The 40,542-nt window shown below is 62.9% G+C and carries 34 protein-coding genes and 1 pseudogene; 12 read left to right on the top strand and 23 right to left on the bottom strand.

The window, feature by feature from the left end; translation table 11 throughout:
• From Q4G32_RS13330 to Q4G32_RS13285, 11 genes and pseudogenes are all read right to left on the bottom strand, one after another.
• The coding region (locus Q4G32_RS13330; protein WP_303352151.1) for a glycosyltransferase at positions 1-911 on the bottom strand (911 nt) is incomplete at its 3' end.
• Positions 898-1,887: a glycosyltransferase family 2 protein gene (locus Q4G32_RS13325; protein ID WP_303352149.1), complete on the bottom strand. Its 990-nt coding sequence runs from the start codon at positions 1,885-1,887 to the stop codon at positions 898-900. The genes Q4G32_RS13330 and Q4G32_RS13325, both read right to left, overlap by 14 nt.
• Positions 1,884-2,477 carry a glycosyltransferase gene (locus tag Q4G32_RS13320; protein ID WP_303352147.1) on the bottom strand — a complete coding sequence of 198 codons (594 nt, stop codon included), beginning with the start codon at positions 2,475-2,477 and terminating at the stop codon, positions 1,884-1,886. The genes Q4G32_RS13325 and Q4G32_RS13320 overlap by 4 nt, the downstream gene beginning before the upstream one ends.
• Positions 2,478-2,585: 108 nt before the next feature.
• Positions 2,586-2,939, bottom strand: a pseudogene (locus tag Q4G32_RS14015) (glycosyltransferase family 4 protein); the annotation flags it as partial.
• A 29-nt stretch (positions 2,940-2,968) separates the two neighbouring features.
• Entirely contained in the window at positions 2,969-4,219 is a 1,251-nt protein-coding gene (locus Q4G32_RS13315) for a hypothetical protein (RefSeq protein WP_303352145.1), read from the bottom strand.
• On the bottom strand, positions 4,216-5,325 hold the full coding sequence (locus Q4G32_RS13310; protein WP_303352143.1) for a glycosyltransferase family 4 protein: 1,110 nt from the start codon (positions 5,323-5,325) through the stop codon (positions 4,216-4,218). Before Q4G32_RS13310 ends, Q4G32_RS13315 begins: the two co-directional genes overlap by 4 nt.
• A 98-nt stretch (positions 5,326-5,423) precedes the next feature.
• Complete coding sequence (locus Q4G32_RS13305; protein ID WP_303352141.1) at positions 5,424-7,676, bottom strand: N-acetylneuraminate synthase family protein; 2,253 nt, start codon at positions 7,674-7,676, stop codon at positions 5,424-5,426.
• Complete coding sequence (locus Q4G32_RS13300) at positions 7,676-8,446, bottom strand: acylneuraminate cytidylyltransferase family protein (RefSeq protein WP_303352139.1); 771 nt, start codon at positions 8,444-8,446, stop codon at positions 7,676-7,678. The genes Q4G32_RS13305 and Q4G32_RS13300 overlap by 1 nt, the downstream gene beginning before the upstream one ends.
• Complete coding sequence (locus Q4G32_RS13295) at positions 8,446-9,606, bottom strand: RNA-binding protein (protein WP_303352137.1); 1,161 nt, start codon at positions 9,604-9,606, stop codon at positions 8,446-8,448. The genes Q4G32_RS13300 and Q4G32_RS13295 overlap by 1 nt, the downstream gene beginning before the upstream one ends.
• The gene (locus Q4G32_RS13290) at positions 9,603-10,625 is read right to left on the bottom strand and encodes a CgeB family protein (protein WP_303352134.1); all 1,023 of its coding nucleotides are present in this window, start codon (positions 10,623-10,625) and stop codon (positions 9,603-9,605) included. The genes Q4G32_RS13295 and Q4G32_RS13290 overlap by 4 nt, the downstream gene beginning before the upstream one ends.
• On the bottom strand, positions 10,622-11,521 hold the full coding sequence (locus tag Q4G32_RS13285) for a glycosyltransferase family 2 protein (protein WP_303352132.1): 900 nt from the start codon (positions 11,519-11,521) through the stop codon (positions 10,622-10,624). The genes Q4G32_RS13290 and Q4G32_RS13285 overlap by 4 nt, the downstream gene beginning before the upstream one ends.
• Positions 11,522-11,878: 357 nt before the next feature.
• Between Q4G32_RS13285 and Q4G32_RS13280 the strand changes: the two genes are divergently transcribed.
• Positions 11,879-13,606, top strand: coding sequence for a polysaccharide biosynthesis tyrosine autokinase (locus tag Q4G32_RS13280; RefSeq protein ID WP_303352130.1), 1,728 nt, complete (start codon positions 11,879-11,881; stop codon positions 13,604-13,606).
• A 38-nt stretch (positions 13,607-13,644) separates the two neighbouring features.
• Here the strand turns inward: Q4G32_RS13280 and Q4G32_RS13275 are convergent, their stop codons facing one another.
• The 3 genes from Q4G32_RS13275 to Q4G32_RS13265 are packed head-to-tail and all read right to left on the bottom strand — an operon-like array spanning position 13,645 to position 15,845.
• The gene (locus tag Q4G32_RS13275) at positions 13,645-14,244 is read right to left on the bottom strand and encodes an arsenate reductase/protein-tyrosine-phosphatase family protein (RefSeq protein ID WP_303352128.1); all 600 of its coding nucleotides are present in this window, start codon (positions 14,242-14,244) and stop codon (positions 13,645-13,647) included.
• Between the two features lie 15 nt (positions 14,245-14,259).
• Positions 14,260-15,318 carry a MauE/DoxX family redox-associated membrane protein gene (locus tag Q4G32_RS13270; protein WP_303352126.1) on the bottom strand — a complete coding sequence of 353 codons (1,059 nt, stop codon included), beginning with the start codon at positions 15,316-15,318 and terminating at the stop codon, positions 14,260-14,262.
• Positions 15,319-15,338: 20 nt separating this feature from the next.
• Positions 15,339-15,845, bottom strand: coding sequence for a VanZ family protein (locus Q4G32_RS13265; RefSeq protein ID WP_303352124.1), 507 nt, complete (start codon positions 15,843-15,845; stop codon positions 15,339-15,341).
• Positions 15,846-16,115: 270 nt separating this feature from the next.
• On the opposite strand from Q4G32_RS13265, the gene Q4G32_RS13260 reads away from it, so the two are divergent.
• Positions 16,116-17,600 (top strand): sugar transferase, encoded by a 1,485-nt coding sequence (locus Q4G32_RS13260; protein WP_303352122.1) that lies wholly within the window; start codon positions 16,116-16,118, stop codon positions 17,598-17,600.
• A gap of 42 nt (positions 17,601-17,642) precedes the next feature.
• On the opposite strand, the gene Q4G32_RS13255 is transcribed toward Q4G32_RS13260, so the two are convergent.
• Positions 17,643-18,014, bottom strand: a complete 372-nt coding sequence (locus Q4G32_RS13255) for a hypothetical protein (RefSeq protein WP_303352120.1) — start codon at positions 18,012-18,014, stop codon at positions 17,643-17,645.
• A gap of 205 nt (positions 18,015-18,219) precedes the next feature.
• Here Q4G32_RS13255 and hrpA point away from each other — a divergent pair, with 205 nt between their 5' ends.
• Positions 18,220-22,428: an ATP-dependent RNA helicase HrpA gene (hrpA, locus tag Q4G32_RS13250; protein WP_303352119.1), complete on the top strand. Its 4,209-nt coding sequence runs from the start codon at positions 18,220-18,222 to the stop codon at positions 22,426-22,428.
• A gap of 83 nt (positions 22,429-22,511) precedes the next feature.
• Here hrpA and Q4G32_RS13245 read toward each other — a convergent pair whose 3' ends face one another.
• Together Q4G32_RS13245 and Q4G32_RS13240 are read right to left on the bottom strand one after the other, a co-directional pair.
• On the bottom strand, positions 22,512-22,940 hold the full coding sequence (locus Q4G32_RS13245; protein ID WP_303352118.1) for an HIT family protein: 429 nt from the start codon (positions 22,938-22,940) through the stop codon (positions 22,512-22,514).
• A 63-nt stretch (positions 22,941-23,003) separates the two neighbouring features.
• Positions 23,004-23,678, bottom strand: a complete 675-nt coding sequence (locus Q4G32_RS13240; protein WP_303352117.1) for an MBL fold metallo-hydrolase — start codon at positions 23,676-23,678, stop codon at positions 23,004-23,006.
• 189 nt (positions 23,679-23,867) lie between these two features.
• Between Q4G32_RS13240 and Q4G32_RS13235 the strand changes: the two genes are divergently transcribed.
• Positions 23,868-24,317 carry a Fur family transcriptional regulator gene (locus Q4G32_RS13235; protein WP_303352116.1) on the top strand — a complete coding sequence of 150 codons (450 nt, stop codon included), beginning with the start codon at positions 23,868-23,870 and terminating at the stop codon, positions 24,315-24,317.
• A complete protein-coding gene (locus Q4G32_RS13230; protein ID WP_303352115.1) occupies positions 24,314-25,282 on the top strand; it encodes a diacylglycerol/lipid kinase family protein in 969 nt (322 codons plus the stop codon). Before Q4G32_RS13235 ends, Q4G32_RS13230 begins: the two co-directional genes overlap by 4 nt.
• Here the strand turns inward: Q4G32_RS13230 and Q4G32_RS13225 are convergent.
• The 4 genes from Q4G32_RS13225 to Q4G32_RS13210 all read right to left on the bottom strand — a co-directional run bounded on the left by Q4G32_RS13225 (position 25,228) and on the right by Q4G32_RS13210 (position 29,757).
• Positions 25,228-26,157, bottom strand: coding sequence for a metal ABC transporter permease (locus Q4G32_RS13225; RefSeq protein WP_303352114.1), 930 nt, complete (start codon positions 26,155-26,157; stop codon positions 25,228-25,230). The two genes, Q4G32_RS13230 and Q4G32_RS13225, sit on opposite strands and share 55 nt — an antisense overlap.
• Entirely contained in the window at positions 26,154-26,972 is an 819-nt protein-coding gene (locus Q4G32_RS13220; protein ID WP_303352113.1) for a metal ABC transporter ATP-binding protein, read from the bottom strand. Before Q4G32_RS13220 ends, Q4G32_RS13225 begins: the two co-directional genes overlap by 4 nt.
• On the bottom strand, positions 26,969-28,081 hold the full coding sequence (locus Q4G32_RS13215) for a metal ABC transporter solute-binding protein, Zn/Mn family (RefSeq protein WP_303352111.1): 1,113 nt from the start codon (positions 28,079-28,081) through the stop codon (positions 26,969-26,971). The genes Q4G32_RS13220 and Q4G32_RS13215 overlap by 4 nt, the downstream gene beginning before the upstream one ends.
• 107 nt (positions 28,082-28,188) lie before the next feature.
• The gene (locus tag Q4G32_RS13210) at positions 28,189-29,757 is read right to left on the bottom strand and encodes a GuaB1 family IMP dehydrogenase-related protein (RefSeq protein WP_303352109.1); all 1,569 of its coding nucleotides are present in this window, start codon (positions 29,755-29,757) and stop codon (positions 28,189-28,191) included.
• Positions 29,758-30,057: 300 nt separating this feature from the next.
• Here Q4G32_RS13210 and Q4G32_RS13205 point away from each other — a divergent pair, with 300 nt between their 5' ends.
• From Q4G32_RS13205 to Q4G32_RS14050, 3 genes are all read left to right on the top strand, one after another.
• A complete protein-coding gene (locus Q4G32_RS13205; RefSeq protein WP_303352107.1) occupies positions 30,058-33,933 on the top strand; it encodes a multifunctional oxoglutarate decarboxylase/oxoglutarate dehydrogenase thiamine pyrophosphate-binding subunit/dihydrolipoyllysine-residue succinyltransferase subunit in 3,876 nt (1,291 codons plus the stop codon).
• 143 nt (positions 33,934-34,076) lie between these two features.
• A complete protein-coding gene (locus Q4G32_RS13200; protein ID WP_303352105.1) occupies positions 34,077-34,676 on the top strand; it encodes a DUF459 domain-containing protein in 600 nt (199 codons plus the stop codon).
• A 150-nt stretch (positions 34,677-34,826) separates the two neighbouring features.
• Positions 34,827-34,901 (top strand): 50S ribosomal protein bL37, encoded by a 75-nt coding sequence (locus Q4G32_RS14050; protein WP_012359748.1) that lies wholly within the window; start codon positions 34,827-34,829, stop codon positions 34,899-34,901.
• A 119-nt stretch (positions 34,902-35,020) separates the two neighbouring features.
• Here Q4G32_RS14050 and rsrA read toward each other — a convergent pair whose 3' ends face one another.
• Both rsrA and Q4G32_RS13190 read right to left on the bottom strand, forming a co-directional pair.
• Positions 35,021-35,320, bottom strand: coding sequence for a mycothiol system anti-sigma-R factor (gene rsrA, locus Q4G32_RS13195; protein ID WP_303352104.1), 300 nt, complete (start codon positions 35,318-35,320; stop codon positions 35,021-35,023).
• Positions 35,321-35,329: 9 nt separating this feature from the next.
• On the bottom strand, positions 35,330-36,115 hold the full coding sequence (locus Q4G32_RS13190; RefSeq protein ID WP_303352155.1) for a sigma-70 family RNA polymerase sigma factor: 786 nt from the start codon (positions 36,113-36,115) through the stop codon (positions 35,330-35,332).
• Between the two features lie 406 nt (positions 36,116-36,521).
• Here Q4G32_RS13190 and Q4G32_RS13185 point away from each other — a divergent pair, with 406 nt between their 5' ends.
• From Q4G32_RS13185 to hisN, 4 genes are all read left to right on the top strand, one after another.
• Positions 36,522-37,079: a DoxX family membrane protein gene (locus Q4G32_RS13185; protein ID WP_303352103.1), complete on the top strand. Its 558-nt coding sequence runs from the start codon at positions 36,522-36,524 to the stop codon at positions 37,077-37,079.
• A gap of 42 nt (positions 37,080-37,121) precedes the next feature.
• Positions 37,122-38,531, top strand: a complete 1,410-nt coding sequence (gene aroA, locus Q4G32_RS13180) for a 3-phosphoshikimate 1-carboxyvinyltransferase (RefSeq protein WP_441327514.1) — start codon at positions 37,122-37,124, stop codon at positions 38,529-38,531.
• Complete coding sequence (gene rsgA, locus Q4G32_RS13175) at positions 38,528-39,640, top strand: ribosome small subunit-dependent GTPase A (RefSeq protein WP_303352101.1); 1,113 nt, start codon at positions 38,528-38,530, stop codon at positions 39,638-39,640. Before aroA ends, rsgA begins: the two co-directional genes overlap by 4 nt.
• 78 nt (positions 39,641-39,718) lie before the next feature.
• Positions 39,719-40,510: a histidinol-phosphatase gene (gene hisN, locus Q4G32_RS13170; RefSeq protein WP_303352100.1), complete on the top strand. Its 792-nt coding sequence runs from the start codon at positions 39,719-39,721 to the stop codon at positions 40,508-40,510.
• Positions 40,511-40,542: the final 32 nt, after the last annotated feature.

The following is a 40,542-nucleotide window of genomic DNA, read 5'->3' as shown; positions in this document are numbered from 1 at the left end:
GGTTTACCCCATGCGGAGGCTTCCAAAGGAGTGATACCAAAATCCTCATAACTGACGGCAACCAGGGAAGTTGCGTGTGCATAGGCCCAGCGCAGCTGTGGTTCTGACAGATCCTGGGCAAATTTCACGTTCGGTCCAGCCACAGCCTTCAGGTGAGTTTCATGCGGCCCACGCCCCACCACCAACAGCCGTTGACCAGTCATTTCCGCTGCTTTGATCACGGCATCAACATTCTTGTAAGGCAGCAATCTGGAGACCACCAGGTAATACCCCTGCCCGTCTGCCCACTCTTCAATACCTGGGATCGGTTGGATGGCGCCCAGAGTGTCAACATCGTGCGGCGGATGCACCAGGCCGACGTCGTCGCGTCCGTAGATGCGACGAATGCGCTCCGTGACCACCGTGGAATTACCCAGGTAAATCTCCCTGCGCGCCATGGCGCGGTAGTCCCATGCTCGCAGGAAGGGACGCATGGCTGTGGCCAACACCCCTTGGGGCTCCCGCCACCAGTGGCTGCCCAGGTATTCCTCCAGCAGGTAGATCCATCGAGCGGGAGTGTGACAGTAGACCACGGTCTTGCCGGTGAACCTGAAACCATGCGCCCACCCGGAACTGGAAACGATCGCCGTGTCCGTCGGGACCTTCACCATCCATGCGGCCAACGGCAACAGGGGCAATGCCAACCGGTGATTCTTGCGGAACAATCCGATTTTGTTCAGCGGTGACGTGATGATCGTGGCATCGTTGAACTCCGGAAACGTCCCCTGGGGGTCGTACAGCGTGGTGTAGATAGGTGCCTCCGGGTACATGCGGTGCAGGGCAAGCACCACCCGCTCGGCACCGCCTCTCTGTGTCAGGTAGTCGTGCGCGATGACGATATCCGCTTGTGGGGGGTTCTCAGAAGGTCTCACGTGCTCTCTCCGGATGCAAGGACCCGGCCAGCCCGGCCGACTCCACAAGGAACGCCACACTTTTGGTACCAATCCACGGAGGCAGGATCGGCAGGGCACGGTCAACGCATCGGCTGACTGCGTCCAAGGTGCGGACGTTGAGGACGGCAGCACCCACGCGCACTGCCCTGCCCCACAGGCCACGGGGCAGGCGCAGGGGGTGTGCCTGCTCGCCGTGGATGCGGGTGAAAGTGTCCCGTGCAGCACCCGAGTGCAATGCACGGGCCGTGCGTACCTGGGTGGTGGTGGCTGCTACATAATGCGGGGTCTCAAGTTCCGGCAATACCACTACGGGGAAACCTGCAGCGTGCAGTCGGTAGCCAAAATCGACGTCTTCCCAGCCGTAGCGCCGGTAAGCGGATTCATAACCACCCAGCTGGTCGAACACCTGGCGGGGTACGGAAACATTGCCGGCCCAGTACCGCCATCGCGTGGCAGCAGTGGAGTCATAGGCTTCGCTACGGAATTTGACGTCTGCTGTGCGTCCGTAAGCACGTGCGTAGTGGGTGTCCGGGTACCGGTTGAGATAGAGCCCGACGACGCCCCGTGGCTCACCGTGGGCGTGGGCCTGTGCATGGGCTCGCACATAGTCGGGACCTGGTTCCAGGTCATCGTCACAGCGAACAAGAATGGTTCCGGTGGTTGCTTGGGCGGCGTGATTGAGCGCAGCTACCCTCCCCCGATTCTCCGGGAACACGGTCCAGCTCAGATCAAGCTCCGGCCACTTCTGGGCCTGTTGGCCAAGCACTGATTCGGAATTGTCAATGTCCCCGTCCAGGACAACATGGACCTGGAATGCAGGCGCATTTTGCTGATGGGCCAGAGCCTGCAGGAGTCGGGGGAGATGATCGGCACCCCCGCGCGATGGAACCGTGATGGCCACCCTCGGCAGGTTTTGAGACTGTGCCTCTAGCTCTCCGGATTGTGTAGAGGTCATAGCCGCATCTCGTATCCATTGGAGTCGTGTGTTGCCAACGGCACGCCCAAGATCTCGGCTACCCGCTGCCGCCCAGCCTGCGGGGACCACAGGGCGAGCCACCTCTTCAACTGTTCGCCGGAAATCCTCGTGCGCTCCTGGTCAGAGAGCTCCATGGTCTTCTGCATGGTGTGGGCAAGCACTCCGGCATCGCCAGCAGCAGTCAACAGTGGGTGAACGGAACCCACAACCTCCGGCAGCGCACCCGCATCAGAGGCAATCACCAGCACTCCGGCAGCCATGGCCTCGGCTGCTACCAGGCCGAAACTCTCCGGAGCCACAGATGGAACCACCACTGCATCCACGGACTCCAGGAAAGGGCCTGCCTCCACCCAACCCACTACGGAGAGACCTGGCTCTGACTTCAGTGACGCAAGAAGCTCTGCGCCTTCATCAACGTTCGTGAACCTGGGTTCCCCAGCCACCATGAGGCGAACGTTCTGCCGGTCCTCCACACCGCCACGGAGCGCAGCAAAGGCCTCCACCAGAACTCCAACTCCTTTATCGGCGCTGATGCGGCCCAGGTACCCGAAAGTGAAAGGTGGAGTCATGCGTGCGCTAGTTTCTGAATTCGGCCCTTTCGCCGCTGCTCTCAGGGCAGGTGAGGTCGTCCAGTTCCGAAAAGATTGAGCACCTGGAACTCGGGCCGCAGCACACTCTGAGGGGAGTAACACCCGTGAGGCACGCCACCGAGCCACCGAGGCCATACGGCGCTGAACTCCGGTGGGGATTTGGTGCAGATGCACAAACCGATGCGTGCGCCCGGCCAGTGCCAGGCTGGGGCGCAAGCCGTGGCACCACATGAGCTCGTGGCGGTGCCGGAGCGCCCACAGGCGCAGCCGCACCAGGTAAGCCCAACCATCCCCGCCAGGAATCACTGTGACAGCAAATCCAGCAACACGCGCCGCCTGCGCCAGTTCATATGGTTCACTTGGGCACACCACGTGGGGGTCGTGGCCCAAATCGCGCAACGCTTCAGCTGTGTTGAGCAACATGACTTCGCCCCCGCCCATCACGGCATGATTGGCCAAGAGGTAGACCTTCACACTCTCACCCACTGACCCTCACCAGGTTGGGTGGGCCGGTCCGGACGGATGCGTGCGTGACGTGAAACCAAGATCAAGGTTCCCGCAGCCACTGCCCCCGACGGCGTGAGCAGCGACTCTCCCAAACTGGCGGAACACACGACCGCTGCGGCCACTGCAGCTGCGGCCCAGCTCATGGTCGGATCCCGGTATACGCTACGCCGGGTGTAGCGCCAGAACAGGACCAAGCCCAACAGCATCAGCGCGGCCATGCCCAACTGTCCGAACTCCAGTTGGAATGCCGAATAGCTGTTGTGGGAGAACATCTGAACGGTGTCATCCAGCATCACATGGGCCTCACCCGGACCATGTCCGAAAAGACCGCCCGTGATGCGTTTGTGTTCCTCCAAGGACGCCAGTTGTGACCGAAGGATGTCACTGCCTTCACGGTCCAGGAAGAATCCACGTTCATACCATGCACTGCCGGCGCTGGCCCCGGTTTGTGTGGTTTCGGACAGCCACCAAACGCTGATCCACACCAGAGCAGTGACCACCAACGGGTGCAGACGATGTCCGATGAGAATCACCACAGCGGCAATGCCCAGCGCCAGCATGGAAGTTCTTGAAGCCGTCAGGATCACACCGGCCACCACTGTGAGTGCCAGAACCCAGCGAATCCACCGTCTGCGCAGGAACAGCATGGCGATCAGGCCCAGGGTCACCAGCGCCAACCCTGCGGTGTTCGGATCCCCCAGAAGACCGGTCAGACGGCCCGTGTACGACGACGATTCCAGCGTCACCACGCCGTAGATCACACTGACAAACAGGCCCAGGCCCATACCGCGTGCCAGCGATCCCATGGACAGAGCCCCCCGGGCCACGCCGTACATCAGCAGAATCCAGGCGCTGATGGTGCCCAACCGTGTCCATATGAAGTTTCCCGACAACGCCGTGGAAATCAGCACCACGCTCATGATGGCGCCCAGTGCCACCACCAGGAGCCATGTACCGCGGGCCGGAGCACCGAGCGTCAGGAGCACAATCAAAGCCAACCCTGCCAGGGCGAACTGGGCCGGCGGTTGCTGCAGCGGCCACCACGACATGTCACCGCCATCCATGACCAGGAAGAAACCCAGCAACGCGGTGATCCACCGCGTCCTCTCGGATCGGGCCGCTTCCAGCCACGCGTGCTTTCCCACCGGCATGAAACGCCCCGTCAGCGTGGCTGCACCACGAGGTGCCGCGGCTTGAGACACAGTCGTGCTCATGCGCCCGCCTCCTGAAATGTGTTGGATGACGGCAGCAGTGCCAGAGCGACTGAGCTGATCTGTTCGGTCATGTACGCCACGCCGCCGTCGTCGAACGGTCGCCTGTCCTGCTTTGTGTGGCCACCCCGCGCCGAATGGCCGTCCTGCGCCCGCTCCCAGGCGCCCAGCACCGCAGCTGCCACCGCCTGCGGGCTGAGGTCCGATATGAGCGAGTCCGGGGGCAAGATCTCTGCGTTCCCACCCACGTTGGTGGCCACCGCTTCCATGCCGGAGACTTGCGCGTCCAGCAGCGTGTAGCTGAGGTTTTCCCAGGTGGACAGCTGCACCACAACATCGTTCTCCGCCAAGGCTTCTCGGGAGTCCACAAAGCCCACAAAGTGCACCACGTCCTGAATCGCCAGGTGCGTTGTGAGGCGTTGAAGCACAGCCAAGTCTGGGCCGGTTCCCGCAATCGTGACCGTAGCTGCCGGGCATTGCTGCACGATGAACGGAACTGCGTGCAGCAGGGCATCAATCCGCTTCTCCGGGGCCAGTCGTGCAAGGGAGAGAATGCGCGGTCCGGCTGGATTGCGGGTGGCCAGGCGATGCTGCGCCACGGACGTGAGGCCGTCCACGTTCACCGCGTTGCGGATCACGTGAATGGGCTGAGACGGACGCCACTTGTGTTCCATGGTTTCTCTGGTTGATTCAGAAACCGCAATGAGAGCATCAAAGCGGCGTAGGCGCAGCGAATGCAACCGGGCCCTGGCCCAGGATCGTGAGGCACTGCCGTGATACACCAGATCGTCCTGGGCGATCCCGTGTTCGGTGGAGATCAATTTCACCCGGCGGTCGGCGGCAAAGGCCACAGCAGCCACCAGGTCCGCATAAGCCAAATGGGTGTGGACCACAGCGGGACGCAAGGTGTGGACAACAGATCGCAACTGCCGGATGGATTGGTGCAGCCCCGCCTCAGGTCCGAATGGCGCCACGATCACGCCGACCCCAACGTCACGGAGGGCATGTGCCAACGGACCTTCCGGACACAGCACCAACAACCGCAGACCTGGTAAACCAGCAGTGGCCACGTCCAGTACATGACGGCCCACGCCTGCCAGCTCGCCCACGGGGACCACCCAGAGGGCCAGCGGATCCGGGGGCCCCGGCGCCGTCGCAGGACCCGAGTGTGCAGTGCGGCCAGGTGGTTGCGGATCGGCGGTCATGTTCACAGCCACTGTTCCAGTCGCTCCAGTGCGGTCCAGAACCCGGCACCGCTGTTGATGTGGCCCTGCCAAATTTCTGGGATGAACGGCACACCTGGGGCCAGTTCATTGAGCTGTTCGGCCAACACGGGCCAGTCAACGTCCCCATCCCCCACCTGAACACCCTCACCGTCAACGCCCACGGCATCCACCAGATGCAAGTGCGTTGTCAGCGGCGCCAGTTGGCGGACCAACTCGGAGAACGGAATGCCCAGAAATGTGGCTGCCAATTTGGAGTGAGACACGTCCAAGCACAACCCCAAGCCGGTGGACCGGACAAAATCAGCTGTGTCCGTGGGATCCATGAACAGGTTGTGGAACTGCTGACCACCCATGAGCCACGGGAACGGTGGCAACGTCTGCGCTGCCAGGCGCACTCCAGAGGTGTCCAAGTGTTGCAGAGACTGGGCAATCCGCTCGTACTTTGGGCCGCGTTCAGGTGCGCTGACGTGACGGTCCGTGGTGAAACCGCCCATGGTGACCACCATGAGTGGATCCTCCTGGGCATGGGGGAACCATTTGACCAGATCCCGCGTCACATCAATGGTGCGCTGGACTTCTGCAATGGATCGCCGCCAGTGGTCCTCATCCGTTGAGGCCAGATCCACCAGGAAGTCACCGGCGAACAAGTCAGGGAGGTGCGTGGTGAAGGCTTTGATGTTGCGCCCAGTCAGCTGTTCACCCATGACCTGGTCAGGTTGGATCTCCAAGTCCTTGTAGGAGAAGTGGAACTCCAGAAAATCGGGTTGGGTGTCAGAGGTCAGCGGGGCAATGTCGTGATAACGCACCGGCAAGCCCCACGGGCGGTCAAAGTCGAATGCTCTTGCCTGCGGCAGCTTCTCCTGCAAGTCACCTTCAAAGAAGAAATCCCCGGCAGCCATGTCACGGTGCAGGGTGCGGCCCACCAACTGCGCCCTGGCATTGGGTTGCAGTCCACGCCCGGGGCTCTTGACCGCCACGTCCTGATCGGTGATGACATCCCCCACGGACAATTCGTGGGCCGCCACCAAGGACTTGGCCAAGGTGATGCGGTTCATGGCCTCGCCGGTTGAAACCTGACGTTCACCCGCGTGTCCCAGGGCCAGTTCAACATCCCGGATCTGAGCGACCATCTGCGCGAACTCTTGCGGCAACAAGGAGACCTTGTGGTCATTGCCTTCCATCTGCCGATCCACGGTGAAGTGTTTTTCAACCACCGCCGCGCCGCGAGCCACAGCAGCCACCGGCACATGAATGCCACGCTCGTGCCCGGAGTAGCCTGCCGGGCACCCACCGATGGACGCCAGCCGGTCCAGGTAAGCCAGGTTGATGTCCTTGAAAGGTGCTGGGTACGTGGACTGGCAGTGCAGCAGCGCAAATGCCACGCCGAGTGATCGCACCAGGCTGACTGACTCACGGATCTCTTCCTCGCGGCTCATGCCGGTGGAAAGGATCATGGGCAAACCTCTGGAGCCTGCGTCCCGCAGCAATTCATGGTTGGTGAGATCTGCGGACGCAATTTTGAGTCCGTCAATCCCGTAGTCAGCCAGGACTTGAACGCTGGGGCCGTCCCAGGGGGTGCACATCACTGCTACACCGCGGTCCCTGGCATGGTCAAAGACCGGGATCAGCTGATCCGCGCTCAGGGAGACCTTGGCCAACAGGTCCAGCGTGTACTGAACCCCCAAGTCCTCGCCTGCTGTGCCCCTCTGCCGATACAGGGCATCCATGTCACGCAGCTGGAACTTGACCGCATCGGCCCCGGCATCTGCCGCCAGGTCCACCAGCTCGCGGGCAAGTTCCACGGAACCGTTGTGGTTGTTGCCGATTTCAGCGATCACAAAGGCAGGCTGACCTGCGCCGATCACATGCTGGCCAATCCGCAGTTCGGCTGCCCGGTTGATGGCAAGTGCCACCAACCGGCCGCGTTCATCCAGCAGTGGCAGGTGTGACGCGCCTGCCGGGAGCGCTGCTGCGATCTCCTCTGCCCGCGATCCCAGCGGCAGACTGACCACTTGGCGGTTTGCCACCACCGCTGCGGAGACGTCCAGATCCGCATTGGGATTGGCCACGATCCACCGGCGAAAATCTCCATCAGAAATGGATCCGTGCAGGTGCCCGTGGGTGTCCACACAGAACACCACGCGTTCCGTGTTCTCGGTCATCTTCCGCAGGGCCACCAGGATGGAGTCCTGGGTGAAGACCAGGTACGGAGTCAGATTGCGTTCAATAATCATCACAAGCGACCTCCGGGGTGGGGGTGAACGTGGTCCAGGGTGACTGCGTGGTCCGCCACGATCTGTTCGGCCAGACGGAAGTCCAACTCGGTGTCAATGTCCACACCTTCCAGATCATGCAGATGGAACAAGCCCACCCGGCCCCCGATTCGGTTGTGGTGCTGGTCGTAGATCGCGGGGCGGGTCAAATACAGAGAGCCGTTCTCCCGGTACCGCAGGTCCGCAGGCGTCATGTCCTGTCTGCGCAGTCGATGCTCGACGTCGTAGGCAGCCGTGGGTTGACGGTGCGCAATTTCCGCACCGTCTGCGGACTGACCCTCAGCCGAAGAATCCGGCAGCTGCCAGAAAAACGGGGTCACCGGCAGAACTCCCACCAGGGAATCCACCTGCGTGCGCCGGAACTGTTCCACGGCACGGTCCACGGTGCCGGGCAGTCGCAACGGACTGGTGGCCTGCAAAAACAACACACCCTCAGGTTCACCCACCGCGTTGCGGTAGTGCTGCAAGGCATGTTCGATCACAGGTTCACTGGGGGTTTCATCCTGCGCCAGGTGGGCCGGGCGAAGGTATGGCACCTGGGCTCCATGCTCACGTGCCACGCTGGCGATCTCCGGCGAATCGGTGGACACCACCACGTCCAAATCTGAGTTTGCCGCCAGGGCGGATCGGATGCTCCAGGCGAGCAAAGGCAAGCCCCCGAGATCGCGGATATTTTTCCCGGGCACACCCTTGGACCCTCCACGAACCGGGATCACACACAGAATGCTCATCAGCCAACCTTCCGGTTCTGATCGGTCTGGGCCGATCCGTTGCTGGACCCAAAAATCGCGCGGGCCACCGCCCGTGCAGGCTCCGTCTCGGGCTGCACCAGCGCTGGAGTTGGTTCCACAGGGGTTCCGGGGCTCCACCGGCTCATGCCGTAGCGCAGCCAGAATTCCTGAAGCCATGCAGGCGGATCGGGATGCACCACCCAGGCTTCACGTCCCGTACAGGCTGCTTCCAACACTCCCGTTGAAAAGACGGAGGCCACCGGCCCGATCGCAGCCGCCAAGGACTGGCCGGAGGTGTCAATCCGCACTCCCCTGCGCCGCCACAGCTCATGCGTGGCGCGGGAGAGTTTGTCCGTTTCAGCCGGGTGGGGGCGGTACATTGCCCCTGTCTCTCGGCAGTACTGCAGGGCCGCTGCGGCAAAATCCTTGCGCGGTAGCTCCGCCCCGTGCAACTGGCCCAAGAACACCCCGGGGCCCTCCGGCCTTCGGTCCGCATTCTGGCCGGCATCCCGTACCGCTGACTGTGCAGCTGCACTCCACAGAAGTTGTGAGCCAACCACCTCTGTGGTGACGTCGGTGCGGCCGTGGGTCCACCACGCAGCGTCCTGATCGGTGAAGGCCAACAGGTGTGATCCACGTGGCAGTGGAGGTGCTTGATGTGCCAGCAATCCATGTTGCACAACGTTGAACCGCACGCCGGCAGCGTCCGCCCACCGATGTGCCACCTGGCCCGATGGCAGATAGTTGCCAACGGCCAACACCTCCGTCATGGAGCGCAACACCGCCGGCAGAGGTGCATCAGCCGGAAGGCAATCCACCACGCGCGCCCATGTGGGCAGCACCGAATCGGAATGGTGGCTGGAGACCAATCCCAGAACGAGCTCCTGGGACACGTGGGGCGGCACCACATACGCCACACCAGTTTCCTCAGGAGCAAACCGCATGGGTTCCAGCAATGCCGCACGTTGGGTGGGCCCCAAGGATTCCAAGGCCACCAAGGTGTGGACGGGGCCGCCGTCGTGATGCAGGTGCACCACGGGTGCAGCGGAGGTGCCGATTGCATGACGCGCCCGGCGCAGCAGTGGTTGCTGGCGGGCCTGCCATGCACGCCATGCCTGGAGATCTTCCGGCGCGCCGAAAGCCGGTCCGGTGGTTGTCACGACCACCACCCCTGCGCCGTGCGAGCCCGGTGGGCAAAAGTGTGTTCGGCCAGGGACCGCCGTTGGCCCGCGGAGCGGATCTGTGCGCCCCACCGGGGGTCTGCAATGAGTCGCTGACACAGTTCAGCCAGTTCCTCCCGGGAGGAGAAAGTCAGAACCTCTGCGCCTGGTTCGTAGAATTCGGCGACGTCTTCCCGGTCCACCAGCTGCAGGCCACCGTTGCCCGGTACCTCAAATGTGCGCATGGTCAAACCAGCCTGCAATCCGTGCACATTGATGGCCGCCGCCGCCTGTGCTTGAACGGCATAAGCCTGGCGCAAAGAGATGTCCCGGTGCCACGGAACCTGCGGCCGGGTCCAGTCCCAAGTCCGCAACCTGTCCACCGGATGATGGCTCCACTGCCGCCCGTATGCCCTCACCGGGACCCCGTTGGCGTACAGATACTCCATCAGGTCCACACGATTGGGATACCTGGAACCCACGAACACCACTTCTTGGCCAACGGACTTCACCGGTGTGACCAAGGCGGGATCATAACCATTGGGAAGATAGTGAGCGTCCACACCGTGATCAGCCAGCAATTGCGTCTCCTGCTTGGCGTAACTGATCACGGGACCGATTCCACGTAAGAAGTCCATGGTGTGGTGGTGCCGTGAAAGATCGTCGTAGAGCCACAGCATCACCGGCACGTTCAATGCCAAGAGCTCAGTCCAGAACTCCTCCCCCAGGGTGTCGGCCTTGATCAACAACACCCGATCGGGACGTGCCGCGCGCAGAGCCTTGATCGCACGCTCGGTGTCCCATGCGGTGCGCGCCTGCTGACGGGAGAAACCCATTTGGGCAGGCAGTTCCAGCAGCGCCTTGTTGCGCAGCTTCATTCCTGGCGTGGAAAAAGAGTCGTAGCAATAGGTCTGGACGTTGTACCCCAGTTGACTGAAACCAGCGGCTATGGAGTTGTGGTAGCCGTGGAAAGCAGGCGAAATCAGCAGCAGGTTTTCGCCGGGGCGCACAGTGGTCATCGCAGCAGCACCCACTCTTTACGCAGGATGGCTTGCGGGTCAACATCGTCATTGCGAATGCTGCGCACCTGGTTGACCAGAAAGTTCACGACCGTTGCTGTGCGCAATGCAAGTCTCAAGACGCCAGGTGAACCCCACTTCTGGGCATAACGGAACCGTGCGTCAACCAGCCACTGGCGGCGCACGGAGTTTTCTGAAGACCCTCCACCGATGTGGGTGACCTGCACCTGAGGTACGACGACGGAGGCCACCCCCAGTCGGCGCAGACGCCGCTGCAGATCAACCTCCTCACAATTCATGTAGAAGGACTGATCAAAACCACCCACGGCACGGACCTGCTCCATGGGTAACACCATGGCTGCTCCCATCACCCAGTCCACGGCCCACACGTCCCGGGCAACGGCGCTCCGGAGGTCATGGCCAACGGCTCGGTGCAGGGCGGGCAGGTGCCGCCAGCGCGCCAACGGGGAAAGCCACTCGATGACCTGATGACCCACGGTGGGAAATACCCGACCCACCCATTGTTCGGTACCGTCCGGATGCGCCACAGCAGGGCTGGCAACCACAGGGTGCCAGCCCTGCAGATGAGTCAACAGCTGGCGGATCTGCTCCCCCGTGATGACCAGGTCCGAGTTGAGCACCAGCGCCAGTGGCGTGGTTACCCTGCTGAGCCCGGTGTTCACCGCCGACCCAAAACCTCCGTTGCGTTCCCTGCGCACCACCGTCACAAGAGGTAAAGAATCCTGGGGTTGATGAAAAGTGACTTCATACGGCACCGGTGAGCAGTCATCACTGATCACAATGTGTTGCAGACAGGACGGGGCTGACGTCCGAAGTTCATCCACCAGCGCCACAACAGGGGCCGGATCGCCGTAAAAGGGAATGACGACTGTCACCTCCGGCAATTCTGCCGCAGCCTCCATCGTGTCCCCCCGGGAAGATTTGGGCGCTGTCCAGGTGATGTGGAGAAGCAGCACTCCACAGGTGGCGGTCAACACAGCGCAAGTCGAACCAATGCAGGTTAATATACTTGAAAATCAATGCAGTCCCTCCAGTATGGGGATCAGGCATTGAATTCGGGGATCTTCAGTGTGGTCCATACTCGGCCACAACGTTGAGTCATCGCACCCATCAAACGTTGCGTTACCGTAATTGGCGGTTTCAGTGTGCTCACCAGCGCAGATACCCGTTAAGTAAGATTGCGCACCGCGAATTTCTCCGCTCCATCGTCCCCCGAACGGAAAGTCCCGCCCTTGACTGCACAGGACCGAGCTCCGGAACAGCTCCTTGACCCTCCCACCAATTTGGCGCACAGGCTCCGTTCCGTGGGTAGAGCCGCCAGACGCTACTGGAAGCTGGCCCTGGCGTTGATTGTGGCGTCCCTGGCAGTGGCCGCCTTGGTGACCTTCTTGACACCCAAGACTTTTCAGGCCACCAACACAGTGATGGTGGTCACCGGTGGTGGCACCAGCCTGGGCAATTACATGACCTCGGACAGCCTCTCCATTTCCAAGGCTGAGTCCTACATGCAAATCGGTGGCTCCCCTGAGGTGGCCTCCATTGCCGCAGAGTCCCTGGGTGACACCCCCGTTGACGGCGTCAGTTATTCGCTGGCACCGGGGACTGCGCAGATCCGTGTGGCGGGTGAATCTGACACCCCGGAAGGTGCCGCGCAGGTTGCCGATGCCTACGCGGAGGCTCTTTCCCAGGAAGTGGACCGGATTGAATCCATTGCCAGCGAAGGTGGAGATTATGTTCCGCCTGCTGAGGACGGCACCACTGACTCGGAAACTCAAGCTGCCCCCGGCAACAACCTGGTTCAGCTGGTTCCCGTGTCCTCTGCGGCTCCGCCCGCCTCTCCCGTGTCTCCCAATTTGCGCACCAACCTGCTCATTGGGCTCGGAGTCGGTCTGATCCTGGCTGCTATCTACATTCTGGGACGGAGCCTGTTCGACCGTAAGATCCGTTCTTCTGACGCGGTGCAGAACTTCACCGGCCTTCCCATCCTGGGCACCATTCCCTTGGACAAGCGTTTGTCCAACAAGCGCAGTCTGCTGCCCACCACACCTGCCCGAAAAGATCGGGAGGGCTGGGCGACTTCGGAAGCCTTCCGGCAGTTGCGCACCAACCTCACCTTCGCCAATGTGGATGACCCTGCTCGCGTCTTGGTGATCACCTCATCCGTGGCCGGAGAGGGTAAGTCCTCCTTGGCCGCCAACTTGGCGGTTGCCATTGGTGCCACGGGTCGGCCCACCATTCTGGTGGATGCGGATCTGCGCCGCCCGGTCCAGACCGAGCTGTTCGGTCTTCCCTCCGGTGCAGGTCTCACGGATGTTCTGGCTGGTTCAGCCGAGTTGGATGATGTCCTGCAGGAAGGTGCCCCCGGATCCAATGTTCAGGTGCTGGGTGCCGGACGGACCCCACCCAATCCTTCCGAGCTGTTGGGCTCTCAGACCATGCGTAAGCTCCTGGAACGGATGGGTCAGGACTACATGGTGATTGTGGACTCCCCGCCGGCCCTGCCGGTCACCGACCCATCCGTGTTGGCCAAGGCGGCCGATGGCGTGGTGATCGTGGCCCAGGCCAACCGCACCAACTTGGATGACCTCAACAAGGCCGTGGGTCGCCTGCGCACGGTCGAAGCCACTGTGCTGGGTGCAGTCCTGAACCACGTGCCCCGGAGGGGATCGAGCGCCAACGAGTACGGCTACTACTCGGATGGTTATTACTACTCGTCCACGGATTCACGCAGTCGCAAAAAGTCCAAGCGTGGCAAGCGACGCACCCAGGATGCCGAGGCCACCGTGGAATCCGCCGATCGCCCCTCTTCCGGGCAGACTCCCTCCGCAGCGCTGACGCCTGCCGTACCGCCGCGGACATCCACTGACGCCACGCCGGATGGTCCGGAACCGCGCGGGGAAGAACCCGGTGACGTCCAAGACTCCGCACAGCGCAGCTCTCCCTGGGGCCGCGAGGACTGATTCGCCGACGATCTGTGGCAGGCACTGTTTCGGGCCCTTCAGGCCTGGAGGGGTGCCTGCCACTTTCGTTCGTGGTCGATCAGCTGATCCAACGCCGGCCGGAGTTGGTCCACCATGGAGGCAAAGGCCTCCGGACCCAACCGATACGGGTCCCCAACATTCATCTCCGAGTTCATCCCGCTGCCCCGTAATGAGCTCAACAAACGTGGAACCGTCTTCCAGCGCTGAGTCACGGTCTCCGGCTGCGCACCCCGCGGGATGGTTCTCTCCGTGTCTGCGGGCAGCTGTGCCAGGAGGTGGGCGAACTCCCGGACCGTGAATGCCCGTTTCAACAGGCGCGGCGTCATGGAAAGCACCTGGTCCCTGTGCTCTGTGGTCATTCCCAGTACCAGGTGAGCCTCTGCCAGCACATTTTCGGTCAGTTGTCTGGCGGTGAAGTCTTGGGCGGTGCCGCCAACGCGGATCAGCTCCCCCTCGCTCAAGGGATCCATGGGTTCTCCGGTGAGGGCAAACGTTCCAGCACTGGTGACCTGAAACGTTGTGGGCGCCAGGTCATCCAGGTGCAACTGGAGATAGCGCTCTGCCCACGGCGAGCGGCAAATATTGCCCGTGCACACCGTCAGAATGTTCACAGTCATGGTGGCTCCTCCCGGTCAGGCGTGATCCTCTGCAACAGGTTCGGGTGTTCCTTGAAGAACCTCCTGGATTTCCGCAATCATCTGCTCAATCCCATCCACGCCAAGTTCTGGACCACCTGCCAACCAGCCATCCGCACCCAGCAGAACCGCCCACGGCGTCCCCCCGACCTCGAACAGAGCATCCAGTCCCAGCTGGTGATCGTAGAGGTAATGCTGCGGGTCAAGCTCGCCCAGTGTCTGCCCAGGCGTGGTCCCGGCCGATAACACCGGCAGCATGTGAACTGTTGTGCCCAGTCGGTTCTGGTAGTCCTGCCACTGGGACATCATCACTTCACAGGATCCGCACCCCGGATTGAGCCGGACCAACAACACCGGTCCGCGGGCCACCAGCTGACGCAGGGTCACCACCGGGACGTGCTCGCCGCTGCCCTGACGTAGGACGTAGCGGGGAATGGGTTCCCTGATGTATTCGTCCTCGCCGATTTCGGCCGCTTCGGCCGACTGGGAGTTTGTTGCCTGCCTGGACGCGGAGACAGGCACCGGAGTTTGCGCCGGCCCGGTGGCCAGACCCGAGGAAGTTGTGGTCTGGTCTTTCCAGATCAGCGCCATGATGCCAATGGCCGGAGCGCACCCGATCAACAGTGCCGGATTCGAGCCCACTGCGGCCGACCAAGAGGCAAACTGCGTCAACGTCCCGGCCAGAACCACGACTGCTACAGCCAGTAGGCCGATGTTGCGCAGCACCGTCCATCCGGTGACTGCAGCTCGCCCTGCGGCCCCAAAGCAATTGCACTCCACGGTCTGCTCCGATGCTGCTGCCCGGGCAATGAGCACCATGTAGGCACTGAACACTGCCACCGTCATCACGGCAGCAAACACCAACAGTGGGCCACTGAGGACCAGGATTGCCACGCCCAGCAGAGTTTCCAACCACGGAAAGCTGCGCCGAAGCCAGGTGGCCTGCAGAACGGATGGAACCTGCAAGTCTGCGAATGCACGATCCACTGCCTGCGGCTGCCGCACCTTGAGCAATCCACTGATCACCAGCACTACAGCCACGGTAGCCGTGGCCATTATCCAGATCCCTGTCCACATCATGCTCGCGCTTTCCCTTCACTCATGCGCCGCCGGGTGCGGGTACCCACAAAGCGGCAAATCGCAAGGACCAAGATCCCCAGAACTGCTCCGGTGCTGTTTGCCATCACGTCAATCCAATCCATGTTGCGGTCAGGCAGCACAAATCCTTGAACGGTTTCAATCATCAAGGAGGCTGCCACCGCGATCACCAACCACCACCGCCAACGAACCACTGGGAACGTCCAGGCGAGCAGAACCACAAGACCCCCGAAGACCAGAACGTTGAACAGGAACTCCAACTGATCCGGACCCACCACATCAGGCAACCCCCATGTACGCAAGGTCAGCCAGATGTCCAGATTGAGCCTGTGCAGACGGGCTCCCGCCGGCCACAGGAACAACAGGGCTCCCGCCGCCAAGCAGACCGCCAACACGCCCCCCGCCCAGGGGTTGACCCATCCACGGCTCCGACCGAGGGTCCGCCGCTGTCCTCGCGGCGTACGCGCCTCAGCCTCACCACTCACAGCCACTCACCTCTCGGTCCTTCCAGTTGGTTCGGTGCAGAGCACAGTCAAGGGATACCAGGCACTCAGTCCCCACAACAGCCCACAATTTCACCATCAGAGATCCATTCCAGCACGTGACGAATGCACCTGACAGACGTCACATCACCCTTGGGCCCACATGTATGCAAATTCACATCCCATTGCATATTTCAGAATGTAGATTAATCATGCACTTTGACCTCCACAGTCAAAGGCTCCCCCCACCCTGAACGGATCCCGCACGCCATCATGAGCCTTGCCGAACGGACGCGATCATCGCACCTGATTCCCGCAGCGACTGGTCAGCGCTTGCTGGGTGTCACCTGGGAGCAGGGAATCCCGCGGCTTCTGGGCCTGGTGGATGCTGTGGCCATCATCATCGCTTTGACAGCGGCGCAAATCGTACGGTTCGGTGACAGCCATGCGGCCGTGGAAGGTGCAGGCGCTCTCAATTACACGCTCTTGTCAGCGGGACTGTTGGGGCTGTGGTGGCTGACCTTGCATTTCAACGGCTCCCGGGACATTCGCTCCTTTGGTGTGGGCGTCGAGGAGTACCGCAAGCTGGCCTGGGGAACTCTGTGGGTCTTTGGACTGCTTGCCATTGGCTCTTACGTGGGTGCGGTGGAGACGGCCCGCGGATACGTTGGTCTTGCCCTTCCGCTGGGATTGGTGTTCCTCCTGTGTGGCCGCAGGGTGGTTCGCCAGATCATTTCCCGACGCCGGGCCAAAGGTTCATTTCTCCGCCGCATTCTGATTGTGGGAGACCAGGAGTCCGCCGTACACCTGAGCGGGGTCCTCAAATCCGCACCTCATGCGGGCTACCTCCCGGTGGCGGCCACCATTCCTGCCGCCGCACGTGGACCTCAGACGGCCAGCCTGCCGATGATCGAACACGCCCATGACCTGGACTCCATCCTGGACGCTGTGGAGCTACACCAGGTGGATGCCGTGGCAATCTCTCATGACGCCCGCCTGTCCCCTCATGCAACGCGGTTGTTGGGCTGGGAACTTCAGGAACGCCGCGTGTCCATGATCATGGCGCCTTCACTGACCGACGTCGCAGGGCCGCGCATCCACACTCAGCCGGTGGCCGGTTTGCCCCTGATCCACGTGAGCACACCCAAGTTTGAAGGTTCGCAGGCCGTGGCCAAGCGCGCTTTCGACCTGATGATGAGTGCTACCGGGTTACTGGTGCTCCTCCCACTCCTGGTCCTCACAACGGTGGCCATCAAATTGGACAGCCACGGACCGGTGTTCTTCCACCAGCAGCGCATCGGAAAGGACGGAAAGCAGTTTTCCATGCTGAAGTTCCGTTCCATGGTGGTGGATGCCGAGGATCGCAAGGCCGCACTGGCTGCCGATGAGCGCGGGAACCCGGTCTTGTTCAAGATGCGTAAAGATCCCCGGGTGACCCGCGTGGGCGCGATCATCCGGCGGGCCAGCATTGACGAGCTACCTCAGCTGGTCAATGTGATCAAGGGTGAGATGAGCTTGATGGGCCCCAGGCCACCCCTGGAATCGGAGGTGGCAACCTACGAACAGCACGTACACCGCCGGTTCATGGTGCAACCTGGAATCACCGGACTGTGGCAGGTTTCCGGCCGCTCGGATCTCTCCTGGGACGAGTCCGTGCGCCTTGATCTCTACTACGTGGAGAACTGGTCCATGACTCAGGATCTGCTGATCTTGGCCAAGACCTTGCGGGCTGTGGTCTCCAGCAACGGCGCCTACTGAGCGCCCCCTCAACCGGCACCGTCAAACAACGCGCCACAGCTCTCAGCGATAGTCCTGGGGGTTGTAATCGGTGAAGGTTTCATCCCCCCAGGCTTCATCCAGCGCCCGGTCCTCGTGGGAGACCGCTTCCTTGTTGCGCTGGCGGATCCAAAAGCCACCGAACAGCAGAACACCACTGGCCACCAGGGCGATGGGGCCAAAGATGGCCGTGACCCAACCGCGCGTGCTCATGGGAATGGCGTATTCACCGGCAGATGCTCGGGCCACGTGAATCAGACCCTCTGGAAAGGCCCACGAGGCCACGAACAACAGCACTATTCCCACCGCGAACATGGCCCCAGCAGCACGGTGACGGCGCGCGCGCCTGCGCTCGCGCTCATCGTCCACCGATTGCGGTTCCGGACCGTGGCTCACGGAACAGGAGTCTGGTTGGTGCGATGACGTGGCGGGCATGAGGGGCAACAATCCAATCTGGGCCATGGGGTTGGAGGCACGATTCTACGGGTCGCACCACAGCCGGAAGCAGCACGCCTGGAGGGCTGGCCTGCCAGCACGCCCAGCGCTGAACCTGCGTCCGCACGGATTACACAGCACGGCGGTTTCGTAGACTGGGCCGGTCATGACCAGCGCGCACAACACCGCCAGCCCCACCCCCACCATTGTCTACCCCTCCCAGCTCCCCGTCTCCGCCCGGCGGGAGGACATTCAGGCTGCCATTCGGGATCACCAGGTGGTGGTGATCGCCGGTGAAACGGGCTCCGGCAAGACCACTCAGATTCCCAAAATGTGCTTGGAGATGGGTCTGGCCGAGCACGGAATGATCGGGCACACCCAACCGCGCCGCATTGCGGCCCGCTCCGTGGCGGAGCGCATTGCAGAGGAACTGGGAGAAAAGATCGGGCAGACGGTCGGCTACCAGGTCCGATTCACCTCAGAGGTTGGTGCGGATTCCAAGATCAAACTGATGACCGACGGCATTCTGCTGGCCGAAATCCAGCACGACCGTCTGCTCAAGAAGTACTCCACGATCATCGTGGACGAGGCTCACGAGCGCTCCCTGAACATTGATTTTCTGCTGGGGTACCTCAAGAACATCCTGCCGCAGCGCCCGGATCTCAAAGTCATCATCACCTCGGCCACCATTGACCCGGAACGCTTTGCGGCCCACTTCAACCAGGGGTTGCCGGCCGGAGCCGATCCGCAGGACACCCCCGAGCCCGCGCCGATCATCGAGGTCTCCGGGCGCACCTACCCCGTGGAGATCCGTTACCGGCCACTGACCGCGGAATCCGTGACCTTTGCCGACGACCAGGATTACGACGACGACTCCCCCGCTCACCACCGGCCGTCCCGTGAAAACTCCCAGGAGGAAGATCGGGACCCCATCGACGGTGTCCTGGACGCCGTGGACGAGCTCAGCAAGGAATCCCCCGGCGACATCCTGGTGTTCTTTGCCGGGGAACGGGAGATCAGAGATGCGCAGGAGGCTCTGGAGGCCCTGATCGCCAAACGCCCCAAGCTGGCGGGCACCCAGATTCTTCCCCTGTTCGGACGCCTCAGCATGGCCGAACAGCATAGGGTGTTTTCCCCGTCCCGCGCCGGTCAACGCCGGATGGTGCTGGCCACCAATGTGGCAGAAACCTCTCTGACCGTGCCGGGCATCAAGTACGTGATTGACACCGGAACCGCCCGCATCTCCCGGTACTCCACGCGCACCAAAGTCCAGCGGTTGCCCATAGAGCGCATTTCCCAGGCTTCCGCCAATCAGCGTTCGGGGCGATGCGGGCGAGTCTCGGATGGCATCTGCATTCGGCTGTACTCCCAGGATGATTTCCAGGCCCGCCCGGAGTTCACCGATCCGGAGATCCTGCGTACCAACCTGGCCTCCGTGATTTTGCAGATGACCGCTTCCGGGGTGGTGCACAGCCCGGAAGAGGTCATGCAGTTCCCGTTCGTTCAGCCCCCGGAGTCGCGCGCGGTCAAGGACGGTGTTGCCCTGCTGCGCGAACTGGGGGCGCTCACCTCCGGGTCCACCTCGCAATCCACCACCCATGCTCAGCCTCACCGAGGTTCCCGGAAGCGAGGGCGGGGAGGGGCGTCGTCGTCGCCGTTGACCTCCATCGGTCGATCACTGGCTGCGCTGCCCGTGGACCCCAGGCTGGGACGGATGATCGTTGAAGGTCAGCGGCGTGGCTGCGCGCGGGAAGTCATGGTCTTGGCCGCAGCTCTGACCGTGCAGGACCCCCGCGAGCGCCCCTTGGAGAAACGTCAGGTTGCAGATGAGTTCCACGCCCGCTTCAAGGAGCAGACCTCCGACTTCCTGGGATACCTGCTGCTGTGGCAGTACCTGCAGGAACAGCAAAAGGAGCTCTCCGGTTCGGCGTTCCGCCGTATGTGCAAGCGGGAGTACCTGAACTACCTGCGGATCCGTGAGTGGCAGGACCTTTACACCCAATTGCGTCAAATGGGGCAGTCGGTGGACATCAAGGTGGGTTCCTCCCGCCAGATCGACCCTGCGTCTTCCTCGGAGGCGGTGCACAAGTCGCTGCTGACCGGGTTGTTGAGCAACATTGGCGTGCGCCAGGAAAAGACCCGTGACTACCAGGGCGCCCGGGGAACCCGGTTCGCCATTTTCCCGGGCTCGGATCTGTTCAAGAAGCGCCCGGATTACGTGGTGGCTGCCGAATTGGTGGAGACCTCCCGGCTGTGGGCGCGCACCAACGCCGCCATTGACCCGGCCTGGGTGGAAGAAGTGGCCGGTGATCTGCTCAAACGCAGTTACGCCGAACCGCACTGGTCCCGGTCCCGGGGTGCAGTCATGGCCAAGGAGCGTGTGACGCTCTACGGCGTTCCGCTGGTGGTGGACCGCCCGGTGGGCTATTGGCGGGTGGACCCGGTGGTGGCCCGTGAGCTGTTCATCCGCCACGCCCTGGTGGAAGGGGATTGGCAGACCCGGCACCGCTTTGTGGCACGCAACAGGGCCAAAGTGGCCGAGATTGAAGAGCTGGAAAATCGGCTGCGGCGCAAGGACTTGCGCGCCGATGACCAAGCTCTGTTCGAGTTTTTTGACGCCCGCATTCCGGCAGAGGTGGTCTCCCAACGCCACTTCGACTCGTGGTGGAAGAAGGCCCGGCAGCGCAATGAACGCCTGCTGGATTTTGACCCTGACCACCTCCTGGATTCAGACACCCAGGACTGGGACGACGCCGCTTTCCCCCGCCAATGGAGGCAACCCACCGACGGCGGTGAGCTCAGTCTGGATCTGGAGTACACCTTTGCCCCCGGTACCGCACCGGGCGGCACGGCACACAGTCGTCAGGCCGCACAGCGCTCCGCTCATCCGGCCGATGGTGTGACGGTTCGGGTACCGGTGCTGTTCCTCAACCAGTTGAACCCCGAGCCCTTCACCTGGCAGATCCCCGGTCTACGCACCGAGTTGGTCACGGCTCTGATCAAATCCCTGCCCAAAGCCCAGCGCAAGAACGTGGTGCCGGCCCCTGACGTTGCGCGCCAGGCGGTGGCGATTCTTGACGATCAGGCCGACCCTTCCCGGGACAGCGTGGAGACGGCGCTGGAGCGCGCACTGCGGCAGGTGCGTTCCGTGATCATCGAACCCGGGTCATGGGACTGGAGCAAGGTGCCCGAACATTTGCGCATGCACTTCCAGGTCCGCGACGCTCAGAACAAAATTCTGGGAGAAGGTGATGACCTGGCACTGCTGCAAATTCAACTGCGCGACGACGTCCGCCGCGCCCTGGCCCAGTCCTTGGGCACCACGGGCCAAGCCTTGGCGAAGGTTGCGGGTGGCCCAAACTCCCCCGCTGCCGTGGCGCACAAGAGCCGCACCGGCGAGCGCCCTGCAGGCGGTGCCACACCCGATGGACGCAGGGCCGGCCCCAAGCCCACCGGAAACACCACGAGTCACACCGACCCGGTGCTGGAACGCAGCGGTCTGACGGACTGGCCGGCACCGGATCTGCCACGTCAGGTGGACACCACGGTGTCCGGTCAACGCATCATCGGCTGGCCCGCACTCGATGCCGCGGCCGATCCCGCGGGGGCAACACCCACTGCGGATGTCCGGGTGTTCACAAATGCTCAGGACCAACAAGCCGCACAGCGACGGGGCACCATGGCCCTGTTGCGCGGCCGGTTGCCATCCACGCACCGTTACATCTCTGACCACCTGGCCAACCGGGAAAAGATCGTCTTCACCCAGAATCCGCACGGTTCCGTGGACGTCTTGATCCAGGACTGCACCCTGGCCGCCGTGGACAAGCTGGTGCCGCAGCAGCCACCGTGGACTCGCCCGGAATACGATCAAGTTTTTGATCAGGTGCGTGCAGATCTCATTGACACCGTATTTGTGGTCACTTCACTGGTGGCCCAAGTACTGGCTGATGCCAACACCGTCCGCAAACTCATCAAGAAACCTGGGTCCATGGCTGCGGTGAACGCCTTTGCCGATCTACGCGACCAACTGGAGCGACTGGTCAGCCCGGACTTTGTGACCCGTACCGGATGGGTCAACTTGCAGCACCTCCCACGGTATGTGAAAGCCATGCAGGTACGCGTGGACAAGCTGGTGGGTACCGCAGCCATCCAGCGCGATTCCACCCACATGCTGGAAGTCCAGGCCCTTGAAGATGAGCTGGACGCGGCGGTGGCCGCGGTCCCGCACGGCCTGCCCGTACCAGAGACACTGCGCCAGATCGAATGGGACATCCAAGAACTGCGGGTCTCTTTCTTTGCACAGGAGCTTGGAACCTCCCGCACGGTCTCCTCCAAACGCATCCGCAAAGCGCTACGCGAAGCCACCCAGAAGTGACTCCCGGCTGATCCTAGAGACTTGGGCATGGCGAATGCGTTTTCTTCCGAGGCAAAACGCACTTGCCATGCCCAAGTTGCGGCTCACGCCTGCGGCACGTGCCGCTCATTGCCATCGGCGATCAAGGCCTGACGAATGCGCTGGGCGGAATCCTCCATGACGGCGTCGTCCGGGTTCTGGTCCACATTGGCAAAGTCGAACTCCTCGATGGAGTTGGTGGGCCACACGTGGATATGGCAGTGCGGGACTTCAAAGCCCTGGATCATTTGTCCCACCCTTTTGGGCTGGAACACCGCAGCCTGTGCCTTCCCAATGGTCTGGGAGACCTTCATCAGATGGGCCGCCAACTCCGAATCCAGATCCAGCCAGTGGTCCACCTCAACTCTGGGCACCACCAAGGCGTGACCTTGGGACAGGGGTGCAATGGAGAGGAACACCACGCAGTGTTCGTCCTTCCACAGAAACCGGCCCGGGATCTGGCCGTCAATGATCTTGGTGAAAATGGTGCTCATGGGTGCTCCTTTACGAACTTCTCAAGCCTGATCCTGAACTTCTCAAGCCTCAATCTGAACTTCTCAGACCTCAACAGTGGTGCCCGGCTCCAGGTGGATGTACTCCGTGCCATATTTTCCGGCAAAGTTCTTGACCTGCTTTTCCACAATGCCCAGTCCGTTCTGGGAGAGCAAGGCATCGTGGATCTGGTAGGCCGTGGGCGCCCCCACGGCAATCAGGAAGTCGATCACCTCTGACATCTTGGACCACGGTGCGTGCAGCGGGACCAGCACCGTGGTCGGTGAAATCCCGTGGGGCACCACAAAGGAGTCACCGGGGTGAAACAGTTTGCCCTCCAGGAGATAGCCCACATTGTCCACGGTGCGGACCAGCGGGTGGATCAGTGCGTGCTGACCCCCGAACGTCTGGACCCGCACACCGTTCAGATCGAGCTGGGAGTCGGGTTCGACGTCGTGAATGCGCTCCTTGCCCTCAGAGTCATAGGCGGCCTCCCCCAGGGTTTCGCGCAGGTCTTGGGCCACGCTGGCCGGGGCCCACACGTGGGTGTCCGGCTGGGAACGCAGTTGCTCCGGAACTCTCTGCGGGTCCAGGTGATCGGGGTGAGTGTGGGTGATCAGCACGTGCTCCGCCCCGTCCATGGCTGTCTCCACCTCGGAGAAGTTTCCGGGGTCCATCACGATCACCGTGTCCTGGGAGACCACCCGAACACATGAGTGGGTGAACTTGGTCAGCTGCACGCGGTTCTCCTGCCGGTTGTGAGTCTTCAGCCCAACGCGGACCCGGTGTGCCCCGCCGTCGGCTTGCATTACTGTCCACCCTACCGAGCCCGGGCCCGCCAGGTGGCCGATTGCCGATACCCTGGGGAGGTCTCAGCCCGGCGCCTGCCGGGTGTGCTCAAGTCCGCCACAGTTTCAGGAGTGACGTCCGTGAGTTCCGCAGGATCCCCCGCAGATCAGGCCCCCACGTCGGGGCCCCGAGCTGAGGTCCGCAACACCAAACAGCGGCGCGCCGTCCGTGCCGCACTGCGCTCGCAGGCGGATTTTGTGACCACCCAGGAGTTGTACGCCCGCCTGCAGGAAAGCGGTCAAAAGGTTTCCCTGGCCACCACGTACCGGGTGTTGCAGTCCATGGCTGAGGTCGGAGAGGTGGACACCCTGCGCAATGACGACGGCGAGGCCATCTACCGTCAGTGCGAGGCCGAACATCACCACCACCATCTTGTCTGCCGGCGCTGCGGCGCCACCGTTGAATTGGAAGCTCCCACCGTGGAGGCCTGGGCGGAGCAGACCGCCAGCGCGTATGGCTACTCAGAACTGGAGCACACCATTGAAATCGTGGGGCTGTGCCCACGGTGCCGGCAGGAGACGCAGGGATGACCACCGGCGGCACCGTGGTCCTGGTGGGCCACTTCAGTGCCCGGCGCGGCCGGGTCAAACGGGCCGCTGAGGCCGCAGCCGCCGTCTTCCAGGCCAACGGCCACCCCACCGTGCTGCTCTCCACGGACTCCCCGGATCATGGCTCCAGCGATCCCAACGGATGGGGTGCCTCCCTGCGCCGCCACCTGGCCGCCCATCACGCTCCGGCTCCGGCTGCGGTGGTGGCCGTGGGCGGGGACGGAACGGCACACGTGGTCCTCAACGTGCTGCTGCAGCACCGCGAGCGCCACCACCAGTCCATTCCTTTCGGGTTGATCGCCAGCGGTTCCGGCAATGACCTGGCCCGCCACTGGGACAGCCCACAAGATGATCCCGAACGCAGTGCCGGGCGGGTCCTACGGCGTCTGGACAACGGCCCCATCTTGATGGACGTGGGCCAGGTGGATTTTGAGGACGGCTCCACCGCCTGGTTTGCCACCGCCCTGTGCGCCGGGATTGACGCCGCCGTGAATCAACGCGCCAACCGGTACCGCTGGCCGCGTGGCTCCGCCAAGTACATTGTGGCGCTGGCCGTTGAACTGCTCCGGCACCGCGCTCAGGACTACAGTCTGGAGATCACCGAACCCGGTTCCCCCGGCCCCACCCACCGTGGGCTACAGGCCCTGATGGTCAACGTGGCCAACTCGTCGTCGATCGGTGGTGGGCTGGGCATAGTGCCCTGGGCAGACGCCACGGACGCCGCCCTGGAGCTGTTTGTGGTGGCCCCCCTGACGCGGTTGCGGTTCCTCCGCCTGTTCCCCTCCATCTACACCGGGGCTCACGTGCGTTTGAAGGCCGTGGCCATCCAGCCGGTCACCCGGGTCAGGATTCGCGGCCGGCACGTGGTTTTTGCCGATGGAGAGCCGCTGGGTCAGCTTCCCGCCACGGTCACCGTGCGTCCCGCTGCACTGCCCGTGGTGTTGTGATCTGCGGACTCACCCTGAGCCGTGTGCCCTCCATGTGAGCGACGACGACGACGCAAGATCCAGGACACCACCCAGATGAGGAAAGAAATGGTGGTCACGTACGGACTGATCGGCAGCGCTCCGCCCAGTGCCAGCAAAATCCCGCCCACCATGGCCGTCTCTGCGAATATCACCGACAGCAGCACAATCTTCACGGGTGAGGCGCTGAAGTTCATGGCTGCCGCCGCCGGGGAAATCAGCAACGCCAGCACCAACAGCGCGCCGATGATCTGCACGGACAGCGCAACGGCCACGCCCAGCAGGAGCATGAACACCAGGGACAAGGTCCGGACCGGAAGTCCGCGGGCCTGGGCCACAAACGGGGCCGTACTGGCAAAACTCAGGGGACGCCATATGACCAGCAGCCCGGCAATGACCACGGCGGACAGCACCGCCATGGACACCAGCTGGACGTCATTGACGGAGACAATCTGCCCGGTCAACAGGGCAAACCGGTTGGAACTGCGCCCCTGGTAGAGCGCCAACGCCAGAATGCCCACGCCCAGGCCGAAGGGCATGAGCACACCCACCACGGAATTGGACTCCCGGGACTGGGCACCCACCATCCCGATGATCACGGAAGCAATGATGGAGCCCATCAGTGAGCCCGTCACAATGTCCGCCCCGATCAACAGGGCAATGGCTCCGCCTGCAAAGGAGAGTTCGGCAATGCCGTGGACGGAGAAAGCCATGTCCCGCATCATCACGAACGTTCCGATCAAGCCTCCCACCAGACCGATCAGGGCCCCCGCCCAGATCGAGTTCTGCAGCAGGACCAGTAGATCTCCGTAACGCTCGAACACGAAAACTTCTCCCAGGATGGTCTGCCAGCTCATCTGGTCACCTCCTCCGGAGTGGCGGGTGGGTGGCAATGGTCCACGATCTCGGCACCCACCACCATCACGCGCCCTGCCACGGTCATGACCTCCACGCGTGCCCCGTACAGCTCCGAGAGGACGTCGGAGCGCAAGACCTCAGCGGGTGTCCCCACGCGGAACGATCCGTTGGCCAGGTAGAGCACCCGGTCGACGTCGTCGATGATCGGGTTCACGTCATGGGTCACGAACAACACCGCGGCCCCGGTGCGATCCCGTTGCTCGGCCACCAGCTGCGCCAGTTGCGACTGGCGGTGCAGGTCCAGGGAGAGCAGGGCTTCATCAAAGAGCAACAGGCTGGGGTCCGTGGCCAAAGCCTGGGCCACCCGCAATCGCTGCTGTTCACCACCTGAGAGCTGTCCGATGGGTGCGTCCGCGTAGTCCAGGGCTCCAACACGTTCCAACAGCTGATCCACACGCCGGTGATGCGCCCGGCGGCCCAGAATGCGCGGGCCCCACCGGTGCCCGTCAACCCCCAAACCCACCAGGTCCCGACCGCGCAACGGCGTGCGGTCGTCAAAAGCTCGCTGCTGCGGTACGTAACCGATGGCGGGTGAACCTCGGCGCACCGGCGCACCCGCCACCTGAACTGTCCCGGCGCTCAGGGATTGCAGGCCCAACAACACTTTCAGCAGGGAGGTTTTGCCCGTTCCGTTTCCGCCGAGCACCGCCACGTACTCCCCGGGTTCGATCTGGAGGTTCAGCCCGGACCACAGTGTGCGGTGCCCAAAGGCCAGTTTGGCGTCGTGGAAGGACGCTGCCGGTTGAGCGCTCAATGGTCGTGGCTTTCGGTCGTGTGTCCCAACCCCTCAATGCTCTGCACATCTTGGATGTTCTGCTCCATCCACTGCACATAACTCTGCCCGTCCGGCAGCGTTTCTGAGACTGCCAGAACCGGAACATCGGCCCGTTCGGCCACCGTGCGCAGATCTTGGCTTTGGCCCGTGGAGGTCTGTTCGTTGTACACCAGAAGAGCGGTATCGGATTCCAAGAGACTGCGCACTTGGTCGTACACCAGCGGTGCTGCGTCCGTGCCGTCTTCCACAGCCACCGTGAAGGCCGTGGGGGTCACGTTGTGCAAGCCGGCGGCTTCCAGCAAGTAGTCCGCCACGGGCTCGGTGGCCACGTAGTCACCTTCCAACTTCAGCTCAGCCACTTGCTGACGCAGTTGGTCCGTTTCCCGGGTGAACTCCCCGGCATTGTCGGTGAACAGCTGGGCGCGGTTGGCATCCATCGAACCCAGTTCATGGGCCACAGCCTCTCCCACTTTGCCCATGGTGGCGGGGTCGTACCACACGTGCTCATTGAATGACCCGTGATCGTGGCCGTCATGGCTGTCTTGACCGCTGTCATCATCTGCTGCGGTGGCGGCACCGGAAGCATCGTGGGAATGGTCATGGTCAGAGTCCGCGCTGTCCGCGCCATCCAATCCGGAGACATCCACTGCGTTCACCACCGGTACATCTGTCTCAGCAGCCAATTCCTCCATGAAGGCGTCATAGCCGCCGCCGTTGAGGACGATCAGGTCAGCATCCTGAACTGTGAGCCGGTCCTGCGGTGTGGCTTCATAGGAATGGGGGTCTTGCGCGGGTGAATCAATCACGGCCTTCACCGTGATGCCCTCACCACCGGCACTGTCGGCATCGTTGACAATCTGCTCCACAACATCCGCGTACACGGAGGTGGAGGTCACCACGGTGAGTACGCCGTCGTCCTCGTGGCCGGAACCCCCCGAACATCCAGCAAGGGCAAGTGCCCCCACTCCCATCAGGGCCACCGGCAAGGTGACTCTCCCTGCCAGACCCACACGACGACGCCCGCCACCTGGCCGGCGTACACCCGCAGTCCTGCGGGCGGGGAGGATTCGAGCAACGCGTGAACTCACAGCGATCCGATCTAAGCGGCGGGGCCGCGGAAGCTCAAGAACTGGATTTGTTCTTGATAATGATTTTCATGTGCGTTGGGAGCCTAGCAGAGCATCGAGCCAAAATCTCAGGCCCAACTCTCCCCGCGAGCGCGACCTTCCTCATATCCGGAGCTGTTCTGCACGCCCACCACGGCGCGATCCGCGAATTGGCGGGTGTTGGTGGCCCCCGCGTAGGTCATGGAGCTGCGCACCCCGGCCGTGATGTGGTCGATCAGGTCCTCCACACCGGGGCGTCGGGGGTCCAGGTACATCTTGGAGCTGGAGATGCCCTCCTCAAAGATTGCCTTGCGGGCCCGCTCAAAGGCTTCCTGCCCCTGGGTTCGATTGAGCACAGCTCGGGTGGAGGCCATGCCAAAGCTCTCCTTGTAATACCTGCCGTTGGCGTCTTGATTCAGCTCCCCCGGGCCTTCCCACGTGCCCGCAAACCAAGACCCGATCATGACCTGGCTGGCTCCCGCGGCCAGCGCCAAGGCCACGTCACGGGGGTACTTCACTCCGCCGTCGGCCCACACGTGGGCACCCAGCTCAGCCGCAGCGGCAGCGCATTCGAGCACTGCGGAGAATTGCGGACGCCCCACAGCCGTCATCATGCGGGTGGTGCACATTGCCCCCGGCCCCACACCCACTTTGATCACATCTGCCCCGGCATCCACCAGGTCCCGTACGCCGTCGGCAGTCACCACATTGCCGGCCACGATGGGATGGTGGGGTGCCACCTCCCTGACGGTGGACAGGGCCTCAAACATTTTGCGCTGATGCCCGTGTGCGGTGTCCACCACCAGCACATCCACACCGGCGTCGATCAGCTGCTGAGTCTTGCCCGCCACATCACCATTGATGCCGACCGCAGCCCCCACTTTGAGAGCACCATGGGCATCCAGATTGGGGACGTAAATGGTGGATCGGACAGCACCTTGACGGCTGATCACACCCACCACGCGCTCACCGTCAACCACCGGGGCCACATGCACGCGGGCGCGTTCCATGCGCATGCTGGCCTGAGCCATGGCGTGGCGCAACTCAGCCAACTGTGCCTGTCCAGCCGATTGAGCCTGTCCAGCCGGTGAGTACGCCTGGTCGTCCCGGCTGACTGCTGCCTGCGCAGCTGAGTCTGAAGCTGGACCTGAAGCGGGGGCAAAGTGCAGTTCCTCCGTGGTGAACACGGGAACCTCCGGGCGCATCACCACGTGCAGCTGTGTGAAGCGGTCCACTTCACGGCAGTCGCTGTCCAGGACCAGCCCTTGGAAAACACCGTCCGCATCCGTGACCACCACAGATGCGTGAGCATGTCTGCGCATTTTGGCCAGGGCATCATGCACCGTGTCCGTGGGCCGCATGGAACGCACCGATTCGTAATGCGGTGAACGGCTCTTGACCCAAGCGGTCTCCCGCGCCACCACGTCAGCTGGAATGTCCTGCGGGAGCACGCCCAGCCCCCCGCGGCGAGCCATGGTTTCCACCATGCGCTTACCCGTCACCGCAGTCATGTTGGCGGCCACCAGCGGCGTGGTGGACCCGGTGGGGTCACCGGTCTGCAGATCCACGTCAAACCGACTGGTGATCCTGGAGGAGGAGGGAACCAGGAAGACGTCGTTGTAGGTCAGATCAGTCACGGGGGTGTTGAGAAAACGCACGCCGCCCATTTTAGAGGGCTTGCCCATCTGCTCGTGGCGTTCGCAACGGGCCGTTGGCGTGGCAGGCCGAGCTGCGGTGCGACGTCGTACTGATTCCAGGCAAGCTGCGGAGCAAGTCCGGCCGGAACCTAGACGAACCGCCGCCGTGCACCTGTTGGCCGTCTGTTGCCCTGAACACTAGACTGACCCGGAGTGCGACCATGCGCTGACCGCTGGGGGCAAATTTTTCCGCGGCAGACCCTGGGGCGCAGTGACCAATGACGGTCACCGGATCACGACGAGAGAATGAGGCGTAGGCACGTGCCGAGCACACCACGAGACCTGATCCCCGAAGAATTTGCGGGCAACGAATGGCTCGTCGAGGACCTTTACAAAAGGTACCGAGCTGACAAGAACACGGTGGACAAGGACTGGTGGTCCATTTTCGAGGCCATGGATGAGGCTGATTCCACGGGCTCAGCAGCAGACTCCGCCCCCTCCACCGGAACCAAGACCGCCAAACCCCAGGCGGCAGATTCCGACGGCGGAGCCGCCAAGGAGCAGCGATCCGTAGCGGATGCAGGTGCCCCCTCCCAAACCACGCGCCGCACAGATGAGGCCACCACGGCCAAGCCGGGGCCGCCCAAGGAAGCTCAGCAGGCAGCACGTGCGGAATCCCCAGCAGCAAACCAGCGCAACACTGCAGCCAAGACCGACGCTCAGCAGAAGAAGGGTGCCGTGGACAGCGCAACCTCAGGATCCATCACGTCAGCATCCACCGCGCGCGATGCCAAGGATGAGGGCCAAGCCCAGGACCAGGTTGTCAAGCTGCGCGGCCCCGCCAAGGCCGTGGCTGCCAACATGGATGCCTCCCTGACCGTGCCCACGGCCACCACCGTCCGTGCGGTACCGGCCAAGTTGCTGATCGACAACCGCATTGTGATCAACTCCCACTTGGCCCGTAACCGCGGTGGCAAGGTTTCGTTCACGCATTTGATCGGCTATGCCGTGGTCAAGGCGCTCAAGAACTTCCCCTCCATGAACGTGACCTATGACGTTCAGGACGGCAAGCCCGTGGCCATTCACCCGGCCCACGTCAACTTTGGTCTGGCCATTGACCTGCCCAACAAGGATGGCTCCCGCAACCTGGTGGTGCCCAACATCAAGGGTGCCGAGGAACTGAATTTCCGCGAGTTCTGGGACGGTTATGAGGACATGGTCAAGCGCGCCCGCAAGGGCGAACTGACCATGGAGGATTACGCCGGAACCACCGTGTCCCTGACCAACCCCGGTGGCATCGGCACGGTCCACTCGGTCCCGCGCTTGTCCAAGGGCCAGGCTGCAATCATCGGTGTGGGTGCCCTGGACTACCCGGCGGAATATCGCGGCTCCTCCCCCCGCACGCTGTCCCACAACGCCATCTCCAAGATCATCACCTTGACCTCCACCTACGATCACCGCGTGATCCAGGGCGCTGGCTCCGGTGAGTTCCTGAAGCTGGTGGAGTCCTATCTCCTGGGCGATGACTTCTGGGATGAGATTTTCCAGGGTTTGAAGGTGCCCTACGAACCCGTGCGCTGGGCCCTGGACAACCAGGTCAACCCGGAGACCGAGGTCAACAAGGTGGCCCGGATCCAGCAGTTGATCCACGCCTACCGGGTGCGCGGCCACATGATGGCGGACATGAACCCCGTGGGTTACACCATGCGCACCCACCCGGACCTTGACATCCGCACCTACGGGCTCTCCCTGTGGGATTTGGACCGGGAATGGCCCACCGGTGGATTCGGTGGCGCTCCGCGGCTGACTCTACGCACCATCCTGGGGTTGCTGCGTGACGCCTACTGCCGCACCGTGGGTGTGGAGTACATGCACCTGGACACCCCCGCTGAACGCGAATGGTTCCAGAACGAACTGGAAAAGGGCTACACCAAGCCCTCCCGGGATGAGCAGTTCCGCATTCTGAGCCGCCTGAATGCTGCGGAAGCATTTGAGACCTTCCTGCAAACCAAGTACGTGGGCCAAAAGCGGTTCTCCCTGGAAGGCGGGGAATCGCTGATTCCGCTGCTGGATGCGGTGATCTCAGATGCTGCGGATGACAACCTGGCCGGTGTGGTGATCGGCATGGCCCACCGCGGGCGTCTGAACGTGCTGACCAACATTGCCGGTAAGTCCTACGCCCAGGTTTTCCGGGAGTTTGAAGGTAGCCAAGACCCACGCGGTGCCGAAGGCTCCGGTGACGTCAAGTACCACCTGGGCACGGAAGGTACCTTCACCTCAGATTCCGGCAACCAGACCCAGGTTTACCTGGGCGCCAACCCCTCCCACTTGGAAGCAGTGGATCCCGTGATCGAGGGCGTGGCCCGCGCCAAGACCGACGTCCTGGGTGCCGGCCCCGAAGGTGACGGCACCTACCCGGTGCTGCCCATTCAGGTACACGGCGACGCCGCCATGGCCGGTCAGGGCATTGTGTTTGAAGTCATGCAAATGTCTCAGCTGCCGGCCTACAAAACTGGCGGCACCGTGCACGTGGTGGTCAACAACCAGATTGGCTTCACCACAGCGCCGGAGGCCGGCCGTTCCTCCACGTACGCAACGGACGTTGCCCGCACCATTCAAGCCCCGATCTTCCACGTCAACGCCGATGACCCGGAAGCTGTGACCCACGTGGGGCAGCTGGCTTTTGCTTACCGTCAGCGGTTCAACAAGGACGTGGTGATCGACCTGGTGTGCTACCGCCGGCGCGGTCACAATGAGGGCGATGACCCCTCCATGACCCAGCCGTTGATGTACCACACCATTGAGCAGAAGCGCTCCACCCGTAAGGTCTACACCGCCAACCTGGTTGGCCGTGGTGACATCAGCCAGGAAGAGGCGGATCGCGCGCTCAAGGACTACCAGGAACGGCTGGAACGGGTGTTCACGGAAACCCATGAGGCCCAAACCTCAGACGTTCCGCTGGTCACCGGAGATGCGGCTGCCATCTCCAACATTGAACGTCCCTCCGCCCAGCAGACCGACTCCGGGATTTCGGTGCCCCGCTCCACGGGCATCTCCGCGGACAAGGCTCGGCGCATCGGTGAGGCCCACACGGACGTACCCGAAGGCTTCACCGTGCACCGCAAGCTCACCAAGCTGCTGGAACGCCGCGCCAAGATGACCGTGGATGGCGGCGTGGACTGGGGCATGGGCGAAATCATGGCTTTCGCCTCCCTCATGATGGAGGGCATCCCCGTCCGCATGACGGGACAGGATGTCCGCCGCGGTACCTTCACTCAGCGCCACGCAGTGTTCTTTGACAATGTCAACGGTGATGAGTGGACCCCGCTGAATCATCTGATGGACGATCAAGCTCCGCTGGCCATCTACAACTCCCTGCTCTCCGAATACGGTGTGCTGGGCTTTGAATACGGCTACTCCGTGGAACGCCCGGATGCTCTGACCGTGTGGGAAGCGCAGTTTGGTGACTTCATCAACGGCGCGCAGACCATTGTGGACGAGTTCGTCTCCTCTGCTGAGCAGAAATGGGGCCAGCGGTCCTCCCTGGTCATGCTGCTACCGCACGGTTATGAAGGACAGGGACCGGATCACTCCTCCGCCCGCATTGAGCGTTTCCTGACGCTGTGCGCGGAGAAGAACATGATTGTGGCCCAGCCCTCCACCCCGGCCAACCACTTCCACCTGCTGCGCCGTCAGGCCTACTCCCGCCCGCGCAAGCCGCTGATCGTGGCCTCCCCCAAGCAGCTGTTGCGCCTCAAGGCAGCCGCCTCCCCCATCGAGGACTTCACCTCCGGCACCTTCCGCCCGGTGATTGAGGATCAGGCAGGTTTGGACCCCAAGGCGGTCACCGACGTCGTCCTGGTATCGGGTCGGTTGTATTACGACCTTGCCGCCGAGCGCGCCAAGCGGGAGGACAAGACCACGGCGATCATCCGCGTGGAACAGCTCTACCCGCTCCCGCTGGAGGAGATCAAAGCTGAGGTGGCCCGTTACCCGGAGGCCAATGTTGAGTGGGCGCAGGACGAGCCCGCCAACCAGGGAGCGTGGCCGTTCATGGCCGTCAACCTGGCCCCCGAACTGGAGCGCCGCATCCGGTTGATCTCCCGCCCGGCCTCAGCCTCCCCGGCCAATGGCTCCGCCAAACGGCATGCGCTGGAGAACGAAACTCTCCTGGAAGAGTTGTTCGACAACCGCTGACCGCGCTGAGATCACACGGCGCCGCGCACTGACCGGTGCGCGGCGCCGTGTACCGTTGCACCCAGGACTGCGGCCACCGCACGCCGTGGTTGTCTCTCCCCCGTCACGCACCCCACTTCACAAGAGATCAGAGAAGGAAAGCTGTGGATCAACGCAGGATCAGAATTGTTGCCGTTGGTGACGAACTGTTGGCCGGAACGGGCGACCCCCGCGCCCTGGGCTGGTACGGCCGCGTCCTGGCCCGGACCCCGCACGACGTCGTTCCCATCTCCTCCTACGTTCTGGCTGCACCAGGTGAAGGCAGCGAAACCCTGAACGAACGCTGGTTTGCAGAAGCCGCCCGCCGTCTCTCCAGCGGAGCGGACAACCGCGTGGTGATTGCCCCGTCCACCGCGGATGTTGACCTGGGTATCACCACCGCACGGTCGCGGCTGAACATGGCCAACATTGTGGACACGGCTTCCCAGAACAACATCAAGGTCCTGGTGGTTGGCCCCCCACCCACCCTGGATGCAGACCGCAACCGCAAGATCGCCGATCTTTCGGCGGCCTATGCCGATGTGGTGACCCGCCGTAACCACATCTACGTGGACACTTTCAATCCCCTGCAGCATCACGAACAGTGGCGCAAGGACCTGTCCGCCAATGATGGCCAACCCGGCCAGGCCGGATACGGCCTGATCGCGTGGTTGGTACTGCACCGCGGTTGGTACTCCTGGTTGGACCTGCCCGAACCCCAGTGAGCCCGGCGGCCGAGTGAGGCCAGCGGCCACGGTTGCGCCCGTGGTGGGCCGCGTGGCAGTTGTGAGACAATGATCGGCAGTGCCTCGGCTGCGGTGAAACCCGAACCAGCCGAAGTGTCATTCACGATCCACGGTACACAGGAGGTTCGCATGAGCAAGCGCGGACGTAAGCGTAAGGATCGCCGCAAGAACAAGGCGAACCACGGCAAGCGGCCCAACGCCTGAGACATCACGCACGGCGTGTTGCCCTCAGACTGATGGGACATGCACATGGCCACATTCCGTAACGGAATGTGGCCATGTGCATTCCGAGGATCAGTCCCCGGCTTCAGACTTTGGACAGCTCAGCGTGGCGCGGGTGCCTCACCGCACTCCTGCTGGATGCGCTCCATGATGGCTGAACGCAGTGTCTCCGGGGCCGTTTCGCTACAGGAACGCTTGACCACGGTGCGAATGACTTGCTCCAACTCACTTTCATGCGTGCAGTCCTCGCAGGTTTCCAGGTGCGCCGCAATCTTTTTGATGTCCTCCACCGTGAGGGCACCGTCTAGGTACTGGTAGATGCGCTCCACCTGCTCGCCGCTGCAACCACATGGGGTGTTGGCGGCGGGTTCGGTCTCCGTGTGTGTGGCGTGATCTGTCATGCCGGGTCCTTACGCTTGCTTCTCAGAGGTGTCTGCGGCGCTGCCTGCCGAGTGATTTGCGGGGCTCTCCCCCGCTGCAGCCGTGGCAGCGGCCTTGGCGTCCGTGGTGGCGCCCTGTGTGGTTGAGGTCTTTCGCCGCCCGGTTCCCGTGGTGTCAATTCCACGGTCGACGGCGTAGTCGGCCAGTTTTTCGCGCAGCAGCTTTCGGCCGCGGTGCAACCGAGACATCACCGTGCCAATGGGCGTGGCCATGATTTCGGCAATCTCCTTGTAGGCAAAGCCTTCAACATCGGAGAGATAGATGGCCAGGCGGAACTCCTCCGGGAGTTCCTGGAGGGCACGTTTGACGTCTGAATCCGGCAGGTGGTCCAGCGCCTCCACTTCGGCCGAGCGCAATCCCGTGGAGGAATGCTGTTCGGCGCGGTGCAGTTGCCAGTCTTCCACCGTGTCCGTGTTGGACTGCTGTGGTTCCCGCTGACGCTTCCGGTACAGGTTGATGTACGTGTTGGTCAGAATGCGGTACAGCCAGGCCTTGAGATTGGTGCCCGGGCGGTACTGGTGGTAGGAGGAAAATGCCTTGGTGTAGGCCTCCTGCACCAGGTCTTCGGCATCGGCTGGATTGCGCGCCATGCGCAGTGCAGCCGCATAGAGCTGGTCAACGTAGACCATGGCCTCGCGTTCAAAACGCACAGCGCGTTGCGCCGGGGTCTCATTGGCCACGTCCACGAACACCTCGGCATCCGAATCCGCGGTCTGCTCGGGCAAAGTCTCACGTGTGGCGTCGTCGTCGTTCATCGTGTTCAAGTCTAGGCCCAGGTCCGCCTCCGCATCCTGATCCGGGATCAGCTGTGCTGCGGGTATCCGTTCCAGCACCTCCACGGCCACCCACCTCCCGCCTTACGTTGCTGATGTGGTGATGTGCTGCGCTCTGGGTGTCAGGCAGCTGGTCATCACGGTTACTGTGTGGCGCAACAGAGTAGAGGCCACGAATGTTCCGCACCGGAAGAGGATGGCGGAGAAAATCAGTTCACTGAGGGCAACGTTGATACCCCGCACGGCGGTGGTGCGCAGTTCACCTGGTAGCGCTTGGTTCACCTGGTTAGGATGGGACAGGCCAGTAAGCCGGACCACACATTGTGCGCTGAACAGTTTGTACGTGAGTCCGTCTTCACCGGCCCTCACATACGTCTAGGAGGACTTCATGAGCATCGTTCGCCGTATCGCCCGTCCGCTGCTGGCCACCGGCTACATTGTCAACGGCATCGACAGCTTTCGTAATTCATCAACTGCGGCCGAACACCTGGACCCGGCGCTGAAGACCGTACGCCGCGCTGTGCCGCAAGCTGCTCCCGCGCTGCAGAACTCCGCTCTGGTGGCCCAGGGCTTGGCCGCCGCGCAGGTGGGTGCCGCAGCCCTGTTCGCACTGGGCAAGGCTCCCCGCCTGGCCTCCACCGTGCTGATTTCCACCACGGCGGTGAACGCTTACCTGGACTTCCGGGCTTCGGACAACGGCACCAAGGAACAGCGTGCCGCCCGCCGCAACTCCGGGTTGAAGAACATCTCCCTGGTGGGTGCCACCATGCTGGCCGCCGTGGACACGGATGGCAGCCCCTCCCTGATGTGGCGCGCTGAGCACTTTGTCAACGATGTCCAGAAGCAGGCCGAGGATCTGGGCAAGGACGCCTCCAAGCGCTGGGAGAAAGCTCAGAAGACGGCTGCCAAGAAAGCCAAGAAGGCACAGAAGTCAGTTGCTTCCTGACCTGACCCCACCACCGATCACCAGCCCTGAATTGGAGTTTTTGTGACTCACCCGGTTGCCGGGCAACCGCAGGCAACGGAGCCGACCACAGATCATTCCCTGTGGTCGGCTCCGTTTGTAGGTTCCGCCCCCGTTCATGCTTCTCTGACCGTTCCCGGTTCCAAGTCTTTGACCAACCGTTGGCTGGTTCTGGCCGCGCTGGCGGATGGTCCGTGCAGGCTACGCGCCCCGTTGCACTCGCGTGACAGCCAGCTCATGATCCAGGCACTGCGGCAGCTGGGGGCCACGATCACTGAGGTGGACGGGGATTCGCCATTCGGCCCGGACCTGGTGATCACACCCATTCCGCGCCCGTTCGCTGCGGCCGATCACCTGCGGGAAGTGGACTGCGGTTTGGCTGGAACGGTCATGCGGTTTGTCCCACCGTTGGCTGCCTTGATTCCAGGTGCCACCCGTTTTGACGGTGACCCACATGCCCGCAAGCGCCCCATGGGCCCCGTGGTGGAAGCCCTGCGCGCGCTGGGAATCACCGTTGAAGAAGACAGCCCCGGCGGTGCCCCCGCCCTGCCGTTCACGGTGCATGGACCGGAGGCAGATTCCGGGGTGCCTGGCGGGCAACTGGTTGTGGACGCCACGCAGTCTTCGCAGTTCGTCACCGCCATGCTGCTGGTGAGTTCACAATTCCGTGACGGTCTGACGTTGGTCCATGAATCTCCAGCTGGTGGCACTGTTCCCTCCATGCCGCATGTGGAGATGACCGTGGAAACCTTGCGTCACGTGGGAGTCACGGTGGATGACTCGGTACCGGCGCGCTGGGTGGTCGCCCCCGGACCCATTCGAGGTTTTGATGTCCGGGTGGAACAAGATCTTTCCAATGCGGGTCCGTTCCTGGCGGCGGCGGTGGTGACCGGCGGTGAGGTCTCCATTGCCCATTGGCCGCAGCACACCACACAGGGCGGTGCCCACTGGCGGGAGATTCTGCCGCAGTTCGGCGCCACCGTGGAGCTCACGGAGGGCACCTTCACCGTGCGCGGCCCGCGGGAGATCAACGGCGTGGACCTGGACCTTTCTCTGGCCGGGGAGCTGGCACCCACCGTGGCCGGCATCTGTGCCTTGGCCACCTCACCGTCCCGACTCCGCGGAATTGCCCACCTGCGTGGCCATGAAACGGACCGCTTGGCCGCTCTGACAGCGGAGATCAACCGGTTGGGTGGCAATGCGGCTGAGACGGATGACGGTCTGATCATCAATCCCGCACCCCTGCACGCAGGCACCTTCTTCTCCTACGACGACCACCGCATGGCCACCGCCGGAGCCGTGATCGGCTTGGTGGTGGAGGGGGTTCAGGTGGAGAACGTGGAAACCACCGCCAAGACACTGCCACAGTTCCCCGCCATGTGGCAGGAGTTGGTCAGCGATTCATCCACTGATCCTTCCGGCGGGGCCGCATGAGCAGACGCACGTCCGTGGACTACGACTGGGACGAATCTGATGTCCGGGTCCGCGCCAACAAAAAGGGCTCCCGGCCCCGCACCAAGGAACGTCCGGATTACGACGACGCCCTGACGGGCCGTGTGGTCACCGTGGATCGCGGGCGATACACCGCTGTGGTGGCTGAGGACACGGCGGAGGAACGTCTGGTCACTGCGGTCAGAGCCAAAGCTCTGCGGCGCACCCCGATTGTGGCCGGAGACCTGGTGAGCCTGGTGGGTGACACCTCCGGCGCCCCAGATGCCCTGGCGCGTCTGGTGCTGGTACAGGATCGCGCCACGGTGCTGCGCCGCAGCGCGGATGACACCGATCCCGTGGAACGCGTGGTGGTGGCCAACGCGGATCAGCTGGTGATCGTGGTGGCAGCAGCTGATCCCGAACCGCGCACCGGGTTCATCGACCGCTCCCTAGCTGCCGCCTATGACTCCGGCATCACCCCCCTCCTGTGCATCACCAAAACGGATCTCAAAGACCCCACGTGGTTGATGGAGCACTATCGGGAATTGGATCTGACCATTCTGACCTCCGCGGGGCAGCCTTCGGAGGCAGCTGTCACCGATGACTCGTTGCCACTGGACACGGCCTTGGTGGAGAACCTGCGCAGCCATCTGGATGGCAAGGTCTCCACCATGCTGGGCCATTCCGGGGTCGGAAAGTCCACACTGGTCAATGCCCTGACTGGGGCGGACCGGGCCACAGGTGGGGTCAATGCGGTCACGGGAAGGGGACGGCATACGTCGTCGTCGGCTCTGGCGCTGCGGGTTCCGGACACCGGACCGGGCACGTGGATCATTGACACCCCGGGCGTGCGGTCCTTTGGGCTGGCCCATGTGGACCCGGACCGGATTGTGGAGTCCTTTGACGAACTCGGGGAGGCCATTGCCGACTGTCCCAAGGGCTGCACACACCTGGCTGATGCTCCCGGCTGTGCGCTGGATGCTTGGGTGGCTGCCGGACACGCAGGCCCCGCCGGGGCTGCCAGATTGGAATCACTGCGCCGCCTGCTGGGGTCGGGGCGGGATGAAGAACAGTCCCAAAAACACTTGGGCAGCTCAGCCCCCTCCCACTGATCTGACCAGATCCATCAATGGGACGTGAGCCTGACGCAAATGGCTACTGGTCAAGCCCCATCGACTAGCCTGGAGTCCATGCGATCTCCCAGCACTTACACGGATGACATGCGCCTGGCTCACGTCTTGGCGGATGCCGTTGATGCCTTGACCATGCGGCGCTTCAAGGCCCAGGACCTGCAGGTGGAGACCAAACCCGATCTCACTCCGGTCACAGACGCAGACCGTGAAGCTGAGCAGATCATCCGCGCGCAGCTGGCCCGAGCCCGGAACCGGGACAGCGTGGTGGGTGAAGAATTCGGCACCACGGGTGGCGGTTCCCGCCAGTGGGTGATAGATCCGATCGACGGCACCAAGAACTTTGTCCGCGGGGTGCCCGTGTGGGCCACGCTGATCGCTCTGATCGACAACGGTCAGCCCTCAGTTGGCCTGGTTTCCGCACCAGCTCTCTACCGCCGCTGGTGGGCGGCCAGCGGCTCCGGGGCGTGGACCGGACGATCACTGGCCAAGGCTGAGCAAATCCGGGTGTCCCAGGTGGATCGTCTGTCCGATGCCTCCCTGTCCTATTCCTCCCTGTCCGGCTGGAAGGACTTGGGGCTGCGGGAAGGGTTCCTGGATCTCACGGACCAGGTGTGGCGCACCCGCGCCTATGGAGACTTCTGGTCCTACTGTCTGCTGGCAGAAGGTGCTGTGGACATTGCCGCTGAGCCTGAACTGAACTTGCATGACATGGCCGCGCTGGTGCCCATCGTGGAGGAAGCAGGCGGTCGCTTCACCGCGCTGGACGGTGCGCCGGGTCCCTTCGGCGGAAATGCTGCGGCCACCAATGGACTGCTGCACGAACAAGTCCTGGACCTCATCGGCACCTGATCGGCACACACAGACAACGACGGCGCCCCACC

The organism is Kocuria sp. (assembly GCF_030538595.1).
Taxonomy (GTDB): Bacteria; Actinomycetota; Actinomycetes; order Actinomycetales; family Micrococcaceae; genus Kocuria.
The sequence above is the reverse complement of the archived record's forward strand: the minus strand, read 5'-3'. Positions and strand labels throughout refer to the sequence as shown.

Coding starts and splice junctions, on each gene's coding strand:
- Q4G32_RS13325 (WP_303352149.1), bottom strand. CDS start 1,887: ATGACCTCTACACAATCCGGAGAGCTAGAGGCACAGTCTCAAAACCTG.
- Q4G32_RS13320 (WP_303352147.1), bottom strand. CDS start 2,477: ATGACTCCACCTTTCACTTTCGGGTACCTGGGCCGCATCAGCGCCGAT.
- Q4G32_RS13315 (WP_303352145.1), bottom strand. CDS start 4,219: ATGAGCACGACTGTGTCTCAAGCCGCGGCACCTCGTGGTGCAGCCACG.
- Q4G32_RS13305 (WP_303352141.1), bottom strand. CDS start 7,676: ATGATTATTGAACGCAATCTGACTCCGTACCTGGTCTTCACCCAGGAC.
- Q4G32_RS13300 (WP_303352139.1), bottom strand. CDS start 8,446: ATGAGCATTCTGTGTGTGATCCCGGTTCGTGGAGGGTCCAAGGGTGTG.
- Q4G32_RS13290 (WP_303352134.1), bottom strand. CDS start 10,625: ATGACCACTGTGCGCCCCGGCGAAAACCTGCTGCTGATTTCGCCTGCT.
- Q4G32_RS13275 (WP_303352128.1), bottom strand. CDS start 14,244: ATGACTGTGAACATTCTGACGGTGTGCACGGGCAATATTTGCCGCTCG.
- Q4G32_RS13270 (WP_303352126.1), bottom strand. CDS start 15,318: ATGGCCACGGCTACCGTGGCTGTAGTGCTGGTGATCAGTGGATTGCTC.
- Q4G32_RS13260 (WP_303352122.1), top strand. CDS start 16,116: ATGAGCCTTGCCGAACGGACGCGATCATCGCACCTGATTCCCGCAGCG.
- hrpA (WP_303352119.1), top strand. CDS start 18,220: ATGACCAGCGCGCACAACACCGCCAGCCCCACCCCCACCATTGTCTAC.
- Q4G32_RS13245 (WP_303352118.1), bottom strand. CDS start 22,940: ATGAGCACCATTTTCACCAAGATCATTGACGGCCAGATCCCGGGCCGG.
- Q4G32_RS13230 (WP_303352115.1), top strand. CDS start 24,314: ATGACCACCGGCGGCACCGTGGTCCTGGTGGGCCACTTCAGTGCCCGG.
- Q4G32_RS13225 (WP_303352114.1), bottom strand. CDS start 26,157: ATGAGCTGGCAGACCATCCTGGGAGAAGTTTTCGTGTTCGAGCGTTAC.
- rsrA (WP_303352104.1), bottom strand. CDS start 35,320: ATGACAGATCACGCCACACACACGGAGACCGAACCCGCCGCCAACACC.
- Q4G32_RS13190 (WP_303352155.1), bottom strand. CDS start 36,115: ATGAACGACGACGACGCCACACGTGAGACTTTGCCCGAGCAGACCGCG.
- Q4G32_RS13185 (WP_303352103.1), top strand. CDS start 36,522: ATGAGCATCGTTCGCCGTATCGCCCGTCCGCTGCTGGCCACCGGCTAC.
- rsgA (WP_303352101.1), top strand. CDS start 38,528: ATGAGCAGACGCACGTCCGTGGACTACGACTGGGACGAATCTGATGTC.
- hisN (WP_303352100.1), top strand. CDS start 39,719: ATGCGATCTCCCAGCACTTACACGGATGACATGCGCCTGGCTCACGTC.